The sequence below is a fragment of the Mucilaginibacter ginsenosidivorax genome, from assembly GCF_007971525.1.
In the GTDB taxonomy this organism is placed as follows: Bacteria; Bacteroidota; Bacteroidia; order Sphingobacteriales; family Sphingobacteriaceae; genus Mucilaginibacter; species Mucilaginibacter ginsenosidivorax.
Genome location: NZ_CP042437.1, coordinates 2,356,389 through 2,414,059, shown reverse-complemented (window position 1 = coordinate 2,414,059; position 57,671 = coordinate 2,356,389). Strand labels below are relative to the sequence as shown.

Annotated in this window: 45 protein-coding genes (2 of these 45 cut by a window edge); 21 read left to right on the top strand and 24 right to left on the bottom strand. The window is 44.4% G+C overall.

Annotated features, from left to right (window positions below):
- Window positions 1-391, top strand: partial view of a hypothetical protein gene (locus FSB76_RS10120; RefSeq protein ID WP_147053459.1) — the 3' portion only. The gene continues 35 nt to the left of window position 1, outside the view; the window shows 391 of its 426 coding nt (coding positions 36-426); the start codon falls outside the window, past its left edge; it ends in the stop codon at window positions 389-391.
- A complete protein-coding gene (locus FSB76_RS10115) occupies window positions 381-1,226 on the top strand; it encodes an IS4 family transposase (protein WP_147053458.1) in 846 nt (281 codons plus the stop codon). The genes FSB76_RS10120 and FSB76_RS10115 overlap by 11 nt, the downstream gene beginning before the upstream one ends.
- Window positions 1,227-1,372: 146 nt before the next feature.
- Here FSB76_RS10115 and FSB76_RS10110 read toward each other — a convergent pair whose 3' ends face one another.
- From FSB76_RS10110 to FSB76_RS10100, 3 genes are all read right to left on the bottom strand, one after another.
- On the bottom strand, window positions 1,373-1,951 hold the full coding sequence (locus FSB76_RS10110; protein WP_147053457.1) for a Crp/Fnr family transcriptional regulator: 579 nt from the start codon (window positions 1,949-1,951) through the stop codon (window positions 1,373-1,375).
- 81 nt (window positions 1,952-2,032) lie between these two features.
- A complete protein-coding gene (locus FSB76_RS10105) occupies window positions 2,033-2,338 on the bottom strand; it encodes an NIPSNAP family protein (protein WP_147053456.1) in 306 nt (101 codons plus the stop codon).
- An 18-nt stretch (window positions 2,339-2,356) separates the two neighbouring features.
- Window positions 2,357-2,749, bottom strand: coding sequence for a DUF4267 domain-containing protein (locus FSB76_RS10100; protein WP_147053455.1), 393 nt, complete (start codon window positions 2,747-2,749; stop codon window positions 2,357-2,359).
- Between the two features lie 204 nt (window positions 2,750-2,953).
- Here FSB76_RS10100 and FSB76_RS10095 point away from each other — a divergent pair, with 204 nt between their 5' ends.
- Window positions 2,954-4,072 (top strand): metallophosphoesterase family protein, encoded by a 1,119-nt coding sequence (locus FSB76_RS10095; protein ID WP_147053454.1) that lies wholly within the window; start codon window positions 2,954-2,956, stop codon window positions 4,070-4,072.
- Here FSB76_RS10095 and FSB76_RS10090 read toward each other — a convergent pair.
- Window positions 4,059-4,250, bottom strand: a complete 192-nt coding sequence (locus FSB76_RS10090) for a hypothetical protein (RefSeq protein ID WP_147053453.1) — start codon at window positions 4,248-4,250, stop codon at window positions 4,059-4,061. The two genes, FSB76_RS10095 and FSB76_RS10090, sit on opposite strands and share 14 nt — an antisense overlap.
- 86 nt (window positions 4,251-4,336) lie before the next feature.
- Here FSB76_RS10090 and FSB76_RS10085 point away from each other — a divergent pair, with 86 nt between their 5' ends.
- The 11 genes from FSB76_RS10085 (at window position 4,337) to FSB76_RS10035 (ending at window position 20,266) form a co-directional block, all read left to right on the top strand.
- Window positions 4,337-5,440, top strand: a complete 1,104-nt coding sequence (locus tag FSB76_RS10085) for a TPM domain-containing protein (protein WP_147053452.1) — start codon at window positions 4,337-4,339, stop codon at window positions 5,438-5,440.
- Window positions 5,441-6,231: 791 nt separating this feature from the next.
- Window positions 6,232-6,840, top strand: coding sequence for an RNA polymerase sigma factor (locus tag FSB76_RS10080; protein ID WP_147053451.1), 609 nt, complete (start codon window positions 6,232-6,234; stop codon window positions 6,838-6,840).
- A 100-nt stretch (window positions 6,841-6,940) separates the two neighbouring features.
- Entirely contained in the window at window positions 6,941-8,128 is a 1,188-nt protein-coding gene (locus tag FSB76_RS10075; protein WP_158642876.1) for a FecR family protein, read from the top strand.
- A 369-nt stretch (window positions 8,129-8,497) separates the two neighbouring features.
- Window positions 8,498-11,770: a SusC/RagA family TonB-linked outer membrane protein gene (locus FSB76_RS10070; protein ID WP_158642875.1), complete on the top strand. Its 3,273-nt coding sequence runs from the start codon at window positions 8,498-8,500 to the stop codon at window positions 11,768-11,770.
- 68 nt (window positions 11,771-11,838) lie between these two features.
- On the top strand, window positions 11,839-13,353 hold the full coding sequence (locus tag FSB76_RS10065; protein WP_158642874.1) for a RagB/SusD family nutrient uptake outer membrane protein: 1,515 nt from the start codon (window positions 11,839-11,841) through the stop codon (window positions 13,351-13,353).
- Window positions 13,354-13,656: 303 nt separating this feature from the next.
- Window positions 13,657-15,030 carry an alpha-L-fucosidase gene (locus FSB76_RS10060; protein ID WP_225976472.1) on the top strand — a complete coding sequence of 458 codons (1,374 nt, stop codon included), beginning with the start codon at window positions 13,657-13,659 and terminating at the stop codon, window positions 15,028-15,030.
- Between the two features lie 164 nt (window positions 15,031-15,194).
- On the top strand, window positions 15,195-16,187 hold the full coding sequence (locus tag FSB76_RS10055) for a glycoside hydrolase family 43 protein (RefSeq protein ID WP_147053447.1): 993 nt from the start codon (window positions 15,195-15,197) through the stop codon (window positions 16,185-16,187).
- 99 nt (window positions 16,188-16,286) lie between these two features.
- Window positions 16,287-17,324 (top strand): glycoside hydrolase family protein, encoded by a 1,038-nt coding sequence (locus tag FSB76_RS10050; protein ID WP_225976471.1) that lies wholly within the window; start codon window positions 16,287-16,289, stop codon window positions 17,322-17,324.
- A gap of 46 nt (window positions 17,325-17,370) precedes the next feature.
- Entirely contained in the window at window positions 17,371-18,990 is a 1,620-nt protein-coding gene (locus FSB76_RS10045; protein WP_147053446.1) for a glycoside hydrolase family 43 protein, read from the top strand.
- A 228-nt stretch (window positions 18,991-19,218) separates the two neighbouring features.
- Window positions 19,219-19,734 carry a helix-turn-helix domain-containing protein gene (locus FSB76_RS10040; RefSeq protein WP_147053445.1) on the top strand — a complete coding sequence of 172 codons (516 nt, stop codon included), beginning with the start codon at window positions 19,219-19,221 and terminating at the stop codon, window positions 19,732-19,734.
- A 1-nt stretch (window position 19,735) separates the two neighbouring features.
- Window positions 19,736-20,266 carry an IS630 family transposase gene (locus tag FSB76_RS10035; protein WP_225976314.1) on the top strand — a complete coding sequence of 177 codons (531 nt, stop codon included), beginning with the start codon at window positions 19,736-19,738 and terminating at the stop codon, window positions 20,264-20,266.
- Window positions 20,267-20,377: 111 nt separating this feature from the next.
- Here FSB76_RS10035 and FSB76_RS10030 read toward each other — a convergent pair whose 3' ends face one another.
- From FSB76_RS10030 to FSB76_RS10020, 3 genes are all read right to left on the bottom strand, one after another.
- Window positions 20,378-21,406, bottom strand: coding sequence for a TolB family protein (locus FSB76_RS10030; protein WP_147053444.1), 1,029 nt, complete (start codon window positions 21,404-21,406; stop codon window positions 20,378-20,380).
- A 230-nt stretch (window positions 21,407-21,636) separates the two neighbouring features.
- Window positions 21,637-22,392 (bottom strand): molybdopterin-dependent oxidoreductase, encoded by a 756-nt coding sequence (locus FSB76_RS10025; protein ID WP_147053443.1) that lies wholly within the window; start codon window positions 22,390-22,392, stop codon window positions 21,637-21,639.
- Between the two features lie 2 nt (window positions 22,393-22,394).
- On the bottom strand, window positions 22,395-23,144 hold the full coding sequence (locus tag FSB76_RS10020) for a cytochrome b/b6 domain-containing protein (RefSeq protein WP_147053442.1): 750 nt from the start codon (window positions 23,142-23,144) through the stop codon (window positions 22,395-22,397).
- Between the two features lie 514 nt (window positions 23,145-23,658).
- On the opposite strand from FSB76_RS10020, the gene FSB76_RS10015 reads away from it, so the two are divergent.
- Window positions 23,659-24,147 (top strand): hypothetical protein, encoded by a 489-nt coding sequence (locus FSB76_RS10015; protein ID WP_147053441.1) that lies wholly within the window; start codon window positions 23,659-23,661, stop codon window positions 24,145-24,147.
- A 489-nt stretch (window positions 24,148-24,636) separates the two neighbouring features.
- On the opposite strand, the gene FSB76_RS10010 is transcribed toward FSB76_RS10015, so the two are convergent.
- The 5 genes from FSB76_RS10010 to FSB76_RS09990 form a co-directional block, all read right to left on the bottom strand.
- Complete coding sequence (locus FSB76_RS10010; RefSeq protein ID WP_147053440.1) at window positions 24,637-25,455, bottom strand: DUF4249 domain-containing protein; 819 nt, start codon at window positions 25,453-25,455, stop codon at window positions 24,637-24,639.
- A 4-nt stretch (window positions 25,456-25,459) separates the two neighbouring features.
- On the bottom strand, window positions 25,460-28,126 hold the full coding sequence (locus FSB76_RS10005; protein ID WP_225976470.1) for a TonB-dependent receptor: 2,667 nt from the start codon (window positions 28,124-28,126) through the stop codon (window positions 25,460-25,462).
- Between the two features lie 91 nt (window positions 28,127-28,217).
- Window positions 28,218-29,213, bottom strand: a complete 996-nt coding sequence (locus FSB76_RS10000; RefSeq protein ID WP_147053439.1) for a FecR family protein — start codon at window positions 29,211-29,213, stop codon at window positions 28,218-28,220.
- Window positions 29,214-29,680: 467 nt separating this feature from the next.
- On the bottom strand, window positions 29,681-29,896 hold the full coding sequence (locus FSB76_RS09995; RefSeq protein WP_147053438.1) for a hypothetical protein: 216 nt from the start codon (window positions 29,894-29,896) through the stop codon (window positions 29,681-29,683).
- 47 nt (window positions 29,897-29,943) lie between these two features.
- Window positions 29,944-30,549, bottom strand: coding sequence for an RNA polymerase sigma factor (locus FSB76_RS09990; RefSeq protein WP_147053437.1), 606 nt, complete (start codon window positions 30,547-30,549; stop codon window positions 29,944-29,946).
- Between the two features lie 423 nt (window positions 30,550-30,972).
- On the opposite strand from FSB76_RS09990, the gene FSB76_RS09985 reads away from it, so the two are divergent.
- On the top strand, window positions 30,973-32,910 hold the full coding sequence (locus FSB76_RS09985; protein WP_147053436.1) for a glycoside hydrolase family 127 protein: 1,938 nt from the start codon (window positions 30,973-30,975) through the stop codon (window positions 32,908-32,910).
- Between the two features lie 142 nt (window positions 32,911-33,052).
- On the top strand, window positions 33,053-33,412 hold the full coding sequence (locus FSB76_RS09980) for a nuclear transport factor 2 family protein (protein ID WP_147053435.1): 360 nt from the start codon (window positions 33,053-33,055) through the stop codon (window positions 33,410-33,412).
- Window positions 33,413-33,474: 62 nt separating this feature from the next.
- Here FSB76_RS09980 and FSB76_RS09975 read toward each other — a convergent pair whose 3' ends face one another.
- The gene (locus FSB76_RS09975) at window positions 33,475-33,846 is read right to left on the bottom strand and encodes a VOC family protein (RefSeq protein ID WP_147053434.1); all 372 of its coding nucleotides are present in this window, start codon (window positions 33,844-33,846) and stop codon (window positions 33,475-33,477) included.
- 148 nt (window positions 33,847-33,994) lie between these two features.
- Here FSB76_RS09975 and FSB76_RS09970 point away from each other — a divergent pair, with 148 nt between their 5' ends.
- A complete protein-coding gene (locus FSB76_RS09970; RefSeq protein WP_147053433.1) occupies window positions 33,995-36,637 on the top strand; it encodes a GH116 family glycosyl hydrolase in 2,643 nt (880 codons plus the stop codon).
- A 101-nt stretch (window positions 36,638-36,738) separates the two neighbouring features.
- On the opposite strand, the gene FSB76_RS09965 is transcribed toward FSB76_RS09970, so the two are convergent.
- The 4 genes from FSB76_RS09965 to FSB76_RS09950 all read right to left on the bottom strand — a co-directional run bounded on the left by FSB76_RS09965 (window position 36,739) and on the right by FSB76_RS09950 (window position 46,755).
- On the bottom strand, window positions 36,739-41,004 hold the full coding sequence (locus FSB76_RS09965; RefSeq protein WP_147053432.1) for a hybrid sensor histidine kinase/response regulator: 4,266 nt from the start codon (window positions 41,002-41,004) through the stop codon (window positions 36,739-36,741).
- 281 nt (window positions 41,005-41,285) lie between these two features.
- Entirely contained in the window at window positions 41,286-42,338 is a 1,053-nt protein-coding gene (locus FSB76_RS09960; protein ID WP_147053431.1) for a cobalamin-independent methionine synthase II family protein, read from the bottom strand.
- Between the two features lie 109 nt (window positions 42,339-42,447).
- A complete protein-coding gene (locus FSB76_RS09955) occupies window positions 42,448-45,342 on the bottom strand; it encodes a gliding motility-associated C-terminal domain-containing protein (RefSeq protein ID WP_147053430.1) in 2,895 nt (964 codons plus the stop codon).
- Between the two features lie 72 nt (window positions 45,343-45,414).
- Window positions 45,415-46,755, bottom strand: coding sequence for an FAD-binding protein (locus tag FSB76_RS09950; RefSeq protein ID WP_147053429.1), 1,341 nt, complete (start codon window positions 46,753-46,755; stop codon window positions 45,415-45,417).
- Window positions 46,756-46,874: 119 nt separating this feature from the next.
- Here FSB76_RS09950 and FSB76_RS09945 point away from each other — a divergent pair, with 119 nt between their 5' ends.
- Both FSB76_RS09945 and FSB76_RS09940 read left to right on the top strand, forming a co-directional pair.
- Window positions 46,875-47,303, top strand: a complete 429-nt coding sequence (locus FSB76_RS09945) for a MarR family winged helix-turn-helix transcriptional regulator (protein ID WP_147053428.1) — start codon at window positions 46,875-46,877, stop codon at window positions 47,301-47,303.
- Between the two features lie 3 nt (window positions 47,304-47,306).
- A complete protein-coding gene (locus tag FSB76_RS09940; RefSeq protein WP_147053427.1) occupies window positions 47,307-47,831 on the top strand; it encodes a GNAT family N-acetyltransferase in 525 nt (174 codons plus the stop codon).
- Window positions 47,832-47,874: 43 nt separating this feature from the next.
- Here the strand turns inward: FSB76_RS09940 and porM are convergent, their stop codons facing one another.
- From porM to porK, 5 genes are all read right to left on the bottom strand, one after another.
- A complete protein-coding gene (porM, locus tag FSB76_RS09935; protein ID WP_147053426.1) occupies window positions 47,875-49,407 on the bottom strand; it encodes a type IX secretion system motor protein PorM/GldM in 1,533 nt (510 codons plus the stop codon).
- A 325-nt stretch (window positions 49,408-49,732) separates the two neighbouring features.
- Window positions 49,733-50,536, bottom strand: a complete 804-nt coding sequence (gene porL / locus FSB76_RS09930; RefSeq protein WP_147053425.1) for a type IX secretion system motor protein PorL/GldL — start codon at window positions 50,534-50,536, stop codon at window positions 49,733-49,735.
- Between the two features lie 28 nt (window positions 50,537-50,564).
- Complete coding sequence (locus FSB76_RS09925; protein ID WP_147053424.1) at window positions 50,565-51,191, bottom strand: hypothetical protein; 627 nt, start codon at window positions 51,189-51,191, stop codon at window positions 50,565-50,567.
- On the bottom strand, window positions 51,188-52,093 hold the full coding sequence (gene porN / locus FSB76_RS09920; protein ID WP_147053423.1) for a type IX secretion system ring subunit PorN/GldN: 906 nt from the start codon (window positions 52,091-52,093) through the stop codon (window positions 51,188-51,190). The genes FSB76_RS09925 and porN overlap by 4 nt, the downstream gene beginning before the upstream one ends.
- A 4-nt stretch (window positions 52,094-52,097) precedes the next feature.
- Window positions 52,098-53,390 carry a T9SS ring complex lipoprotein PorK/GldK gene (porK, locus tag FSB76_RS09915; RefSeq protein ID WP_147053422.1) on the bottom strand — a complete coding sequence of 431 codons (1,293 nt, stop codon included), beginning with the start codon at window positions 53,388-53,390 and terminating at the stop codon, window positions 52,098-52,100.
- A 403-nt stretch (window positions 53,391-53,793) separates the two neighbouring features.
- Between porK and FSB76_RS09910 the strand changes: the two genes are divergently transcribed.
- A complete protein-coding gene (locus FSB76_RS09910) occupies window positions 53,794-56,796 on the top strand; it encodes a glycosyl hydrolase (protein ID WP_147053421.1) in 3,003 nt (1,000 codons plus the stop codon).
- 62 nt (window positions 56,797-56,858) lie between these two features.
- Here FSB76_RS09910 and FSB76_RS09905 read toward each other — a convergent pair whose 3' ends face one another.
- Together FSB76_RS09905 and FSB76_RS09900 are read right to left on the bottom strand one after the other, a co-directional pair.
- Window positions 56,859-57,404 (bottom strand): carboxymuconolactone decarboxylase family protein, encoded by a 546-nt coding sequence (locus tag FSB76_RS09905; RefSeq protein WP_147053420.1) that lies wholly within the window; start codon window positions 57,402-57,404, stop codon window positions 56,859-56,861.
- A gap of 141 nt (window positions 57,405-57,545) precedes the next feature.
- A protein-coding gene (locus tag FSB76_RS09900; protein WP_147053419.1) for a carboxymuconolactone decarboxylase family protein crosses the window boundary here: on the bottom strand, window positions 57,546-57,671 show its 3' portion. 426 nt of this gene lie beyond the right edge of the window; only the last 126 of its 552 coding nucleotides appear in the window; the start codon falls outside the window, past its right edge — the gene reads right to left on this strand; its stop codon occupies window positions 57,546-57,548.

The window sequence follows — 57,671 nt, the reverse complement described above, 5'->3', positions numbered from 1 at the left end:
ACCGTTTATGGCTGTGTTGCTTTTAATGATTAACCAGTTAAAAAAGAGCCTGGCTATTGAAATTGATGGCTTTGTTCGTTATTTCAATGATAAGTTCTCTGCTGGGATAACACATTTTACTTCGAGTGCCTTTATACAAAACAGGAAAAAAATCAATCCCGATGTTTTTAAGCATTTAACAGGTGTTATCATTAAAAATTTTTACACAAAGGATAACGATGAATTAAAGCTGTTAAATGGATTTCGCGTACTGGCCTGTGACTCCTCGAATCTTACACTTCCTTTTACCAAAGAGTTTAAAGAACGTTATGGGGTGGTTAAAAATGCAAGCACTTTAGATGTCGCCCAAGCTAAAATATCAGTCTTATATGATGTATTAAATGAATTATGATGTATTAAATGAATTGGTATTAGATATAGATTTGGATAAGTCCCGTTTTTCTGAACGCGACCTGGCATTGCGCCACAAGCACCATTGGCAAGCAAACGACCTGATCATTTATGACAGAGGATATCCTTCTTTTGAATTTATAAATGAACATGTACAGGCCAGTATTAATTACCTGATGAGGGTAAAAACATGTCATTCAAACCTTATAAAAGCATTTGTTGCCAGTGGCAAAAAGTCTGAAATAGCAATAATGTGTCCAGATCAGGATAAATCGTTCAAAGGGAAACCTTATACCAGAAAACACACTATTCAGGTTCGCTTAATTCGTGTCGATTTGCCTGGAAGTGAAACAGAGATATTGATAACGAGCTTGTTAGATAGTCGCAAATATCCTGCAAAAATGTTCATGAAGCTTTATTTCATGAGATGGGGAGTGGAAACTTTTTATGATGAGCTTAAAAACAAACTAAAGGTTGAGTACTTCTCCGGCTATTCAGATACCGCTATATGCCAGGATCTGTTTTGTGCCGTTTTTATCAGTAATCTACAATCTATTATAGTTAACGGGCTTGACGATGATCTCGAACGTATCAATGAAAAACGGGAGCTTACTTATAAGATAAATACCAATGTATCTTACGGGTTATTGAAAAACAGAGTATTAGACTTACTTTGTCAAAAAACGCCATTAGATCATATTTACAAAGAACTGGAAGACCTGTTTATCAAGCATACTATACCGATTAGAAACAATCGCACAAATCCTCGACACACAGAAAAATATCGATATAAAGCTAAACCCAAAGTCACCAAAAACCACCGAGATACTATATGATTTTTCTTAACTTAATGACATTGGCTTAATGCCTGCGGCCGTATAAGCGAATAGCCCGGGCCGCAGGCATTGCCATTATTTTCAGCCTGTGGTCGGTGTTATCACCTAATTGTCACCTAACAAAGCTGCGCACCTGGCTTAACAAATCAGAACTGTGTAAAAATTCTTTTACGTATACGGCTGAGTGATTGTGGTTTTACCCCAACAAATGAGGCGATATGGTACTGGGAAATCCTTTGCTGCAGATCGGCATGATTTTTCAAAAAACGCTCGTAACGGAGTTCAGGTGTTTCTGAATATAACGAACTGATGTCCTGTAGCATTTTTACGAAAACTGCTTCGATGGCCATCCTGCCAAAACGCTCGCCGCCACTAACATTCGCATAAAATAGTTGAAGGTCGGCGTGCGAGATCACAAATACGATACTGTCCTCTAAAGCCTGAATGTTTTTTGAAGATGGGGCCTGGGGCAGAAAACTTTCATAGTTACATACAAATTCATTTTCCTGGGAAAAGTCGTATATTTTTTCTTCTCCGTCATGGTTAATATAGAACCGCATTAATCCTTTTGCTACAAATCCTACTTGTTTGCAAATCCGTCCTTCTTCTAAAAAATATTCTCCCTTTTTGTAAGTTTTCTCCTTAAATAACGAGGTTACGGTATCTATCTCTTCCGGGCTGAGCGTAATCACCTTTTGTATGCTGTTTAGCAAGCTATTTATCATATCATCATTTGAACTATATCAAAACCAAAAATACACAACCTGCTAACAAGTTGTGTAGCAATCCAGGTGCGGCAAAACCGGTTAGCTTGCACACCTTAAAATTTTGGTTTCTACGTTTGTAATTTTGTTTCTGTCAAAGTCTGCGGTATCGGCGGCAAACTCCGGGCTTTTCAAATAGCGTTCGGTCATTTCATCCACATCGGCATTGTCTGGAAAAGATACGAGGGCGATAACCTGGTTGGCGATGCCGGGGGTATTGCCGATCCAAACACCTTTGACGGCGAAGCCAAACTTCGGAAGGTTTATCCTGTGCCTGGCCCAGTTTGTTGTAAAATACTGTGCGGCTGTTTCTTTATCAGCAAGCGTATAAATTCTTAATTGTTCCATGATGTTTATTTTTACTGTTTATAATGATTTTGTTTGGGGTTTTGCTGTTAATAACAGGATGCCCACCACCGAACAAATGATGCTTGCTACGATATGTGGCGTCGCTTGTTGCAAACCCGTATAGCTTTTACCAAGTACAGTCAGCATATCTGAAACCGGGATGATGGTAGCCACAAACAACATTACGCCAAGGGCGCGGCGCTCCTTCATCAGAACCAATGCGCATAACAGGATCCCGGAAAATATATCCCTTATACCTTTGATGTGATGAAAGGCGTAATCCCCATTGGCGTTAAAGCGGATGCCGAAAGCGGCTGTTGCTACTTCGGGAGAGAAAAAAAAGCGGGCTCCCAGGAATACCATTCCCAGGCCAAGTAAAAATGCAATTGCATAAGAAATTTTTGTTGTCATGATTGTTTGTTTTAAATAATGAAACAAAATTATGCCCGCCAAACTCGGCATTCATGCACCTGGGTTAACAAATCCGGTTATGGTACCGTTTTTTGAAATAACCTAATCAGTAAAAGTAATATTGCCCTGTTCCTTTGATAATCTGTATGCTTTAAGTAACTTGGCTATACAACACTTAAATCTGCACCCAATCACCAATTCAATATGAAAAAGCTGCTTCTATTATTGCTTACCGCGCTGGCGCTGCCGGGTTACGCCCAAACAAAATCTATACTTGTATTATCAGATGTGCATGTTAATTTAAGCTTAGGCAATACCAACTCCTATCATTTGGATGCCGACAGTACGCTTTTCCTTTCGGCAATTAACAGTGTTGGTTCCCAAAAATTCCCCTTCATTATTTTGCCCGGCGATATGTTGTGGCACGAGAAAGGGCCAATAAAAAAACATGATACTGCCGTTATGAAGCAAACATTTAAGTATGTGCTTGACCATTTGAAAAAATTAGATAAAAATGCAGTTATTTTACCTGCCCTGGGCAATAATGACTGCATTGATCATGATAGTTCTGACAGGGCAACCAATGCCTTGTTTTATAACGCGATGTTACGCCCGATAGACCATAACCATGCAATATACAGGGATTTTATGGCTGGTGGCTATTACAAATACAGCAAAGGCGATTGGACGTTCATTATGCTTAACACAGTGATTTTTTTAAGTTCGGCATCTGACCCGGGCGTTAAGGCGAAAAAAGAATTATCATGGTTGGGCGCGGCATTACAGGATGCTAAACGGACGCATAAAAAGGTTTGGATGGTTTATCATGTTCCGCCCGGAATGGACAGGTACAGCAATACACCGTCATGGCACAACAACGTCGAGAACATGTATTTAGATACTATAAAGAAATACGCACAGGTTATCAGGTTTCAGTTGGCCGGGCATACCCACATGGACGATTACAGGCTAATAACCAATAAAGGAAGGCTAATTTCTTACATCGATATTGCCCCGGGACTATGTTCAAGAAATGGGAACAATCCCGCGTACCAGGTTATACAATACAATAGCACGAGTAAGGTTGTAAACAGAGTGAATACTTACTACACGGATTCGTTACATCGCGACTGGCATACTTTCGCCTTTAAGGATTTCAGTTTTAAATTCCTGACGTCGGCCTATGATCCTGCAAGTGTGGAAGGCAAGCGTTTTGTAGAGAACTATTTTACCAACAGGAAGCAAAAGAAGCCGAAGGAAGGTGAGCAAATTATTGCCTGGGATCCGCGCTTCTACCAACAATCGGCAATTAAAATAAAGTAGTTTTTAGACGGGATACCGACTTGGTGGCTAAGGCCATTGCAGTACAAGTGGATAGCCTGGCGCTCCTGATAAAATCGGGGCGTACGCCATTATTATACTTGCTAAAAAAATCAAAAACAAACACCACCAGAAACTTCCGGTTACCATATTGTTTTAACGCTATTCCACTTAACTGCAAATCAATTTATTTCTTAAAAGGCACTCGTTGTTTTAAGAAATAAATATATCTTGAGCCTGAATCTTATCACATAATTTGAAACTTCGATGAAGCGCATTTTTACTTTCATTTTGTTGTTGCCAGCGTTACTTGCCGTAGCACAAATACCCAGGCCATTAAAAAATACCTATGTAAATGATTTTGCACATGTATTAACCAAAGCGGATATTAAATTATTAAACCAGCAGATATTTAAAGTAGAGAAAGAATCGGGCATACAGCTGGCTGTTGTGCTGGTAAAAAAACTCCCGGCCCAATATGATATTAAAGATTTTTCGCTGCTGGTCGGCCGTAAATGGCATGTAGGAACTCAAAAAAGGGGCCTGGTTTATGTAGCGGCCATTAACCAGCACCTGCAGCGTATTGAAGTAGCCCGCAATCTCGATTCGGTTTTTACCGGCCCAAAATGCGCGGCGATACTGGCAGCCATGAAAGATGCCTACCGCAACCAGGATTATACCGGCGGGCTGCAAATTTTAGTGACCAAAGTACATGACGAGGTTGCCCCTGCAGCTACCCCCGCCGTGCAAAACCCGGCAACAGCTACGCCGCAAGCCGGAGCACCGGCGCCAGATGACAACGATACCTTACACCTGATGATAGGATTGCTGGCCATTTTTGGGTTGCCCTTGTTGCTGTTTATATATTTTTATAGCCGCAGGCTTAGGCAAAACCGCATAAACCGGTTTTACAACACGCAACAAAACAACCCTGGCTATAACCCTAATTATAATCAGCCACCCAACTATGGGCCAAATAATTATGGCGCCAATAATTACGGACCAGGATATGGCCCTGGCTATGGCCAGCCACAAACGGGTAGCAGGGCCTTGCGCAATTTTGCTGCCGGGGCTATAATAGGCGGCGCGGCCGGTTACGCCGCCCGCGCAATTCAGGATAATATGAATGCTGATAATCAGCAAAACTTTAACAATGATAATATGCCCCCGGCCGATAACCAGCCGCTGGATGATAATGATAATACGCCCGGCAATTGGGGTAACTGGGGTTCGGGCGATAGTTCAGGCGGCGGTTCTGATTATGACAGCTCGTCGGGCAGTTCGTACGATAGTTCGGGCGATAGTGGCAGCTCAGGTGATAGCGGCTTTAGCAGCAGCGATGACAGCAGCGGCGCCACTTCAAGCTGGTAGGGCTTGATAAACCGGTTTGATTGAAGCTTTGATCATAATACTTGCTCGTGGGGATCAATGGGCCATTGTAGTGTTGGAGCCTGATGGGTGTAGATTGAATTTTTGTTAAAACTTTCCAGGCAGGTTTGGTTGAGTTGCTGGCATAAAAAACGCAGATATTTACCGTTCCCCCCGAGGTTAAATTGTTGCGCAAAAGCATTATTGCCTTTTTTAAAGTGTATCCTTCTTTATCTAACGATGTTTTAAAATTTGAAGGGACTTGTTTTTGAGTGCCGGGGCTTCGTCTGTCGAGTTAAATGGGGCCATATTAAAACTATCCTAAGTGATAATTACTTGTAATCTCCCTGGCCTGAGGATGCCCTTATCCAGCAATATCCGTAATTGGGTTTTGCTGATTGGATTTGTATAAAAATAAGTATTGGGCAGTATAAACAAAAGGCTGGCTTTGTAACACTGGCGAAAAGAAACAGGGCCGGCATACTATATCCCCCGGGTAAGAATGCACAGCAGTATAAAGTCGGTTTTGTATAAAACAAAGTCTGTTCGGGGTAATACAGGGTGGGGGAGTTTATGTAGTTTTGTTTTAATAAAATAGCCAGGCCGACCAATATATGAGTTATTGGCCTCCGGTGCTCAAAGTCTTTGGCTTTGAGCACCGGAGGTAGACGAGTATGAACCCTCAACAATAAACTAACCTATAATAATTTACGAGTATTGTATTGTTGAAATAATTTACACATTTGTGTGTTATTACATAAATTTAACAACCGATTATTTAAACAACTGATACTTTGCAGGTAAAGCCATTGTATGATCAGCAACATATACGCGCCAGAGTAGCCCTTGGAGACCGGCAGGCTTTTGCCTTATTTTTTAACTACCATTGGCCACAGGTTTATAGTACTGGTTTGAGACTGACTAAATCGCCTGAAAAGGCCCAGGACCTTGCGCAGGATATTTTTATTAAGCTTTGGGAAAACCGGCATAAGCTAATAGAAATAAAGGAAGAAGATGCCTATGTTTATATTTTATCGCGTAATGTTGTTCTTGATTTTCTGCGAAAAAAGGTTTTCGATACCGAAAATATTGAAGCCTTGATTGATTACTTTAAAGACAGTACCATTACTCCACAGGAGAAGCTTGAATATAACGAGTTGGAAAATACCCTTAAATTCGCTATCGATCAATTGCCGGGAAAAGTAAAAGATGTATTTATGCTTAGCAGGGTTGATGGCCTTACCCATGAACAAATTGCCAAACAACTAAGTATATCTGTAGTATCGTCCAAAACCTATGTGGTGAGAGCGCTGCAGGACATCCGCAAATTCATGGCTTTACACACCGATAACAGTACAATCATTTTTGCCGCCGGAACTATTTTGTACGGTGTGTTAAAATAAATAAATATTTTTTGTCTTACCCTGTCCCTCTTTTCCGTCTTTAGTATCAGAATGCCCTGATTAATGCATGTCGCAAGGGGGTACTTTCTCTGCCAATAAGATGAACCAGGAAAAATTTAAAGCATTATTTGAACAATATCTCAATGATAGCATTCTACCCGGAGGCCTTTCGGAATTGCGGGAAGCTATTCAGGATGAACGCTACCGGGAATTATTGGATGATTTGCTTAAAAATGCATTTAACGAACCTGCTTTTGCTGAGGCAGATGATGAGGCCAGGCAATCCGTTTTAAACGCCATCAGTTCCAGGATCAACCAGCAGGACGATACTGAATTAAGAGATGCTGATAAAAGGCGCTTAATACCTTACCGCTGGTTAACCGGTGTTGCGGCCTTGTTATTTCTGGCTATAGGCGCAGGATGGTTTTTTTTGCGGAATAACGATAAAGGACACAAAGAAAACACTTATGCCCATAATATAAAACCAGGCATCAACAAAGCCACGCTAACCCTTGCAAATGGTAAAAAACTGGTACTTACTGATTCCCTGCAAGGGCAACTGGCCAGTGAAGCGGGGGTTAAAATCAGTAAAACAAAGCAAGGCCAGATTGTTTATACTATTGCGCCGGGTGAAGATAGCAACCATCAGGCACTGCAATATAACACCCTAACTACAAAAGAAAGCGAACAATTCCAGGTAATACTTCCCGATGGTTCCCATGTTTGGTTGGATGCTGCCTCGTCCCTAAAATATCCTGTAGCCTTTAGCGGAAATGAACGCAAAGTAGAATTAACCGGACAAGGCTATTTTGAAGTGAGCCATAATGCGGCTATGCCCTTCATTGTAAAAACGCCCAAAACCGAAGTGCAGGTATTAGGGACACATTTCAATGTTTCGGCATATAATGACGATCAGGATACCAGAACAACCCTGCTTGAGGGCGCTGTTAGAATAAAAAGTAAGCAGGCTGCTGCTGTGTTAAAACCTGGCGAACAAGCTATTTTAAATGATAAAGGACAGCTAACGGTAAATAAGGATATAGATGCAGAAATGGAGATTGCCTGGAAAAACGGGCTGTTTGATTTCAAAAAAGCCGGTATTGAGCAAATTATGGTAAAGGCATCGCGCTGGTATGATATTAAGGTTAAATATGAAGGAAAAATCCCTAAAACAAAGCTTACCGGAAGAATGTCGCGTAACGTAGACATAGCTGAGTTATTGGGGATATTAGAATTTGAAGGAATTAAATTCCGGGTAGAAGGAAAAAATATTACTGTTATTGATTAAGGCAAGGTAGGCTCATGAGAAGGCCAACCTATTTAATGTCTGATGTAACAAGCTTATAATAAATAACCAATTATTCACTTTAAAGCTAATTATGGAGAAAGAAATACGAAAGACCACCTAAAAAAATGGGGACCCTTTAATGATGATGTATAGCCTACCGGGTATAAATTACCCGCTACTGTGCAATCAATCTGTTAAATTAAAAAACCGGGGAGTGCGCCAACACTTTCCCGGCTAATATCTGGGTGCCCAACCATCAGAAGTAACCATTTTAAATCTAACGTTTAACCCAAACTAGCCAAAATTATGAAAATTAATTTAAAGTGCGCGGAGACGACATGGCGCACTATGTCCAAAATTTTTCTAATTATGAAACTAACGATTATCATGATGATTATAGGACTTGCGCATGTAAGTGCGAAAAGCTATGCGCAGCTGATAACCCTTCATGAGAAGAATGTATCTATAGAAAAAGTTTTATCACTTATAGAAAAACAGAGCGGATATCATTTTATATATGATGACAAGCTTGATGTTCTTAAATCCAGAACTTTAAATATCAGTGTCGAAAAGCAAACTATCGGCAATGTACTTGACCAGTGTTTTAACGGAATTCCGGTTAGTTATAAAATATTCCAAAAAACTATTGCTTTAAAAGAAGCGGAGCAATTACAAAGTGAAAAGCCGGTTATTATTATTCAAAAGATCAGCGGAACAGTTACAGATGACAAAGGCGCGCCATTGCCCGGTGCATCGGTTATGTTAAAAGATGCAAAAAAAGGTACAGTAACTAATACCACCGGGGAATTTTCGATTGACGCTAAACCAGGCGATGTACTTGTTATTTCTTTCATAGGGTTTCAAACCAGGGAAATTAAAATTGGTTCGCAATCCAATATTGAAATCAAGATGACCGCGCTCACCAATGCGTTAAGTGAAATGGTTGTTGTAGGCTACAGTACTACAAGCAAACACAAGCTCACCAGCGCCGTGGTTACAGTGTCTGGCGACGAGCTGAACAAAAGGGTGGCCACTTCTCCTTCAACCTTATTACAAGGCAAGCTCCCTGGTTTACAGGTTATTCAGGGTTCGGGTGAGCCTGGAGCCGAAAATGTTCAGCTTACAATCAGGGGCACCGGTACCTTCAGTGGTGCAGGTTCCAACCCTTTAGTAATTGTAGACGGGCTGCCCGGGAGCCTGGATGCGCTGAACGCGAATGACATTGAGTCGATCTCGGTGTTGAAGGATGCATCCTCCGCAGCGATTTACGGATCACGGGGAGCAAACGGTGTGATTGTGGTAAAAACCAAGAGAGGCAAAGCCGGCAGCCTTGCTGTTCAATACACCTACAATTTCGGTATTTCCAACGCAACCAAACTTCCGGATGTGGTAACCAATTCTGCCACTTATATGCAATTATCCAATGAGGCCCGTGCCAATTCTTCATTAGCGCCATTATATACGCAAGCTCAGATTGATTTATATAAAAATGCGACAGATAGGGTGAAATATCCTAACCATAACTGGCTTAATGATATCTTTCGCACCGCGTACACCCAAAATCATTACCTCAACATGAGCGGCGGTAAAGATAGCACAACCTACAGTGTTGGCATTGGCATCACCAATCAGCCTGGTGTTATGAGAGGGTTCGACTATAAAAAATATACACTTTCCCTGGGGTTGAATTCGAAACTTAACAAGAGAATAACCTTTGGCAGCGATATACAAATGCGTTATGGCAAAAAGCTCAACCCCGAGAATGGTGCAAGTGACCAATTCCTTTCTACTTTGGCGCAATCTCCTTTGTATCCGGCGCAGGCGGATGGAAAATGGATAAAGAAAGCCTATTCAAATGAGCTGGGCAATAAAAACCCTGTGGCAATTGTGGATGAAGACATCAGGACCCGCGGAGATGACAAATACGTACAGGGTAACCTATCGTTGGATATTGATCTTTTCAAGGGCCTGAGATGGGAGAATAAAGCGGGATTTAATTATGGTATTTATAAATTCAATGATTTCAGACCAATTATACCTACCTATTATTATAGCGACATGAGCCCTGCAGGGAATCTTGACGACGGATCACCCGGCTTGAATGTAGGCAACTCTGACAATTTATATACCGTTTATTACAGTCAGCTTACGTATAAAAAAAGCATTGGAGCCCATAATATTTCTGCATTTGCCGGCCTTCAGCAGGAGAAAAATACGGCCAGCAACCTTAATGCATCAAGAACTCAGTATGTAACAAATTTCCTGAGAGAACTTGATGCAGGGCCTTCTGACGGACAGACGAACGGCGGCACATCTTCGGCATGGGCAATCAGTTCTTTATATGGCAGTGCCAATTATGATTACGATGATAAATATTTGCTCGGCGCCAATATCAGGTATGATGGAACGTCCCGGTTGCCGTCCGATACCCGGTATGGAACGTTTTACTCATTTTCAGGTGGATGGAGAATTTCAAAAGAAAGTTTCCTTGCAGATATTTCCTGGTTGAACGACCTTAAGATTCGCGGCTCCTGGGGACAATTGGGTAACCAGAATATCGGAACATATCCCTATCAGCCCATATTATCGGGCGCTAATTATGCTTTTGGCGGTACCGTTACTTCTGGTTTTATTTCCAATACACTGGTTGACCCGAACCTTACCTGGGAAACTACCCGGGTAACCGATGTGGGTTTTGATATGACTGCTCTTAATAATAAGCTGGTTGTATCTGCCGATTATTTTAATAAATATACTTTCGATATTTTAAGGGGTTCACAGGTGCCTTACTACGTTGGCCTGAACCCTCCCATAATAAATGATGGCGCCGTAAGGAATAAAGGCTTCGAATTTGCAGTTCAGTACAATGACAGAATTGGTAAAGATTTTACCTATTCTGTAGGATTAAACCTGCAAACCTATAAAAACAAGCTCGAGAGATATGGATCAAAAGATATTAGCGACCATAGCATTATGCAAGAGGGGCATGAACTGGGTGCCTATTACATGTATGTTTGGGATGGTATATTCCAAAGCCAGGCCGAGATTGACAATTCTCCAAAACAGCCGGTTACCCCTACTCCGGGCGATTTAAAAATAAAGGATGTAAATGGTGACGGGAAAATAGATGCCAACGACCGGACCTATGTAGGCGGTAGGTTCCCATCCTATCAATATTCGGCTAATTTAGGGGCTGGCTACAGGGGATTCGACTTTAGTGCGCAGATTTATGGTTCGCAGGGCCAGAAAGCATATGTCAACGGCTGGGGCATTGAGCCTTTCAGACAGGGCTCTATTCCAACAACAGACTGGTTGAACCGCTGGACACCAACCAACCACACAAACACGATGCCTAAGATATATGTAGCAGATGGCTATGCACCTGTGCAGAATTATCCGTCTACTTATTTCCTGAAGGATGCTTCTTTCATGCGGCTGAAAAGCGTACAGCTTGGGTATACATTTCCAATGGCAATACTCAATAAGATTTCCATTAAAAGCCTCCGCGTTTTTGTAGCTGCTGATAACGTTTTCACCGTCAGTAAATATCCGGGTTTGGATCCGGAGCGTGTTGGGGACGGAAGCTATGTAACCTATCCGCAAAACAGGACAATAACCTTTGGTGCATCCATTAAACTTTAACCCAATTAATGAATACAATTATGAATCTCTACAATAAGTATATATTCATGCTGGTTATGTTATCAGTCATGCTGGCATCTTGCAATAAAAGCTCTTTGAACCTTAATCCGCCCGATAAATTATCAACACAAAGTTTCTGGAAATCTGAAAGCGACGCGGATCTTGCTTTAACGGGATGCTACAACTTTTTATATGCCTCGGGAGGCGGCTATTCAACTTCGCAATACCAGGTGGTGGCCTGGGATAATTTCAGTGATAACTCTTATGGGCAATATAATTACGGAGGCGGAACAAGCGCGTTATCTTCCGGTCTTTCGGCCGGCGTTTTTGATACCTATAACCTTTTTCAATCATCTTATTATGTTAATAATTATGAAGCTATAGCATCTGTTAATTATTTCCTGGCCAATGTAGATAAAGTGCTTACGGGCGATAAGCTTAAGCAGTATAAAGGCGAAGCTTATTTTCTGCGCGCTTTTAATTACTATTGGCTCGCGGTGCTATATGGCAATGTGATTATTACAACTGCAGATCCACACACACTTGATTATACTAAACACATGGCTAAATCAAGCAGGGCTGATGTTTTGAAGCAGGTTGAAGCCGACCTGGACCTGGCAATTGCCGGTTTGCCCGACGTTGCTTACAGCAGCGGCCATGCAGTTAAGGCAACTGCGAAAGGTTATAAAGTGAGAGCATTGTTATTTGAGAAAAAGTATGCAGAAGCCGCCGCCCTCGCCAATGAAATTATAACCGGCGGAAAGTTTTCGCTGAGCACGTCTTATCCCGGAAACTTTTATAAGCCGGCTCAAAACAGCAGCCCCGAAATTATGTTCTCGGTAAAATACCAGTTGCCGAACCTGTCCCATCAGGATAACGGAATCAGCGTTCCCTTACAACGTTGGAAAGGTGAACTGGGTACACAGGACCTTGTTAACGAATATGAGGCTGCAGATGGTAAAGACACAACCAGCTCTGCCGTTTATGTTAAAGGGAAACCATTTGATAACAGGGACCCGCGGATGCGTATGACCTTATTCTTTCCTGGCGATACTAAAGCCCAGGGATGGCCGTTCACGGGATCTTACGCCGTGGCTACGCCCGGAAAAGATTCATGGATTGTTGGCTACTACCCGGTAAAGAAGTGGCTTGATCCCACTTTGACAGATCCTGATTACGGAGCAAAAGGTGATAATGATTTTGTTTTACTCCGTTACGCAGATATTTTATTGATGTATGCCGAAGCACAAAACGAAGCGTCCGGACCAGACGCAAGTGTTTACAATACGATTAACCTGGTGAGGAGAAGGGTGGCTATGCCTGATTTGCCCGCAGGTTTAACACAAAGCCAAATGAGGGATAAAATCCGCCACGAAAGGCGGGTAGAATTTGCCCTGGAAGGGATACGCTACTTTGATTTAAGGAGATGGGGTATTGCTACGCAAAAACTGAACGGCTTTGTTCAAAATCCTTTATTCCCTGCTGTAAAATCAAAATATGCCGACAATTATGATTTTTGGCCTATTCCTCAGCCGGAAATTGACAGGAATGCGCCCGAACTACTGCAAAACCCTGGTTATTAACCATTTGAAGAATAAATGAATACAAGCGGGGCTGTGCTAAAAACGCAGTGCCGCTTGTTTTTTCCTATTGATCTACTGTTCGAAGTCGGAGATTTTGAACAGTCTGTCGCGTTCTCTCAGGGAAAATACGCAGCAGTATAAAGTCGGTTTTGTATAAAATAATGTCTGTTCAGAGTAATACAGGGTGGGGGAGTTTATATAGTTTTGTTTTAATAAAATAGCCTGGCCGACCACCAGATGAGTTATTTGCCAAAGCCTTTACAAGCCAACCGATAAAAGGAACACACAAATTCTGAAACCCCAATGATATATAAACGAAAAATAGCAATTAAGGTGATCTGCCTGCTGGTGATATTATTGAGCCATTCTTTTGCCGCAAAAAGCCAGCAGATGGGCGACGCAGAAAAAAAATCAATGGAGAAAGGGTTGATCTACACTTCATTAAAAGGTGTAGGGCAGGGCGTATCGGGTCCGGGTTCTAACCTGCCGGCCGAAAAGATGCAATGGTGGGAAGATCAGAAATTTGGAATGTTCATACACTGGGGCCTATATGCAATTCCGGCTACCGGCGAATGGACCATGTTTAATCAAAAAATACCGGCTGAGGAATACGCCAAACTGGCCGATCAGTTTAATCCGAAACATTTCAGCGCTGCGGAATGGGCCAGGGTAGCCAAAGAAGCCGGAATGAAGTATATGGTAATGGTTACCAGGCATCATGATGGTTTTGCCCTTTGGAACAGCCCGGCAAGTTACCGGCATTTTGATAGTTGGGAAACTGCCGCTCACCGCGATTTTGTAAAAGAGTACACCGATGCGTGCCGTAAGGCGGGCCTTCATGTAGGCCTTTATTACTCACCGCTGGATTGGCGCTTTCCCGGTTATTTCGACCCCAGGGAGCTTCCCGACAATGCCGCACTGCTCAAAAAACAAACCTATGGGCAGGTAGAAGAGTTAATGAAAAATTATGGCAAAATAGATATTTTGTGGTACGATGGCGGCTGGTTAGCGCATAAGGGTAGCGATGCCGACGCAGCCTGGTTTTGGGAACCGTTAAAACTTAACGCGATGGTACGCAGCTATAACCCGGATGTGGTTATTAACCCACGATCGGGAATGGTTGGAGATTTCCAGACCGACGAGGGCGGCGCGGATGTTAAAGGGCCTATTATCCCTTTTCCCTGGGAAAAATGCCTCAACCTTAACGCAACAAGCTGGGGATATAATAAGGCTCAGAATTTGATGCCCTTGAAACAGATTATAGACATGCTTGTTAATACGGTTGACCGCGGGGGGAATATGTTATTAAATGTTGGCCCCGACCCGGATGGTGTCATTCCCCCTGCTCATGTGGAACGTCTGAAAGAAGTGGGGCAATGGTTAGCTAAAAATGGCGAAGGGATATATCAAACACGCCCCGGGCCGTTTCAACCAGTTGATGATTTTTATGGAGCTACCTACAGCGGGAATAAAATATATATCCACCTGCTGAAAATGCCGGCAGGTGATGCGGTTATTAAATTACCGCCAACCGGGCAGGTTATTACAGCGTGTACTGTACTACACGGTGAAAAGGTTAAATTTCACCAGGACGCTACGGGCATCACCCTTAACCTGGCTACAGTACAACCAGATCCATTGGTAACCACACTGGTATTAAAAGTAAAAGGCAGATAGCGGTTACGGGTATTTGGAATTTAAATAAGCCGCACCCCTTCACCAGAAACACCGAAGTTTAGAATTTCCTTAGTAAATGGCACCCAAACAACTGATTAAAAAATTGTTAGTCAGTTGTTTGTAATTTAGTAAAACGATAAAAACATCATATAAATTAACGATGAATGAAACATACCCTACTTATTGCGTTGCTGATAACCTGTAACAGCCTATCGTTTTCAAATAGTATACATGCTGTGAAGGATACGTGTTTTACTGACGATGTGTTCATAGATACGGACGGGAAGCCAATTAATGCTCATGGGGCAGGCGTGTTATATTACAAGGGTATTTATTACCTTTTTGGTGAAGTGAAGAAAGGTAACACCTGGCTTGTCCCTAAGCAAAATTGGGAAGACTTCCGGGTTCCCGCCGGAGGGGTTTCATGCTATTCTTCTACAGATCTTAAACATTGGAAAAACAGGGGAGTAGTTTTAAAGTCCACTACAAACAAACCCGGTTACGACCTGGATACCAGCATGGTTATTGAAAGGCCCAAAGTGATTTATAATGAACATTCAAAGAAATTTATTATGTGGATGCATATAGACAAGAATGACTATAGTTATTCCCAGGGAGGTGTTGCTATAAGCGATAAGCCTTTTGGTCCTTATAAATACCTGGGCAGTGTAAAGCCTAATGATCAAATGTTAAGAGATATGACCTTGTTTAAAGACGATGACGGGAAGGCTTATCTTATTTATTCGTCCGAAAATAATAACACCATGCATGTTTGTTTGCTAAGTAATGATTATTTGACAACAACAGAAATTTATACCCGAATATTGGTGAACAAAGGGAGAGAAAGTCCGGCTATTTTTAAAAACCAGGGCAAATACTTTTTAATTACTTCCGGCTGTTCCGGCTGGTCGCCTAATGCGGCTTCTTATGCCGTTGCCGATAATATAATGGGGCCATGGGAAGAACGTGAAAATCCGTGTAAAGGAGAAAACGCCGAAGTGTCTTTTTTTTCACAGGGCGGGTTTGTATTGCCTGTAGCAAACAAGCCAGGTTCATTTATTTTTATGGGTGACAGATGGAATAAAACCGACCTGGAGAAATCAACTTATTTATGGCTCCCGGTTCATATAACTAATGATAAAATAGAAATTTATTAATGGTGGTGGGGTAATTGGGATTACGGTATATTTTATTGGCGACAATATCAAAAAAGGCGTAACCTGGTTTCTCACAAAATGCTTTTTGCGAATAAATACATGAACAATGCGAAAACAAAAGTAAAAAGTACACTCCTGATACTTTGCGGCATCCTGATGTCTGTTGCAGTTTTTGGACAGGTGCCTAAAGGAAAACTGGCAGATAAGCCTGTATTCACCGACCCAGTGTACGATGGAGCGGCTGATCCTGTTCTTATCTGGAATAAGAAGGAAAATAAGTGGTTTATGTTCTATACCAATCGCAGGGCAACAGACATGAACCTGGATGGCGTTAAATGGGTACATGGAACACGAATCGGGATTGCAGAATCAAGCGACGGAGGAGCAAGCTGGAAATACCGCGATACTGCGAACATTAAATTTCGCCCAACCTCCGAATATACCCATTGGGCTCCCGATGTGTTTGAATACAAGGGTTTATACCACATGTTTCTCACATATGTACCTGGTGTTTTTGCCAATTGGAACCACCCACGTGAAATAGTTCACTTAACAAGCAATGATCTTTTGAATTGGGACTATAAGTCTACCCTGGAACTGGCCAGCGATAAGGTGATTGATGCTACTGTTTATCAGTTAACGAACGGCACATGGCGGCTTTGGTATAACAATGAGGAAGACGCAAAAACTATTTATTATGCGGACAGTAAAGACCTAGAAAACTGGGATTTGAAAGGAAAGGTAAATGAAGACCGTGGTGAAGGGCCAAAGGTATTTCGCTGGAAAGGAAAATACTGGATGTTGGTGGATCACTGGAAAGGCATGAGCTTTTATAGTTCAGATGATGCAACCAACTGGACAAAGCAGACGGAAAGAATCCTGGAGTTTCCAGGAAAGGGGAAAGACGACCAGTCGATTGGCGGGCATGCAGATGTAGTGGTTTCGGGCGATCGGGCTTTCGTTTATTACTTTACACATCCCGGAAGAATTACGAAGCAATATGCCGATAACATTGAAACACGCCGGAGTGTGATCCAGGTAGCGGAACTGGAATATAAAAACGGAATAATTTCGGCAGACAGGGATAAGCCTGTTTATATACAGTTGGATAAGCAGGCAATTAACAAAAGGAAATAAAGGAATAACAGCCAGGTGCAATTAAAACGAGGTAATTACTCAAATTATGTATAAGCAATTTCTTATCATCATCATCATCCTGGTAACTACTCATAAATCAGTAAAAGGGCAGGATAATCAGCATCCGAAATGGAACACCTGGGCCACCTGGGGAGATCAGAATAACGGCACTTATCGGAACCCCGTATTGCCGGCAGACTACAGCGATCTTGATTGTATCCGTGTAGGAGACGATTATTACGCCATATCTTCTACTTTTCAATATTCTCCCGGAATAATCATCCTTCATTCAAAAGACCTGGTAAACTGGACCATAAAAAGCCATGCAGTGGCCGATATTACACAAATATCTCCAGAAATGAACTGGGATAGGATGAACCGGTACGGCAATGGTATCTGGGCTGGTGCAATACGCTATCACAAGGGTAAATTCTGGATTTATTTCGGAACGCCCGACGAGGGGTATTTTATGACAACTGCTAAAAATATAGAAGGGCCCTGGGAACCGTTACATAAAATTATGGGGGAAGCGGGTTGGGACGACTGCAGTCCGTTCTGGGATGATGATGGCCAGGGCTATTTCGTCGGTACAAATTTTAAGGATGGCTATAAAATACATCTCTTTAAACTTGCAGCTGATGGTAAGGATATCATAAAGGGGACTGATAAGGTTATCTATCAATCAAAGGGAAGTGAGGCCAACAAACTTTATAAGATAAACGGAACCTACTACCATTTTTTTAGTGAAGTGAAAGCCGACGGCCGGACTGTAATGATGGAGCGCTCAAAGAATATTTGGGGGCCTTATACCGAATTTAAGCAGTTAAGCCATGCTCAAAATGATATGAACTCACCCAACCAGGGCGGTATTGTGCAAACGCAGAGGGGCGATTGGTATTTTCTTACCCATCACGGAGACGGAGACTGGTTCGGCAGGATCATGAGTTTGATCCCCGTGAACTGGGTAGATGGATGGCCTATTTTAGGAAAAGTGGGCGAAGATGGAGTTGGTACCATGGTTTGGGAAGGCAAGAAGCCGGTTAGCGGAACAAAAATTATTACTCCCCAAACAAGCGATTCTTTTTTGGGAACCCGGTTGAATGAGCAATGGGAGTGGAACTACCAGCCGAGGGCTGATAAGTGGTCTTTGCGGGAAAGAAAGGGCTGGCTCCGGCTTTACGCTTTTGGCTCGCTCGAAAGGAATGATAATCTTACAAAAGTGGGTAACATACTTACCCAGCGGTCTATGTCTACTAAGGCTAACGAAGTAATTGTTAAACTGGATTTAAGCGGAATGGCCGACGGGCAGAAGGCTGGCTTCACTCATTTCGGGCACCCGGCTTACTCAGCCATAGGCGTACATTGTGATGGTAAAATAAAAAGATTGGAATACAACTTAAAGGGCCAGGTAACAGAAGGGGATCAAATAAATCAAAATGTTGTTTGGCTACGGTCGGTGTGGGGCTTTGATGGTGTTAGCCAGTATTCGTACAGTACTGATGGTAAAAATTTCAAGGATTTCGGACCTGCGTACAAGTTAATGTGGGAATCATATAGAGGTGATCGACTGGGAATATATTCTTACAATAACAAACAGGAAAAAGGATATGTAGATGTCGACTTTTTTAACTATACATTCGCTGGGCCTCAAAAAACAAAGAAATAGCGTTCGGCGTGTTTACTTTCAGTACTTCAAATTTTTTCGGATGTTTGAAGTTTATAAAGTAATTTTTGCGAATAGCAATTAACCAACCGAAATAAAGGAATAACAGCCTGGTGCAATTAAATCATGGCAGTGCCAAAATATTGTGCGGATTACTGAGCAATTACATAAAGTCCATTAAATAATTACACAATAATAATTGTATCTTTATAAAAAGAAAGGAGATACAAAATGTCAAGGCCAGTATTAAAGGTAGAGAATTATGCGCCGGATGAGATAAAAGCAATGTTCCGGGACGATGAGCGTTACACAATAGGGATACGTTTGTATGCTGTCTACCAGGTATCCATAGGACAGCCAAGCAGAAAACTGGAAGAATTATATAATACCAGTTTTAAACAAATCACTAATTGGGTACATCGGTTTGAAAAAGAAGGCATAGACGGTTTAAGGGATAAGCCAGGCAGGGGCCGGACAGCAAGACTGAATGAGGTACAGCGGAACAGGATAGCTGATTTGTTGACAAAGGAATCGCCCGCAGGCCATGGTTATAACACCGCTACATGGACAGGGCCGTTGTTGATCGAATGGATAGCAAAGAATTACGGCCTTGTTTATAAGAAAGCCCAGATTTATAATATTATTAAATCATTAGGCTTTACCTATCAGAAAGGGCGGGGTTTATTCCCTGAAACGGATACACAAAAACAAGAAGCATTTAAAGTGGCATTAAAAAAAACTCCTTGAATTGCCCCCGGATAGTGTATTGCTTTACGAAGACGAGTGTTCGCTGTCCAACACGGCTACGGTAAGCTACGGGTGGTCAAAGAAAGGCGAACAACCTCAGATACCGTGTAAGCAGCGAAAAAGGGAAAGGCAAACTGTTTTCGGAAGTTATAATTATGATACGGGCCAAATAACGGTAAGTTTTGCAGATAAAGGCAATAGCCATACCTTTAAGAAACATCTGAAGAAAATACTGGCAACCTATAAAGGAGTATCAAAGATAATTGTGGTATTAGACAATGTAGCCTACCACCATGCAAAGAAAATAAACGCATGGATTGAAAGGCATCCGGTATTAGAATTGTTTTTCCTACCACCATACAGCCCTGATCTCAATGCAGTTGAAAGGGCGTGGTGGTATATGAGAAAGAAAATAACGCATAACAGGTATCTTAAGACCCTTAAAGAAAGAAAGGCTGCTTTTTGGAAAATGTTCTCTCATTTCCTAAAACCCAATATTGAACTAAAAACCGTTTGTGAAATTAATTATTAGACCTTATATAACTCGCTTGCAAAGTTATTGACCAAACATATAGAAAAGCGCAAGCCTCCCGTAGCCCGGGTACAATAACTGCACTAAAAGCCGGTTTTGGTAGGTTTCACCCTAAAGCACTATCATCTTTTTTACGCCGACGTAATAAAGGTCGAATCCGCCTTTGCCGCCCGGGCGGTTAGACGAAAAGATCATGAAATCATTGGTAAAGCCGGGCATCGATTTTATAATTGGCCGGTATTCGTCGCCGGTGGTGTTAATGGCCGGGCCAAAGTTTACCGGTGCCGACCATTTGCCGTTTACCAGTAACGAATAATATAAATCGAAGTCACCATATCCGCCGGCACGGTTCGAGGTAAAAACCATCACATTGTTAGCAATGTAAGGGCATTTGTCGTCGGCCGCCGATGATAATACGGCATCCCTGGCGATTGTTTTTGTGCTGGCATCGTCAAGGTTGGATATAATATCCTTGTTTTTGTCAAGGTCTGTTTGATAAATATCAAAGTTACCGTCCCTGTTTGAGCAAAAATAAACCGACGAAAAATCCTGCGTAAATGAGGGGTAGGCATCATCTTTTAGCGAGTTGAGGAATTTAACAGGCTTGGGGGTAGTATAGCTTTCCTGGTTAAGGTTTTCGGTGTATTTGATATCCAAATTGCCGCTTTGGTTGGTGGCATATAACAATATATAGCTGTTATAGCGCTTATTCATATTGGTGCTGCCCGTAAATTTCATGCCCTGGCTTATTAAATATGGCCCCAACTCATCGGCGGACGTATTGATAGTACCCATGGCATTATTCAGGTTGGCGTTTTCGATAACAATATCCATCAGGCTGCTTGATGTGTTTTCGGCAACGGTTAATTTGCCGTCTATGCGCGAGGTGTATACATCCAGCATTTTATAAATGATATCAAAATTGCCGCCGCTGCTGTTCCTTTTTGAAGAAAAACATAAAGGCGATGTTGAGCCAATAACAGATAGGGCGGAGTTATAATCATCAAACTCAGAATTAATATCGCCAAGGTTTACAGGCGTTTCGGGGAAAGTGCCGGATGTGAAAGTTAGTTTATGATCGGGTTTGCAGGCGGCGAGCAGGCAGGCAAATAAAACAGGAGCAAAGAATTTGTTTTTCATGGTTAGGTTTAGTTGTTGATGTTTAGAATAACAAACGTAATATATGGCTATATACGATAACTATGTCATGTTTATAACACTGCATTTGAAATTTAGGTAAGCAACTAAGGCCAGATTAATACCGAACACCGAATGTCCAATTTCGAATATTGAAGGAAAAAAGCTTGGTGTTGGATATTCGAAATTCAGTGTTCGATATTATTTTTCACTTCTATTTCTCTTAACTTAAATCAGATGCCGGTATACCACGACCATCCTGAAGTAATATCGGGAGCCGGATCAGTGAATTTATCAGTCACCACAATGCGCTGCAAAAATTTAACGTTTTTGTAACCCAGCTGCGTTTCTACCCTCAGGCGTAAGGGAGCGCCGTTACGTGCGGGTATTTCTTCGCCGTTCATGGTATGGGCCAGTATGGTTTGAGGATGAAATGCATCAAGCATATCAATACTTTCGGCATAATTATCGAAGCCGTAAAGGCCTACATAACGTGCGGTTTTTAAAATACCGGCATCTTTTAGCACAGCGCTTAGTGGTACACCAGTCCATTCGGCAATGGCACTCCAGCCTTCCTCGCAGGTGTGCCGCGTTATTTGGGTTCGCGCGCCCAGTTTCTTAAGCTCATCCATTGAATACTTGCGTGGTGCGGCCACGCAACCTTCTACAACAAGTGCAAAATCTTTAAAATTATTGCGTTGCAGTTGCTGATAGGTTTTGCTGTAGGCTTTTTTGCTCGCCGGGTCGGCAGGGTCGCCAATATCGGTTACCGGAAAGCTGGTTATCTCGCTTTTTTGATACTCCATAGCCAGGGCCCGCTGCGAAAGCAGGCCGCGCTGGGCAATGTAGGTTAAATCGTCGCCCATCCGCAAAATATTGCCATAAGTGGGCGGCGCTTTTTTAAGGCAGCCCGAAAGCAAAAGCGCACCGGCGGAGGTAAGTCCTGTTAAAATGGCCTGGCGGCGGTTCATCAGTAGTTTTCTTTTCATAGCTACCTGCCAAAAGTTATCGCCCAAATATTTCGTTTAAAGCCCGATCTGGCAACCATAACCACATGTACCAGCAAAAACAGCAACAGTAATACCGCCGCAAAAAAGTGGATCGTTCGCGCCGATTGATGGCCGAAGAATATTTTCAGTAAAAAGGGATAAGATGCGGTAATAGCCGGCGACATGGTAAAGCCGGTTAAAATAACCAACGGGAACAGCAAAAAGATAACCGATAAATAGGTGATTTTTTGCAATAGCCCATATTTGCCCGTATAGTGCATGTGCCTGCGCAAATGCGCGGCAACATCGCGGCAAAGTAGCTTTAAGCTAAATTCGCGGCGGCGCGGCACCAGGTTACGCCAAAAATGCCCACTGTAAAATCCTGCTATAAAATAGATGATGCCGGTTAATACCATGAACCAGGCAGCCAAAAAGTGCGTGCTGCGCCCCCAGCCGTTCTCATTAAAAATATCGTAAGTGCGGGCCGCGGTTACCTGCCGGCCGGTTACATGCTTAAACGGGATGCTTTTATCCCAGCCGCCATGGTGGTAGTTGCGGCTTATCGGGAGCTCAAACAATGCCGGGGTAAGATCGTTACCGGCCTTGCCCCAGTAAAGCCTGGGGTGCGACATCAGGATAACAAAGCCGCTAACCGTAAGCGCCAAAAAACTTAGGGTGATGATAAAGTGCGCACCTTTAACCCATGGTTTGTGTGGTACAACTTCGGTTTTAGTGCTTTGCGATAGGTTCATTCCTGAGGCGGTGATAACTACGTTTATATAAACAGAATAAATATAAAGGTATTCGCTGAAAATATCAAGAAACCAGGACTTTGCCGCAGGGTAAACGCACCTAATAGGGTTAACATAACTTAACACATTTTAAATATATTTTTTATAAATATTTGATAGTCAATATTTTATAGTCAATATTTTATAGTCAATATTTTATATTTTATCATGGTTAACACTAAATTGATTGCCTTCGCCCAGATGGTTGATCGGGGTGCGCGCGCTGATAGGTTAACGCTATGCTAAGTAATGAATATGCAACACCCGGATGTTTAATTTCATCCGGGTGTTTTTGTATTTTTAGATTAAATGCAGATAACTTAAAACGATGATCTGTCCTAAAGGCATGACGTATACTTAGCAGGCGGGCCACAAGTGAGGACACTTGCGGCAGCGGGAGCCACAAAGCCGCTCAGCATAAGTTAAGCGGCTTTTTTGTTATTTTTGAAGCCGTTACCTCATTGCAGAAATCCACATGGAGAAGTTTCTTAAAACACCTGATCAAATATCTGCTTTAATGCAGCATTGGTTCCTTTCTTATCATCATAAGGATAGAGATTCCTTTTCAGGGTTCGAAACTTTTACCTTTTTTGATCTTATACCTGAAGATCTCCAACGGGCGCTTCTTCAGCGAGCAAGTTTAGATGAGCATGAAAAACCCGTATTCTTGCTTAATTGTGGCAACGCCGGATTTGTATTGAATACGACTCATAGATTCATAAGGATCGGCGAATCTCATCTTGATTCTATTTTTTATACAGATTTTATATGGCATTGTGGTTATAATTCAATAAGGATAGAAGGGACGTCAAGAGGAATTAAGTCAGATGGATATTTTGCTGAGTTTGGTTTGAAAACCCAAAGTCGTGAAATTATATATTGGTTGATTCCATCTGGAAATGCCGGGTTTGCTTTTTGGAATGTTACAAAAAAATGTGAACTTATAGGGCGGAAATACCTTTAACAGATTCACTGAAGCATCGAATTTTCCTACTTAGTACATATCTTCCATAATACGAAAATGGGTTCGGTGTAGTTCCCGAGGAGGCCGCTAAGATATTTATATAGCGCCATGGCATTCGCGCTCACTATCGACGCAAAAACTTCGCCCAGCTACCGCAAGAGCTTTTCGCAGGCCTCCAGGCTTGTGCGCGCGCTGATAGGTAAACGCTATGCTAAGTAATGAATATGCAACTCCCGGATGTTTAATTTCGTCCGGGTGTTCTTGCATACCCGCAGTTCGCGTAAAGGATTGGCGTGGATACCGGACAGGTGGCTAATGCCTGTGTAGTATGAATAGAAAGCCTGGCGCCGCTTCTACCAGCGGCGGACGCCATCTTTTAAGTCAAAAGTAAAAAATCAAAAGTCAAAAATTTTGTTTCGGGTGGTTGGCTGCTTTGTTTTTGGCCAGCGCCAAACATCAATATTTTTGAACAAATCACCCCGCGCCCCATTACGGCGCGGTCAATGTTTTCCTGGAAATTGGGTGCACGCTGAAATAGCCCAGCGCGCCGCCGGTAACGTTGCTAAGCGGATTGGCGGGGGCGGCGTTATTACCGTCGCCGGTGGCGCCTGTAGTAAGGCTGAAAAAGTATTTGTACACGGCCGGGTCGATGCTTTGCATCTCGATGGTTACCTGGTTACCCGGGCGGATGTCGCGGGCGGGGTCGTCGTTGTCGTTGTTGAAATTAAGGCGCGTGTTTACTTCCTGCCCGTTGGTAAATTCATCGTTATCCAGCAGCACCGATTCTTCTTTGCGGTTATTTACATATTGCACAAAGCGGTAATAGTTTTTGGTAGCTACCGGGTCGTGGTATTTCACGGTTACATATTTACGGATGCTGCCATCCTTGTTGTTGCCAAAGTCGCTTTTAACCAGGTAAATGCTATCCAGTGGTACCTGCGCAGGCATGGCGCAGGTTGATGTGAACGTTTTGCCGGCAACCAGCACATTCAGTTTATAAATATGGCCGTAGGCCCCTGTCAGGGTGCTGTTTTTATAAATACCGCCGCCCGATGCGGTAAGCGGGTAAACGGTATTGTCGTCGGTAATGGTTACCTGTGCGCCATCAATACCTACTATATCGTTATTATCGGTAAAGTTTTTGGTTTGGCTAAGGGTTACTTTGCACCCGCCGGTTTCGTTGGTGAGCACGCCTTCAACAACGTATTGGGGCGTGGTATCTTTCAGTGTCAGGTTAATGGCCTTTTCGCACGAGCATAGCGCTATGGCAAACAGGGCGGGTATTATATATTTTATAGTGGTGTGCATACAATTAAAATTTAAAGTTATAGGTGATGGAAGGCACAAAGGTGAACAGGGTGGTCCTCACGGCCTCGGTACGGCTGGCATCGTCTTTATTATTGCGGAAATAAATGCGGTAGGCATTGTGGTTACCCAGCGCATTGTACAGGCTAAAAGTTAAATCCGACTCAAATTTGCTGCTCTTTTTTAACTGGCGTGTGGCGCCAAGGTCAAGCCTGTTATAGGCCGGCATCCTATCGGCATTGCGGCTGGTGTAGTAATAGTAATTGGCCCCATCTACCTGGTACTTACCATTGGGGAAGGTTACGGCATCGCCTGTATAGTATATAAAATTGGCCGATAGGGTCCACTTTTCGGTGGCTTTGTACATGGCTACAATGGCCAGGTCGTGCGTACGGTCTTGCCTGGCATTGTACCATTGGTTATTGTTAATGCCATCAATCTGCCGTTCGGTTTTGGCCAGGGTATAGCTTACCCAGCCCGTTAAGCGGCCGGTTTTCTTTTTAAGCAGCAACTCGGCACCATAGGCACGGCCCTTGCCGTAAAGCAGCTGGGTTTCAATAGGCTGGTTGGTAAAAATATTGGCCCCGTTACGGTAATCAACCTGGTTTTGCAACTTTTTATAATAAGTTTCAAACGTGAACTCATATTTATGATCGCTAAAATCGCGGTAATAACCTACCGAAAACTGGTCGGCCAGTTCGGGTTTAATAATGTTGGTGCTGGCCACCCATTTATCCGTTGGCGAACCCGAGTTGGAATTGGAGATAAGGTGCAAATTTTGCGCGTTACGTGCATACGAAGCCTTTACCGAGCTGTAATCATTCAATGAATAGGCTGCCGCGATGCGTGGCTCGGGGTTAACGTATGTTTTAACCGCCTGCCCGGTTGAGTAGTGTTTTGTGCCCGTGATATTGCCATCGGCATCAAGGGTATAATAATCGCCCTGCCCCAGGATGGTAAAGGCTGACAGGCGAACGCCATAAGTAAGACTAAAACGATCAGATGCTTTCCAGGTATTGGTAGCATACACCGAATTTTCAAGCGCGTACCTGTTTTGCAGGCTTTGCGATATAATACCCGAATTGCCGGTTGATGAAATTTCGCCGGGCTTAATGGTATGGTAGATTGCATTAAAGCCAAAGCTGATGGTGTTTTTGTCGCCGGCGTAGTATTGCAGGTCTTCTTTCAGGTTAAGGTCTTTTATCTGCGAGAAGATCTGGAACTGGTTTACATCCTCTTTAATATTGATTTTGTAATCATAGTCGCTGTAAATAACCGAGGTGTTTGAAAATAGCTGGCTGTTAAAAATGTGGTTCCAGCGGAGGGTGCCGGTGGTGTTGCCCCAGTTAATGCCTGCTATATCGCTGGCCTTCAATACATCTTTACCAAAATAGCCGGATAAGAAAATCCTGTCCTTATCGCCTAAAATATAATTGGCCTTGGCATTGATATCATAAAAATACAGCTGGCTTTTTTTGGCGATGGAATCTTTGGAGAAAGCCAGGAAAGCATCCGCATAAGTACGGCGGGCCGATATCAGGAACGATGATTTGTTTTTTTGGATGGGGCCTTCCACATTAATTCGGGCGGCTATCAGCCCAACACCGCCGCTTACGCCAAACTTTTGGTTGTTGCCCTCGTTCATTTTAATATCCAGCACGGACGATAGCCTGCCGCCGTATTGGGCAGGCATATCGCCCTTATAAATACTGATGTTTTTGATGGCATCGGAGTTAAAGGTTGAGAAGAACCCCAGCAAATGCGATGCGTTGTAAACCGGCGCTTCATCCAGCAGTATCAGGTTTTGATCAGATGCGCCGCCACGCACATAAAAGCCGCCACTGCCCTCGCCGGCCGATTTGATGCCAGGCAGCAGCTGTATGGTTTTAATGATATCGCGTTCGCCCAGTAAAACAGGGATATTTTTGGTCTCCTGCACACTTAAATGTTCAACCCCCATTTGCGGGCTGGCCAAATCGCGGGTGCCGGGAGCTTTGGCGCTGATGGTAACTTCCTGCAGGGCCTGTTCATTATTATCCATGCTGATGTTAAGCTGCTGGTTGGCTGCCAGGTCTACCTGCACAAAGGCGCTTTTTTGGCCAACAGCGCTGATGGCCAGCTGGTGGCTGCCGGCCGGCAGGGTAATGGAGTAAAAGCCGTACTCGTTGCTCGAGGTGCCCTGGCTGGCATCGGGAACCCTGATGGTGGCGCCAATAATGGTTTCGCCGCTTTGTTTTGATTTAATGGTACCGCTTAGGGTGAATTTGCCGCCTGCCACGGCGGCCGGCAACTTTTTTATTTTAGCCGCATCATATTTAATCATCACGTCCTGATCCAACACCGAAAAGCTGAAGGGGGCCGATGCAAAAGCCTGCTTTAATACATCGCCTAAAGGTTGTTTTTTGGCATCGATGCTGATTTTTGCCGGGCTTTGGGCAACGGTTTGGTTATAGGTAAACCTTACGCCGCAGGCGATGGTTATTTTATCTAAGGCCTGTTTAACAGGTTCATTATTTATGCTGATGGTTACGGTTTTATCAAGCGGATTTTGCGCGTAAACTTGTTGGTTTGCTATCAATAAAACGATGGCGCAAAGTAACGTTCGGAACAGTATAGGTATTTGCAGTACGGCGCAAATCAACATGGATAACCATGTGGGTTTGGTTTTATTCATTTTGTGTAGGTTTTTAAATGTAGGTAAGCCGGTTAAAAGCTTCCCTGGTTTGAGTTGATTTTCATGCCCGGTAATTAGCCGGACAAAAACGTTAATGTTTAGCTATAATTTCGCGGATGTAATACTGGTTGTTCACTTTTTGCCAACGGGTGTTGTCCATTACTGTACAAAGCACATCAAGTTCGGTGCCGATAAGGCGTGTGGTGTTCAAGTGCCCGTAGTATAAGCTATTGGCAATGCGCGGGTCGACGTTTATCTGTACGCCATACTGCCTGCCAAGTTCATCGGCAACGGTTTGCATTGATGCGCCTTCAAAATCAAAATTACCATTACGCTGGCTAAGGAATTTTGCGGCATCGGGATAGTTTTCTTTCAGCAGCAAGCCATCAGTTTTGTTGAATACCGCCCGTTGCCTGGCCGTCATGATCTGCTGCTGGTTTTTGCCGCTTGCCGATGTGAGCACGCCCACCTTCCCGCTTACCACGGTAACTTCGGCAGTTTTTGCATCGGTATAAGCCCTTACGTTAAAGCTGGTACCCAACACCACCGTTTTGATGGCACCCGATTGAATAACAAAGGGATGCGCAGGGTCGTGCTTTACATCAAAAAAGGCTTCGCCATCTAACTTCACCAAACGCTGTTCGTCCCTGAAGTTATCCGGGTAGCTGATATGGGTCGACGGGCTTAGCCATACCTGGGTACCATCGGGCAAACTGATTTGACTGTGCTGGCCTGCTTTGCTCAATAAATCTACCTGTTTCACCGGGTCGACAATATCCAGGATAGCGTTTTTATAAAACGCCGCAAAGGCAACCAATAACACTATAGCCGCTGCAGCAGCTATGTTGCGCCATAAGGTAATCACCTTGCGTTTTGGTTGTGCAGCCGCTTCCATTTGCGATGCAATACCATTAAAAATGCTATCCTTAAGTTCATTGGTGCCGGAGTGCCTGCTGCCCGTGAGCATTACCTCTTCATCATTAAACCCCTGGTACCATTGCTCAAACCAGGCCATTTCCTCGGGGGTAATGGTGCCGTTTTCAAGCTTATGGGCAAGCTCTTTAATATCGTAGGCGTTGTTTTCCATCGTAAAATATATCTACCTTTTGTACATATAGTCAACAGCGGGGCCGGATACCCTTAGTGGGAAATGAAATTTATTTTGTGTGTGGGGATTAAGTTAAGAGAAATATGAGGGTTTTGATTTCGCGCAAAGATCGCTAAGAGAAAATAAGTAAACAGACCGTCATTGCTTCGTACCTACCTATCACGTATGGGAATTTACATAAACGTTCGCTTGAACGCTGGCTAAGACTCACCCGGTCGAGGCTACGCCCGACCACCCTCTCTTCACCTGCGGTGGAAAGAAGGTTTTTGCTTTTAATTATTTGATAGTCAATTGCTTATTTGATTGTAATTTCAAAAACCCTCTTTCCGGCGAAGCCGAAGAGAGGGTCGCCGGCGTAGCCTGGCGGGGTGAGTCGTAGCCGCCATGCGATATACGTCATTGCCCCTTCAGCGTTTTGCTAAATTTTATCACCTGCACGGGACAAGTTAAGAAACAAGCTTTTTGGATGCTGTTTCCCAATCCAACAGCAGGTCAGGATTTGCGTCAGATTTGCTTTTCCTGTCCTTAACTAATTTTTGATGTTCAGAGGGAATAGCCATATCATCTTTCCAAATCATCTCATTGAGCTTGAGTTTTTCGGAGAGTGACAATTGCTTTACAGCATCCATCAATTGTTTGAGTGATAATTCTATAGCTATCATAACAACATCAAAAATAATCGTTAAAATAATAAAATCACTGCCAAGTTCTACAAAAACCGGTCTGCATTTAGCAATATGAAAGCCAGTATGGGTGCCGATACGCCCAGGGTTTCCCTTAATTCGCGCAGGGCTTTGCTCATGTGTGCTTCTACTGTTTTTTGCGATATGTTCAGTTCGGCGGCAATTTCGGCGTAGGTTTTATTTTCGTCGCGGCTGAGCAGGAAAACAATACGGCATTTTTCGGGGAGCTGGCTGATGGTTTTCTCTAACAGTTGCCGCAATTCTTTTTCATGCAGCCAGTCGGCAGTGCTGTCGGCAACAACCGGCGATGTGATGATAAGTTCATCATGCTGCAATTGCCGGCGGTATTGTTTGGCCAGGTGGTTAATCACTTTATATTTTACGGCAACAGCAAGGTAAGTAGCCACTGTGTGCGTAAGTTGTAGTGTAGCCCGCCGCTGCCATATGCTTAAAAACACTTCCTGTACCACTTCTTCGGCCTCATGCTCGTCGTCAAGCCGGTGTAGGGCCACGGTATAGGTTTTATCCCAGTAACGATTGTACAACTCGGTAAATGCACCGCGGTCGTCCTTCCTGATCAAATCCAGTAGCTGTTGATCGGTATAGGGTTTAGTAAGGGTCAAAATGGGCATGTTTTACTCATAGGATGCCCCAATTTGTTATTGGGTGATGTATTGATAGGACGAAGTTAAACGGCTAAAGTTACACTAAACGCAAATAATGGTAATTTTATATGCACCAATAAAAAGAAATTCACCCTGGCCATTTATGGTTGTAGCATTAACAATAAAGACAAGCCTTTTGACGATAAATAAAAACAACCCCGCCCCATTGAACAACGATTTGCGCGGAAACTAATGAGTATGATGTGCAAATTGCAGGTAATATAACGGCCAATTTAGCACGTTACAACATTTGTGTTACCGGTCGTTATGCTGAATAAGGGAACCAGCAACGCAGGTTAAAATAAGTGTTATTACAACAATCATTAAAAACATTCTCTATCTTAGTGGCGCTAACCGGTTTCGAATTTTTTTTACCGTCGATATTATAACATGATTAACAGGACAATTACCCATCCTTTTCTATACCTGTGCTTAATAGCTATGGGTTTTATATTGCCGGTGCAAACACAGGCTCAATCTTCATTGCATGCATTTAAGCTGCAGCAGGTGGCCTTATTGCCTGGTGTGTTTAAAAGCGCGCAGCAAACAGATATGGCTTATATGCTGGCTTTGGATCCCGACCGCTTACTTGCCCCTTATTTTACAGAAGCTGGTTTAAAGCCTAAGAAGAAAAACTACGGCAATTGGGAAAACACAGGTTTGGATGGGCATATTGGCGGGCATTACCTCTCGGCATTATCCAACATGTATGCTTCTACTCATAATCCGGAAATGAACCGGCGCCTTGATTATATGCTGGCGCAATTGAAACGTTGCCAGGACAAAATAGGGAGCGGCTACCTTGGTGGCACTCCCGGAGGAACCGCCATGTGGAAGGATATTGCAGCCGGCAAAATTGAAGCTGATACCTTTGCATTGAACAAAAAATGGGTTCCGCTTTACAATATTCACAAACTTTTTGCCGGATTAAGGGATGCATATATGATTGCCGGAAAGCCACTGGCCAAAGAAATATTGGTACGATTGACAGATTACATAGATGGCGTTTCGCATAAGCTGACTGATGAGCAAATTCAAACGATGCTTATTTCAGAACATGGCGGATTAAACGAGGTATTTGCCGATGTATCGGTAATTACCGGGCAGGATAAATACCTCACACTGGCCCGCCGGTTTTCGCACAAAGCCATTTTAAATCCGTTAATAAATGGACAGGATGAGCTTAACGGGCTGCATGCCAATATGCAGATACCGAAGGCAGTTGGGTTTCAACGGATATCCGAAGTTGGGGGCGACAAAGATTATGGCAAAGCTGCCGGTTTTTTTTGGGAAACAGTAGTACATAACCGTACTGTGGTAATTGGTGGCAATAGCGTAAATGAGCATTTTAATCCAACCGGTAATTTTAGCAAGATGATTACCGATGTTGCTGGTCCCGAAACCTGCAATTCTTACAATATGCTTAAACTAACCCGCCATCTGTTTGAAAAACAGGGCGAAGTGAAGTATATGGATTTTTATGAACGGGTTTTATATAATCATATTTTATCGAGCCAGCACCCAACACACGGAGGGTTTGTTTATTACACCTCTATGCGGCCACGGCATTACCGCGTATACTCGCAGCCACAGGAAACCATGTGGTGTTGTGTAGGATCGGGCATGGAAAATCACGGAAAATACGCCGAGCTCATTTATAGTTACCGGCAAAAAGATTTGTTTGTAAACTTGTTTATCCCTTCGCGCCTAAATTGGGCTGCACAAGGTTTAGTGCTTTCGCAGCAGACTAAATTTCCTGACCGCCAAACCACCAAACTTTTGGTTGAGGCGGCGAGGCCCGGTGTTTTCAGCATAAATATTCGTTATCCGGGCTGGGTAACGGCAGGTAAGCTTCAAATTAAAATAAACGGTACCGAAGTGCCTGTTGAAGCACAACCCGGCAATTATATAAAACTTAACCGCGCCTGGAAAAAGGGCGACGAAATTGCGGTGTATTTACCTATGGAAGTAAGCACAGAAGCATTGCCCGACAGTTCTGGTTACGTGGCCTTTGTACACGGCCCCATTGTATTAGCCGCAAAAACCGATACTACAGACCTGGATAATTTAATTGGAGACGCTAATCAGTTTGGTGGCTACCGCGCAAGGGGCAAAATGTACCCGCTGAACGAGGCGCCTTTTCTGGCTGATAATATTGTTAATATTGCCGCCTACCTGAAACCTGTTAGCGGGAAAGATCAAACTTTCACGGCACCGCAATTGATAAGCCCCGCCCGTTACAATAACCTGGAGTTAATCCCTTTTTATAAACTGCACGACGCCCGTTACATGATTTACTGGCACCGGGGACAGTTGAAAAAAGACTGAAATTTATTGAAGTTTACCTTATTTTAGTTTCAAAATTTGGGCGGTAGCCGGGAGAACAAATGTTTTATTTTTGTGGATAGGGTTGCAGCCTGTGTTGCAATTTTGGCAACCGTTTAATGAATCTCCTTTTTGATTATACATAATGATAGACCAACAATCTGCAGCCCGTTTTGCCGCTGAATGGATAACCTGCTGGAACAAGCAGGATTTAGATACGCTGATGGCGCACTACACCGATGATTTTAGCATTCAAACACCCTACGCCCTGAAAATATACCCCGATTGCGGAGGTATTATATCGGGTAAAAGCAACGTTAGACGATACTGGCAAACCGCCCTGAGCAAACTGCCAAACCTGCATTTCGAGCTGTTGGAAGTACTTACCGGCGTAAACAGCATCAGCATATATTATCATAATACCGATAGCGGCAAAAATGCCGTGGAGAATTTATTTTTTAACGGTGATGGTATGGTGGATGAGGTTATTGTGATGTATAATTGAAACAGCAAAAAACACGCGCAGGTATTTCTTTGTTCGGGCTCAATCAAATCTCACTATTATCCCTAAATACTCTCCGCAACCCTGATGTAATACCCGTTGATATCAATAAAAGCAAATTCCCTCAATCCGTACGGGTGTGTTTTTAAGCCGTCGGCTATTTCAACATTTCGTTTCTGTAGCTCGGCATAAACGGCGTCGATATCATCTACAAACCACATCAGGGGCAGGCGGTGTTGGGCATTATTAATGGCTGCGGTAAACCCGGCATCTTCGCCAAACAGCAGGCGCATGTCATCGCGCCTTATCCCGCCGTCTTTATCGCCTTCGATCCATTCATCGTAAAAGCCAAGGGTTTCCCGGTAATAATCAAGGGTCTGCTTTAAATCCTTTACCGGCAGGTGCGGGTTGCTACGGATAAATTTTTTTGTTTTCATGGTTGAATTTAACAAACCTACGGGATAAAAGCAGAGAACGAATGGATTGAAATGGTTCTGAATTTTGCGCGATACCGCAACATTATGATTTATCAATAAATAATGATAAGTTGGTATTCATTTCCATATAAACCGGGGGATCAACATAATGGAGGATAAAAAAGGTCGCAGAAGCTTTTTAAAAAAAGTGGGTGTTGGCGGAGCTATGGCCATGATGCCGGCCGCCGTTATAAATATTGCAGATGCCAAAACGTTGGACGAACCCGCTGAAGATATTAATGATACATTGGGCAAACCCGTAAAGCGGGCGTACAATACCGCCTATACCGGCGATCATTTAAACCGGGTTGCATTCCCCATTGGTGGTATGGGCGCGGGCATGTTTTGTTTGGAGGGTACAGGTGCTGTTTCGCATGTATCGATACGCAATAAGCCCGATATTTTTAACGAACCTGGGATATTTGCCGCTATTCACGTAAAGGGTGTTGCCCGGGGAGCGAAGCTTTTGGAAGGCCCCGTACCCGACTGGAAAAAGTTTGGCCTGCGCGATGCCGGCAATGGCCTTACCGGTTCAACTACGGGCTTGCCGCGTTTTCATGCCGCCGAGTTTAAAACCGAGTTCCCGTTCTGTCACATTAAACTTATTGACCAGGATATCCCATTATCTGTTGGCATCACCGGGTGGAGCCCATTTATCCCTACCGATGACGATAACTCGAGCCTGCCCGTTGGGGCCATTGAATATCAATTTACCAATACAGGCACATCAAAAGTTAGTGCGGTGTTTAGCTTTAACGCCCGTAATTTTTGGGGCGACGCAAAAGGAAAGGATGCGGTGTTACCTGCAAAAAACGGGTTTACCGCTACGGCTACCGGCAACGGCGAAACCAGCTTCCCTTTAGATTTTACGGTATTTACCGATGATGACCATACGGTTGTTGATCATTGCTGGTTCAGGGGTGGTTGGTGGGATCCATTTACCATGGCCTGGAACGCTATAAAAGATGGCCGCGTGGTTAATAATCCTGCTGTACCTGCAAATGCCCCCGGCGCCAGCCTTTACGTGCCTTTTGATGTAGCACCCGGCAAGCAAAAAACAATAAAGGTGATGCTGGCCTGGTATTCGCCCGAAACCCGGCTGACGTTTGGTACACCGGGTAAAAAGAAAGAGGGCTGCGACCCGGCCTCGGGCTGCTGTAATTCGCCGGCAGATATTGGTTTGGATAAGTACGACAAGGATTTTGACGGTAAGTTTTATAAGCCCTGGTATAGCAGCCGTTTCGGAAATATAGATAGCGTGAGCAGCTACTGGCGGCAAAACTATAATGACCTTAGGGCGAAGTCGCGGTTGTTTACAAAGGCGTTTTATGCCAGCACCTTACCGCCCGAAGTTATTGAAGCGGTAGCCTGTAACCTTTCTATTTTAAAATCGCCAACCGTAATGCGGCAGTACGATGGCCGTCTGTGGAATTTTGAAGGCTGCGGCGATGACTCGGGTTGTTGCCATGGTTCATGTACCCATGTTTGGAATTATGCCCAGGCCATTCCGCATTTGTTTCCCGCGCTGGAACGCAGCCTGCGGGCTACCGAATTTTGCGAAGACCAAAGCGAAGACGGCCACCAAACGTTTAGGGCCAACCTGCCCATAAACCCAGTGACGCACGATTTTCATTCGGCTGCCGATGGGCAGCTTGGCGGCATCATGAAGGTTTACCGCGACTGGCGCATCAGCGGCGATAACGAGTGGCTTAAAAAGATATTCCCCATGGTAAAAGTAAGTATGGATTACTGCATCAAAACCTGGGACCCACGCCACAAAGGCGTGATAGAAGAACCGCACCACAACACCTACGATATTGAGTTTTGGGGTGCCGATGGCATGCATACCAGCTTTTACCTTGGTGCACTGCAAAGCTTTATAGCAATGGGCGGGTTTTTAAAACAGGATGTTGGCGCTTACCGCGAATTGCAGGCCAAAGGCAAGGCGATGATAGAAAATACGCTTTACAACGGCGAGTTTTTTATACAGGAAATTAATTATACCAGCCTTAACGCCAAAGATCCATCCAAAGAAAAATCATACGGCGGCGAATACTCAAAAGAGGCCGAAGCATTGCTGCATACCGAAGGCCCCAAATACCAATACGGCAAGGGCTGCCTGAGCGACGGCGTACTTGGCGCCTGGATAGGCCGCATGTGCGGATTGGAGGATGTTATCGACAGCAAAAAAATAAACAGCCACCTGCAATCGGTATACAAATATAATTTTAAAACCGACCTGAGCGAACATGCCAACCCGCAACGCCCGTCATTTGCACTGGGTAACGAGGCCGGGCTGCTGCTTTGCACCTGGCCCAAAGGCGGCAAGCTATCATTGCCGTTTGTATACAGCGACGAAGTTTGGACAGGTATTGAACACCAGGTGGCATCGCATTTAATGCTCACCAGCAATGTGGCCCAGGGCCTAAACGTGCTGCGTGCATCCCGAAACCGTTATGACGGTAAAGTGCGCAACCCCTTTAACGAGTACGAATGCGGCCACTGGTATGCCCGCGCCCTATCAAGCTACGGCTACCTGCAGGCGCTCACCGGTGTACGGTTCGACGCGGTTTCCGGCGTATTACATGTCGATTCAAAAATTGGCGATTTTACCAGCTTCTTGTCAACAGCAACAGGTTTTGGTACAGTAACACTTAAGGCAGGCAAACCATCCTTAAATGTGGTTTATGGCAGCATTGATGTGAAAAAGGCGATGGTAAGCGGTAGGGAAGTTGCCTTTGTTGTAGGTTAGCAAAAAAAATATCGGATACTGAACACCGGATACTGAACAGCAAATTTTGATGTTAAATATTCAAAATTCATTACTCGATATTTTATACATGCATCTATGCTTTATCCTATTTTCTTAAGAATATCTACCAGGTCTTCCAGCTTCATGGGTTTGGATAGGTAGTCGTCCATACCCGCCTGGATACAGATCTCGCGGTCTTCGGGCATGGCGTTGGCTGTCATGGCGGCAATGTAGGGCTGTTTCATGTCCAGCTGCCTTATCCCGGCGGTTGTTTCCAACCCATCCATTTCCGGCATCTGTATGTCCATCAGGATGATGTCGTAAGTTTTTTGCTTGAGTTTTGCTAAAACTTCAAGTCCATTTTCCACCATATCTATTTGTTTATAGCCCAGTTTGTTCAATACCCGCTCAATCAGTTTTTGGTTGATCATATTGTCTTCGGCCACCAGGATGTTCATCGGGTGTTCGGCAGCAAAATCGGTAGAGAGTACATTTCTCGAAATGGTTTCTACCTGCGCGCTGCCCTGTTTATCAAATGCTTTTTCAATGGCCTGGCATAAGTTGTTCAGCTTAACCGGTTTCACTAATATGGACGAGAACAGGCCGGGGAATTTGGTGCGGGTTTCATCGCCTATGGAGCTTAGCATCACAATAGGCATAGCGTCGTGTTTGGCCTTAACCTCCCGTGCAAACCCAACCCCGTCCATCAATGGCATTTCCATATCGGTTATTACCAGCTTAAAGCTGTTGTCTGTTTCCATGAGCTTTAAGGCGTCAAAAGGCGATAGGGCTGCCACCGGGTCGAGCTTCCAATGCTGCAATTGTGTTTTAAGGATGGTTAAGTTGGTTTGGTTATCGTCAACTATCAATACCCTTAAGTCTTTTAAGCTGCTTAAATCGCAAATAAGCGATCGCTTGACAGGGTTTTTGCTCCTGGTAGTTTTGATAGAGAAGCTAAATACCGATCCCTGGCCGTAAGTACTTGCGGCACCAATTTCGCCGCCCATTAAATGTGCCAGCCTTTCGCAAATGGCCAGGCCCAGGCCCGTACCTCCATATTTGCGCGTGGTTGACGAATCAACCTGCGAAAATGCTTTAAACAGCTTGGATAGCTTCTCTTCGGGGATGCCTATACCACTATCCCTGATATCAAAAGCGATCTCTACCCCATCGTTATCAAGTTTCTGTTTAAGCGATCCTTTTATAAACACTTCGCCTTTGGTGGTAAATTTTAAGGCGTTACTTACCAGGTTTATCAAAATCTGCCGTAAGCGCAGGCTGTCGCCTATGATGTGTATAGGCACATCTTCATCGAGTTGATACACCAGGTCGATTTTTTGTTCGGCAGCTTTGCGGGCAAACAAGTCCATTACCTCTTCGATGTTTTGGCGCAGGTCAAACTCCTCCTGCTCCAGGTCCATCTTGCCCGATTCTATTTTAGAGAAATCAAGGATATCATTAATTACGCTCAGCAAGCTTTCGCCGCTGCTGATGATGGTATCGGCGTATTCGCGTTGTTCGTAATCCAATTTAGTTTCGGCCAACAGCGATGCCATACCAATTACACCGTTCATCGGTGTACGGATCTCGTGGCTCATGGTGGCCAGGAAAATGCTTTTGGCCTGGTTGGCTTTTTCGGCTTCCTGGCGGGCCAGGTGTTCCTGTTCCTGTTGGTTTTTCAGTTCCTCATTCAGCTCATGAAGGTGCTCAGCCTGGGAAAGTAACTCTTCCGATTGCGACGTTAGCTCCTCTGCTTGTGCCTGCAATTGTTCGTTAGCCTCCTGCAACTCGTTCGATTGGGATTGCAGTAACTCGTTTTTTTGTACTATCTCGCGGGTGCGTTCCTTTACCTGCTTTTCAAGTTCGGCTTTTTGCCGTTGTATGGTATTAACGCGGTAGGCGTAAGCGCTATAAACGGTGGCAACTATAATAACAATTACCAATAGCCTGAACCACCAGGTAACCCAAAACGGAGGCGTTACAATTATAGTGATTGATGCACCTTTATTATTCCATACGCCATCATTATTGGATGCTTTTACATGGAAAGTGTATGTACCCGGATCGAGGTTGGTGTAGCTGGCGCGGCGTTCAATACCGGCGTGCTGCCACTCTGTATCTAAACCATCCAGTTTATAATCGTATTGGTTATTACGGTTTACAATGTAATTGAGCGCCACAAAGCTGAAAGCAATGGCCGATTGATTGTGATCGAGCACAATCTTATCCGTAAAATCAATGTCCCTTTTTAATAATGAATCTTTATCGCCGGGAATAATGGTTTTATTAAACACCTGGAAATCGGTTATATGCACCGGGGGGATAAAGCTGTTAATCCTGATCTCATCCGGGTAAAAGCGGTTAAAGCCACGGATGCCACCAAAATACATTTCGCCGTCGCGGGTTTTCAGGTACGAGTTAGCTTCAAATTCCATGGCCTGCAAGCCATCGTAAGTATTAAACTGCTTGCTTTTGCCGGTGCGCGGGTTTAGTTTTACCATCCCATCCGAGGTGGAGATCCACAGGTTATGGCGGTTGCCCTCGGTTATGCCCTTAATAAAATTAATATCAAGGCCCGAATCGTGACTGTATAGCTTAAACGTGTTTTTTGCTTTATCAAACAGGTACAAGCCGGCCATACCTACCCAAACCTGGCCGCGGCTATCTGTAAATATTACCCTCGAATCGGTTTGTTTTTTTTCGTGATCAAAATAATGCGAGAAGCGGCGGGTAGTTAAATTGTAACGGTTAAGGCCGCCATCATCGGTGCCAAACCATACATTGCCTTCGTGGTCTTCGCCTATGGATACCACATTTTTGCCGCTAAAACTGGTTATCCCGTCGGGGTCTTTGGTAACGCGTTTAAACTTGTGCGTTTTGGCATCCAACAGGTTAATGCCACCTCCATAGGTGGCTACCCAAAAGTTACCTTTGCTATCCAGCAGCATGCGCTGTAAAAAGTCGGAACTCAAAGCGTTCGGATCGGCCGGATTGGCTTTAAAGCGGGTAAAAGTTCCGGTATTAAAATTCATTAAATTAAGGCCGCCGCCCCATGTGCCAACCCATAAAGCCCCGGCGCCATCTTCGGCTATGGCCTGGATAGCATCTGCCGAAATACTTGAACTATTGCCCGGTACGTTTTTATAATGCTTAAAGGTGTTTTTTGTACGATTGAAAAGGTTAAGCCCCCCGCCATCGGTACCTACCCATAAATTGCCTTTGCTATCCTCAAAAAAAGCTTTTACATCATTATAGCTTAAACCATTGGGGTCAATTCCCTGCCTTAACAGCCGAAACTTGTCCGACTCGGGCGTGTATAAGTTAACGCCGCCCCGGTGTGTGCCCACCCACATATCGCCTTCGGCATCCTCGTAAATGGCCGAAACGGTTAGGTTTGAAAGACTGCCGACGTTATCAAGCCGCGGGCGGTATTTAAAAAATGAATTATCCTTCGGGTTATACAAGTTCATGCCCTCGTTAACCGTACCTACCCAAATGTTTCCTTTTTTATCGCCCAGTACGTCCAGCACCAAATCGCCGGAAAGGCTGCCTGCATCGGCATCGTTATGTTTTAGCAGCTTGAACGTTTTATCGATCAGATTATAAACACCCACGCCACCGCCGTTGATACCCAGCCATAAGTTGTTCTTATGATCGGCGGCTATGCTTACAATTTTGTTGTGTGCATTCAGGCCATTGATAGCATAGGGTTTAAACGTAGATGTTTGGGCATCAAAAATATTAAGTCCGTTTTGCGTGCCTACCCAAAGCCGGTTTTGCTTATCACGGTATATGCAGTTAACAGAATCGCAACTCAAGCTGCTTACCTGTTTAGCATTGCTGCTAAAATGTTTTAGTTGATTTGTTTTGATATTAACCAGGCTGACACCATTGCATAAAGTACCTACCCATATATGATCTTTATCGTGCCCGCAAATGGTTGTAACGCCACCCGGAATTTTGCCAATGTCGAACCTTGAAAAGGTGTTGTTAACCGGGTCGAACTTGTTGAGGCTATAAGTAGTGCCTATCCAAAGTTTATGATCAGCATCCTCAAAAATACAATTGATAAAATTATCACTGATACTGGCCTTATTTTTAGGATCGTTTTTGTAGATGATAGCTTTAATGCCATCGTAACGGTTTAAGCCATCGCGGGTGCCAAACCACATAAAACCCCGGCTATCCTGAAAAATGCAGGTGATGGTACTGTTAGAAAGCCCCTGCTCATTACTGATATGCCTGAACTTAACATCAGATATCTGGGCGATGGAAATTATAGGCTGCCAAAAAAGCAGCGAGAAGATAAACCTCTGTACAATAAATTTAATACGGTAACTGTACGCCGTAGTTAGGGGTTTTGTCATTTAAAACGTGGGATATCTGGCAAATTACAATGATAAGTAAATTATGCTTTCATTTACCTTTGCAGTAAGCCTAAATTACTATGTTATACGTAATTTACACCTTACCCGGTTTGAGAATATTTGAAAAAAATGCTGTACTGCTTTTTAAAGAAATATTTAATTGACAGGAAAAAAGTTAACAGATTTGTGTACCAATATCCTGGTAGCATTTTACGTCCTTATATAAAAAGCCTCCCGGTGTTCCGAAAGGCTTAAAATTTTAATTATAATACAGGATTTTTTTATGCCGACAATTGCTCCCCGGCTAATTTCGTTCCCTCAATCCTGGCTTTTATTTTAGCAAAAGCAGTTTCGCGCGTTGTGGATACATCGTCGCAAAATGGCGAGAAGCCGCAATCGTCGGTGGTGCCCAACTGGTTGGTGTTGATAAAGGCTGCCGCTTCAAGTATTCTGTCGCGCACTTCTTCTGCGGTTTCTATTATGGGGTTGAGTACATCTATTACGCCAATAAATACTTGCTGATTGGGCTTTAGATATTGTTTAATAACCTTCAAAACTTTTGCCCTGTCGGGTTCGCTGGCCAGCTGCAAATAAAAGCTGCCTACATGCAGTTCGAACAAATCGGGTAAAAAATCTGCATAGTCAATATCCGCGCTATGTGTCGAGTCGTGGTCGCCGCCAGGGCAAACGTGTACGCCCAGTTTTTGCTGTTCTTCGGGCGTAAAGCGGTCAAAAACCTGGTTGTTAAGGCCAATGAAGTGTTTCAATACACCGCCGGATGGATCGAGTTTTAACGATAGCCGCCCTTCGGTAAAATCCATCTGTACTTTATATGCACCCTGTTCCAGGCAAAGCCTGATATCTTTTTCGCATTCATTCAGCAGGTCGGCAATAAATTCAGCTTGCGGATAGCCGTTAATGCCATCCGGCGGGTAAATTAAGCTAAGGGCCGATGCCGATATGATGGCTTGTTTAACGGGCAGGGTGGTTAGTTTTTGAGCTGCGGCAAGATATTTTGATGCATAATTGCCGTACCTGAAAGGCCCTTTGGTAAGCAAAGGCAACTGCCGCGAGTGGCCATCCTCAAAATTGATGGTCATGCCTTCCGATGCCAGGTTGGTTAAGCCCTCCAGTGGATAAGTAACAAAGCTTGATTTGGTTTGCTCACCATCGGTAATAACGGGCGAACCGGTTTCTTCAAACTCCTTTAAGGTGTCGGCAATTGCATCGGCATAAAGTTTATTTAGCTCATCGGCATTGGCTTGTGTGGTAACTGCCGTTACAAGCTCAGGCGACCTCGGAATACTCCCGATAGGTTCAGTAAGGATTTTCATAGACTTTAAATTGGGTTTATAGATTACATAAATCTACAGCAATTTTATATGGAATAAAAAATATTGCCTGGCAATTATTATAATAACTTACCCGATGATTTAATATTTCCTAATTAAATATAGTTACTGAACCACTAAGCACCTGTTTTGTTCCTTTTGTGCTGATGACGTAATAGTATACCGAAGCGGGTAATTTACTGCCGTTATAAGTACCATTCCAGGGCGTGGCATAACCTTGCGATTGAAATACCATACTGCCCAGGCGGTTATAAACCCTCACCGTTGTGGTTGGGTCGCCCTCCAGGCCGGCTATTACCCAGGTATCGTTATGGCCATCGCCGTTGGGGCTAAATGCATTTGGTATATGTATATCATCGCAATGGCTGTTTATGGCAATGGTTTGTGATGCCTGGCACCCATTATTATCGGTTACCGTTAAATCAACTGTACCTAATTTATTGGTTGTAAAGGTATTGGTGCCGGGCTGCCCGTTCCACTCGTATTTAGCAAAACCTGCGGGGGCTGTAAGTATAATACTTTCATTGGTATACTGGCAAAGCGTAGCCGACGGCATGTTTAATGTTGGGTTTGGAAAATACTGAACCGTAGCAGATTCATCAACCGCACAACCCGCCGTTGTTGTAACCGTAGCCTTGAATGTGCCCGAATGTTGGATGCTTATTTTGTCGGATGTAGCGCCGGTACTCCAGCTGATGTTGCCGCTGGTATAGCTTGCTTTAAGGTCAACCGTTTGGCCATCGCATAAGGTGGTATTTATAATTTGTTGAATACTGACAGTGGGCGGCGCGGTAAATCCTAAATTATATGCAGCCGACGCGATATTGCAGGAACCTGCATTTACAACGGTTACCGTATAATTGCCGCCTATATTGGTTGTTATGCTCGCTTTGTCCTGTTCGTCAGGTAGTATATTTCCGTCCCTGAGCCAGTTTACTGTGGTAAACGGGTCTATATTAACATTTGCGGTTAATTGGGCTATATCGCCAATGCAATATGCCGGTTTGCCTGCGGTGATAACAGGTTTTGGTAGTTTAATGAAATCGACCTGCAACTCGGCCGACGAAACTGAGCCGGAACAACCGCTTACCACCACTTTGTATTTGCCCGGCTGGCTCACCTTTATTGATGCAGCACTGCCGTTTATGGGGCTGCCATCTTTATACCAGGCATATTGGTAATTTGCCCAATTCAAAATAGCCGAGGCATCAATAGGTACTTTGGCCGATAGTGTAGCCTGGTCGCCATCGCAGTAGCTTGCTTTATCGGTGGTTAAAACCGGCGTTGGGATAGCAATAAAGTTTACCTGTACCTCTTTTGATGCTACCCAATTACCTGCACAGGCGCTTACTTCTACTTTGTACTTGCCGGTTTCGGTAATATTATCAAGCTGGGGTGATGTATTGCCGTTTAGTATTCCATCCTTATACCAGCGGTACTGGTAATTGGGTTTGTCGTCGGTTTTTAATGAAGCCGATGAGCCGGCGCAGTAGTTTAATACATCGGGATAGTTGAAGGTAAATACGGGGGCGGCTACCTGGGTTACCTTAAGGTGATTGGATTCGAAATGCACCTCAGAGCAAGGATCATACATCACCAAATAATATTCGCCAGCCTCCTTAATTGCAAGCGAGGCACCGCTTTGGTTAGCCATTTCTTTGCCATCCTTATACCACTGTTGAATGTTATCGCTATAAACATAAGAGCTTAAATAGGCGTTAACACTAACATTGGCGCAAAGTTCTATTTTGGTAACCTCGGGTCCATTTCCTTCAAATTGTATAGCTTGTAATGGCTGCTTTTTATCAACGTAAGCTCCAAAATCGGGCTTTAAAAGATAAAGTCCGTCAATAGCGGCCACCCAAACGCCATCTTCACAAACAGGTGTGGTATACGATGTAGCGTTAACGCAAATGTCATTAATCTTTTTATTGCCTAATGGGTCATAGTGGAAAAAGGTATAATTTCCCATCAGTCCATTTATATTGTTTTTATAACCCGAATTGGTAAAATACAGGCCATTATCTGTGCCGGCCAATACGTTTTCTTTACTTATTGCCTTCTGGTTAATATAGCCAAACCCAACCAGTCCTAAAATGGAAGTTACCTTGTTAACATTAATTCCTTTAAGGTATTGTTTGTGCGGCCAATCTAAAGTATAGGAGTAGTTTCGGTTGTTCTGAAATATGCCGTCCTCGGTTCCCCAAATTTGGATAAAATATGCGCCTGCATTTGCGGTGTTCATGTCATCAATCCAGCCGTAGGTATAACATGCGGTATTAATGCTATTTGCAAAATCCTGATATTTATAATATAGCCAGCCACCGTATATTGTCCATTGGGTAAGTTCAATTACATCATATTGGTAATCCTGTCCGGTATACCATGGTCCATATTCCAGATCGCTGAACATTTCCGTGCGGTAGGTAGCATCGAATACCTTGGCCGACACTTTAGACGACCCTGCTAACATCACATCATTGTCATAATCATAGTGGCACATACCTTTATCAGTGCCAATGATAATTGAATTGGCGGTAGGGCGTGCTGCCAAACCTTGCGTATTATCGGTAACGTAAGTGCCTGTATAATCTGCGCCTATTGATGTGATTACGCCTGGCACCCCCTCTGGATTGCCTATTTTTTTTAACGCATTATTTTTATATTCCAGTAAAACATCGGCATTGGTGGCAACAAATACCAAATCCTTGTTAACACCCGCGATGTCGGTAAATCGAAAATTGCTATATGTCGTGAACTTATCCGAATAATCATCTACTTGTTTAGTGACGCTGTTAATTCTGTAAACTTCATTGTTTTTTGCAAGCACCCACAAATATGGGTCATGAAAATCCCGTTTTACTTTAAGTATATTTTTGCCTGCCAAAAAGGTGTCACTTAGATGCAGGTCCATATCCTGCTGAGCATGAGCTTTGTAAACGGTAGCAATAAGGATAAATAGCAGCAAATAGCGCAAACGGGACATGACAAGGCTTTACAGCCAGAAAGATAAGATAAATATTAAAATATTTAAAACACTATTCTTCCCACCTGGCTGCTATCCCCCATAAATATTATGTTCCAGAAACGCGTTCCTGAATTTGCCATGCGGGTCATATTCGGCCACCACCTTTTTAAAATCGGCTATTTTTTCATACCGCGAGGCCAGCACTTTCGGATCGAGGGTAAACACTTTACCCCAATGTGGCCGGGCATTAAAAGGGGCAAGGGCCTTTTCAATGACGGGGAGTAGCTTGGTAACAGCCTCGGTTTCGGGTTTCCAGGTAAAGTGAATGGTTACCGACGTTTGATTATGGCAGGGGCTCATCCAAAGATTATCGGCGGCTATAGTACGGATCTCGGTTATAAATAAATGCGGGCCAATTTGTTTACCCAATTTAGCAACAGCTTCAATGGCTTCTACGGCATGTTTTATCGGCACAAAGTATTCTGCCTGTAGTTCTTTACCGCTGCTTGGGGTAAAGCCCATTTTAAAATGCGGCAAACGCTCGTACCATGGCCCGGGTACACCTAATTGGTCGGTGCAGCTTTCGGCGGGGTGGTCATAAATGGGGTGCAAATTTTTGGTGGCGGCCCTGGCACCATAAAATTCGGGGCCGTCATGGTCTTTTTCGGTCATGCGGCTTTTTATCCAAACCTCGTTTACATAATCATTTTGCCAATCGGTAAACAGGCTTACACTGTAACCGGCAGATACTATTGCTTCAAAATGCCGCTTAATCTGTACCATAGGCAATTTTAAAAAAACACGCTGGCGCATCATGTAAGTGGGCTCGATGGCCAGGGTAACTTTGGTAATTACACCTATGGCACCCAGTCCAACAACTACCGCGTTGAACTTTTCCGGGTCGGCAGCTTTTGAAAAATGGACTATACTGCCATCGGCAACAACAACCTCCAATGCTGTTACGGCACTGGCCAGGTTACCGTTTTTTACACCGCTGCCATGCGTAGCCGTGGTGATGGAGCCCGCAACAGAAATATGAGGCAGCGATGCCAGGTTATGTAAAGCAAAACCTTCTTTATGCAGGTAAGGGGCCAGTTCGCCATATTTTATGCCGCCTTCAACAGTAACGGTCATGGCTTTTTTATCGATAGAGATTACTTTATTGAGTTCTTTGGTTGATAGCAGGTCGTCCTTACTATCGGCAATGCGGTTAAAGCAGTGCCTGGTACCCAGGGCCTTTAGCTTGCTGTGTTTTTTTATGAGCTGCTGTACCTCGGCCACTGTAGCCGGGTACTGCACATTAGCCGTGCTGTAAGTAAGGTTACCAGCCCAGTTTTGCAAAGGGGCCTGGCCGGCCAGGCTGATAACAGGAGATAAAAAAGGTGTAGCCATAAGTGTGCCGCCTAAACGGATAAAAGTTTTTCTTTTCATAACTAATTGGTTGATACAAGGTAGGTTTTAATTGCGATAAAAAATTAAAATTAATCACAAATATAGTTGACAAAGTCAACTATATTTGTGAACTTAGCTTTTGTATTAGCCTTATTTAAATGGAAACAAAGTCGTCGCCGGTTCAGCAAATTCGGGCATTTAGTCGTTTTTATACAGATATTATAGGCTTGCTGGATAAACACCTGCTGCAAAGTGATTACTCGCTGGCCGAGGCCCGTATCTTATATGAGCTTCACGCGGCTAAAAGTATGCAGGCCTCGCAAATAATCTCGGCCATGTATATAGACAAAAGCTATTTAAGCCGGCTATTGAAGAAATTGGAAAAGGATAAACTGGTAGCCCGGAAACCTTCAGAACATGATGCAAGGGCGACGGTGCTTTCGCTTACAGATAAAGGAATGGCCGAATTTGAAAAACTTAACCAGGCATCAGATAAGCAAATTAACCAGGTGATAAAAGATTTGCCTGCCGCCAGGCAGCTGGAACTGGTAGCGCATATGCAACAGATCATGAATATTTTAAGATAAACAATGAATAACGAAAAAAGCGCAACGTTAAACATCGGCGATATTGCCATACGGACAGTATTACAACCCGGCGACCTGGGCTACATAGCGTACCTGCATGGGGATATTTATGCGCGGGAGTGCGGTTACGGACTTAACTTTGAGCGTTATGTATTACAAGGCCTGGCCGATTTTGCCAGTCAATACAACGCCGGGAAAGACAGGGTATGGATTTGCGAACACCGGCAGCAAATGATAGGTGTGCTGGTTGGTGTTAACCGCGGTGATAGTATACAACTACGCTATTTTATTTTCAGGCCCGAATACCGGGGGCTTGGCCTGGGCAAAAAACTGATGGACAGGTTTATAAAATATATGCATGAATCGCAGATAAACAAATCATACTTATGGACAACCAACGAGCAGCATGCCGCCATCTCGTTGTATACACGGTATGGCTTCCGGCTAACCGAAGAAAAGGTATCTAACGGGTTTGACAAAGAGCTTACCGAAAGGCGGTATGACCTGGAACTTAACAACAAATATTGACTACCCAATGCCGATCCCATGGTATGGGTAGTCAATATCAATATTAATTGGCCGTGAGTGCCACCGGCGCCAGTTGCCTTGGCGAACCATCGGGCCCAACCGCTATAATATTATCAAAAATTACCCTTGAGCCTGGCTTAATGCTGTTGAGGGATGCCGTCATGGAATCATTCAGGGTATTGCCCGATCCAACCTGCACGGATGCGGTTTCGCGCGGATTGGCTATAATAAGGCTAAACCGGGTTATTTTGAACCTGGCATCAAAATCAAAATTATCCAGCATGGCAAAAATAGCGTTCTGAGCTTTTAGCGCTACAGTAGGTACGCTGCCGCCTGACCGGCCCGAGAACTTTGCAACAGGATCTGGAATGCGTTTGGCCCTGAACTGGGTATGGCTTAATACCTGCACTTTGCCCGGCGCAATTTCTGCCGATACCGAAACGGTAACTGTACCCGGAGTAGTCACCCTGGCCACATATTTCCCTTCGGAACCGCTGAGCGTGCCGCCCGAAATACCTATCCTGATATTTTTTGAGGGGATACCCGGCACAGAAACCGATACCGGGTTATCCACCCCAATATAAAATACATTCATCTTATCGGGCGATACCACTGCCGATGGCCTTGAAACAATATAACGCTGCTCGGGCGTGGTATAGGTTTTTATGGTACCATCGGTTTGTTTTACGCTGATGGTGCCTTTCCAGTTAAATACCCCTTCGCGGCTGGTATTTACGTTGTACACACCCCGGCCATCCTTAACTGATATCGGGTTGCCGCCAACCTGTACGGTTGGGGTCGAGCGTGAATCATAGGCAGTTAAAAAAACCTGCGCAGTGTAAGGCTGGCCTTGTATCAGGTACGATGTTGGCGCCACGGCAACAGCCTCAAATTTATCCAGGTTCACTACGGCCTGGTCCATTTTGCCCAGTATCTTTTTCACCACTTCCGATTCGGCATTTTTGTTATCCGCCTGGATGCGCGATAGTATCGTGAACGTAGCGGTTAAGGGCACACCTTCGCCAAAGTTCAGTTCTTCCCAGTTGCGGTGGTTGGGACCACGTTTTACCGGGTCATCGGCATTAAGGTTGAATGATACCGTTTTACTATCCTGCGGCCCCAGCAAGGTGAGCAACCTTTCGCGGGTATCATTAATTTTTTGCTTTAGCGCGGTAGCCCGCTTTTTGTTGATCATTACATCAAAGCCGATATCAAGATTATCGCGCTGTTTTAAATCGCCGGTTATAAGGTCGTATCCGTTGCTTTGATTTGTAAGTTCTGCCTTGATGTCCCTGATGTAAGTATCCAGATCTGTTGTTGCTTCCCTTGCCTGTTTTGCTTTTTCATATACAGGTTTGGCCCGTTCGGGCGATTCCTTAAGCCGGGTTTGCTCAAAAGTGCTGAATAATTGCTGTACCGAATTGCCCACATTTGCCGCCGATGCGGTTAAGCTGTCGTTTATGGTTTTAAACGCGTCTAATATGGTTTCTGATACATTCAGGGCCAGCATTGCCAATAAAACCAGGTACATGATATTGATCATTTTTTGCCTGGTGGTTTCTTTTCCTGCAGCCATTTTTTTAAAGTTTTAATTGATTTATTAATTGTTTGATAGGGTATAGACATCTTGTGAGATGTTGTTATCCATAGTGTTTGGGGGACATGAAAAACATCGGTTTTGAACGCTGGTTAAGACTCACCCCGGCTACGCTGCGCTGGCCGACCCTCTCTCCGGCTGCGCCGCAAAGAGGGTTGAAGCTCATTTTTCTTTTTTTGCCCCTCTTTGCGCGAAGCGGAGAGAGGGGCAGACGGGCGTAGCCTCGTCGGGGTGAGTCGTTGCCGCCATGCGATGTACACCATCTTCCGTCAGCATCATCTTTCAAAACCACATCCCCCTTTTACTACATCCGTTGCTGATTCATAGCCGAAAGCATATTGGCGTAGTAAACATTTAATGATGATATGTTTTGCACCAGCTTGTTTACCTCGTCCTTAAATACCCTGGTTTCGCCGGCCGACTCGTGCAAGCTATTCAGGGTGCCGGTAAGGCCCTGGTAAAACTGGTTAATGCGGCGGAGGTTATTATCGGCGCCACTTAGTTCGCTTTCGTATAATGAGTTTAAATGTGCCAGGTTATGGGTAAGCTTTAAAACCTGTTGCTGGTAGGCATGGGCATCATCGCGGCTATCGGCAATGGTGGCAAAACCTGCCGATGCTTTTTCGAACATAGTGCCCAACAGATCAAACTTGGACGAAGCGTTTTTTAGCTTCGCCGCAAATTCGTCTGTCCCTAATGAAGCATCAGCTATAGCGTTTATCCGGCTCATTTTATCCGAAAATTGTTTCAGTCCCTCGCCCAGGTTGTTAATCTTTTCGGGGCTCAGGTCGGCATGGGTAAGCAAGCCGTCGAGGGCCGCGGTAACGCCATTGGTTTGGTGAACAGGCCTGTGGCTATGCCTTGGGAATTCGCCGGCATAATCAACAGCCAGTTCGGGATACACCTTTTCCCATTCCGGCTCTTCGGCCGGAGGGAAAAAGCCCAGGGTAAAAAACAGCAGGGCTTCTACCGATAAACCAAGCCCTATCATATAGGTGCCAAGCTGGCCACCCCAGTGATTAATTTTAAACATAGCACCAAGGATAACTATGCTGGCACCCCAGGAAATGGCTACATGCAGCCAGTTGATTTTTTTGCTCTTTAACATGATATTTAATTTTTAATGGTTTTACAGATCAGAATTTTACATAAATGGTTACTGCCGAATTAAGGCCAGGCAGCAGGCCCCGTAACCCGCTGCTTACTTTGCTGGCCTTATCGTCATAGGTTGATGTGGCCGAACTGGTTGGTATAAACCAACCCAGATCCGTACGCATACCTATGTTTTTGAACAGGTGGATATTACCCAGCCCGGTGCCGATATAGGGTCTTACCTTCGACATGTAGATAGTGTAATTGGGCGTAGTGCCTATCCCCTCGCGGTTCACGTTATTTGAAAAATAATAAGCTATCCCGGTAGAGATGTACCACTTACGGGCCAGCCAGCCGCTTTGGCCGTACAGCGGCTGCCAATCGGCAATGGCAAATACCGATGTGCGGTTAAACTGGGCATCGCGGCCGTTGTATTGCACCGTCATCCCCGGGAATGCATTGAAACCTATCCTGGCGTTAAATGATTTCAAAAAACTGTATGATCCCTGGATGCCTAATCCCTGCGTACCAACCTGTACGCCAAATGATGATGTTGGGAATGCACTGTATTCGGGCAGTACCTGGGCGCTGGCCTTGCCGCAGCAAAACAACAGCCCCGATATGAGCATCATCAATAAAAACTCTTTCAATAATTTTGCTTGCGTTGTCATAGCTTGTCCTCCTTTTTGCTATCTGTTTGTGCTAAATTTTTTGCGTTTACGCCCCTGGGGTTTTGCCAGATGTGTTTTTTCAGGTCGGCAATTTTTTGTTCAAGCAATACAGCTTCGGTGCTGCCCGGCTCCAGTTGCCCGCTTTGTACCCCACCCGGCGATGCTTGTTTTACCAGGTAGGCCGAAAACTTGTGCTGCATAAACACATCATCCAGCGTAAAATCAAAAATGTCCTTATCCGGATTGCTCACATCCTCCTGTACCAGTGTATACCGCAACTGTGGGAAATACAACCAGAAGGCAGGCGTAAATGCCAGGTTGTCGGCCAGGTCGGTCGATGTGCTGATGTGCATCATGGGGGCCAGTGCTACAATGCGGGTATCAACCCGGCCGCGCTGCCTGTCAAAAAACACATCTTCCTTAATCCGGAACCGGCGTACTTTATCGGGGTTGAACTCGTTAAGGGCCATCCTTGAGCCGGTTTGGTTACCGTCTTTATCAAAAATTGGTATCAGTACCGAGTCGGCAAACCGTAGTTCCCCTTGTTTGGCACTGAGTTTCTTTTTCAGATCCTCTTTTTCATAAGGCGTAAGCTTGCCTGCTTTTATCCCTTTCATGATATCTTCCATAAGGGATTTACCGGGAATGGTAAGGATGCTGTTGCCCGAATCGGAAAGGTCGATATCCCGCCAAACCTGCGCGTATAGCCTGATGTTGGCAGCATTAGCCTTTGGATAGGGGAAGGGTTTTGCTTTTCCTAAATCGGCCGATTTGATTAAATTATCATATGCGGGCAGGGTATCTGTTAATGTACTATCGGCCACTATTGCCTGTGCAAAGGCCATACCCCTGCCGAAACCGATCAGCAGAAAGGTTTCAATCACTATTATTATCTTTTTCATAAAATTATCGTTTAGCGTATTTTCTTGTTTTTACCTGCTCGCCGGGGAGTTCAAAGGCGGCCATCACGCAGCGAAAACCTATGTAGGAGTGGGCGTTGCCCTGGTCTTCAAAACTGCGGGTATCACTGTTCAGCATTTCGCCGTTATCTTTCCATGATCCGCCACGTACTACTTTTCGTTTTAGCAGGGGCGAATCTTTATCGGTAGCATCATACAGCAATGCCGGGTTTAAATCATTTACCAGTTGCGAAGCTGAAGGACTAAAAGCGTCCATAGTCCACTCGGATACGTTGCCGGCCATGTTGTAAATGCCAAAGGCGTTGGGCGTATAGGAGGTAACAGGCAGCGTAAATGTTGATCCATCGCTGGAGTAAGCGCCCTCGCCCTGTTTGAAGTTGAGTGAAAGTTTTTCCTTACCGGTAGCTTTATCAATGGTGGTTTTTACCGTGCGTTCTACGGTATCAGCCGGATCGAGCTTGGCTTCGGCGGCGTATTGCCATTGCGCTTCGGTAGGCAAACCAAAACTTAGTTTAAAATTTTTAAGGTTGGGATTGTTCCTGATGAGTACCTTTAACTGCGTACTGCGCCAGTCGGCATAGGCACGGGCCTGTTTCCAGGTTACCCCGACTACAGGGTTATACTCGTAAATTTTATTGCTGAAGTAATTGGCATCCATCACCGTCATTTGCGCATTCGGAAAATCCGTCGACCATACATGCTCGTTAGGATAAACGCCGACCGTATCCATTACATACTGGTTGTTTTTTTCGCCGTCCATACGCACGTAATAAAACCGGTAGTTCATTAATGCCGGGTCGGGCATACGCTGGCCATTGAGCATGGTCATCATCCCGGCCAGCTTTTCTTTTACGTCTGCCGGCGCGCGTTTCCACAGTGGCGAAATCTTGCGCACTTTATCCCAGTCTATCAGCCTGATCTCCTTCCGGTTTTTACCAACGGTTGCCCCTGTAGATGGCAGGTAAAAGGAATCATCGTGCAGGTAATCGGTAATGGCTACCGAATCGGCAACCCAGTTTACAAAAGCCTGGTATTGCTTGTTGGTTACTTCGGTTTTATCGATAAAAAAGGCGCTTACGCTTACATTGCGTTTTTCGGCTTTATCATCATCATCCTGAAGTTTGTATTGGAAAGTGCCTGATGGTATATACACCATGCCTGCCGGCGGGATGAGCCGTTTTACAGAAACAGCACGGGTGGCCGGGGTATTGTATAATTTTGACTGGCAGGAGCTGAGCACTATTAGCAGCAAGCCTGTAATTTGAATTGACGATCTCATAATTGACTTATCGGGGTTTTAAATGAAAAAAAATAGTCGATGTGAGATCATAGTGTTTTTTTAACTGGTGAAACAATGACTCAAATATGGGAGGTGTGCACCCAAGGGGGCATAATGTGCCGATGAACAGACTAAATAACTCGATAAAGAAATTGCCGGGTAAAAAGCAGAATTTTTAGTTGGATGTTTAAACAATATAAGTGTAACAACTACCGTTTTTAGGCGCTCCAAAGCTTAGTATAGAGGGCTTTAGCGGATGAATCCGGCTGTTTTTGCTGAATTTGGGTTGAATTTCAGGCTGACAATAACAGGTAAATGCTTTAAGGATAGATAAGGATGCCCCTCAGTTACCGGTTTGTTATCTTCGTTATCCCGTGGCACACTAACCAAACAAACACCGTTTATGTATAAAATTGTTGTGAGCTGTTTTATAGCCTTTTTATTAGGTTTAAACGCGCCCTATGCACAGGTTAATAAACTTAAAACTGGGTTTGTTCACCCGCCCAACTCGGCCAAACCCGGTGTTTACTGGTACTTTATGGATGGCAATATGTCGGCGAAATCCATAACCGAGGATCTGGAAGCAATGAAAAAGGCAGGCATCGGCAACCTTGTGTTTTTAGAGGTGAATGTAGGCATCCCGCGTGGCCCGGTTGATTTTTTGAGCGAAGAATGGCAAAATATGTTTGCCCACGCGGTAAGCGAATCCAAACGCCTGGGCATTGAAATTACTTTGGGTATTGGCCCGGGCTGGACGGGCAGTGGCGGGCCCTGGGTGCCCATAGGGCAATCAATGCAGCATTTGGTAAGCAGTACCATAAACGTAAGCGGCGGTAGCAAACAACCAATTGTTTTGCCGGTGCCGCCACCTAAACCACCCTATTTTGGCGAAGGCGCGTTTAGCCCCGAATTAAAAAAAACCTGGACTGATTTTTATGAAGATGTTGCCGTGCTGGCCTATCCAACACCGGCAATTGCATTACCTAAAATAAAAGATATAGATGAGAAAGCGTTGTATTACCGTGCGCCATACTCATCGGCTCCCAGTGTTAAACAGTTTTTGCCGTCGGTAACCGAATATGCCGCCGGACCGGCTGGTGCTATAGATAAAAGCAAGATCATTGATTTAACGGGTAAACTTAAACCAGATGGCACACTGAATTGGGTTGCCCCCGAGGGTAACTGGACAATTATGCGCCTTGGCCGCCGTAATAACGGCGCTATAACCCGCCCCGCGCCGGTACCTGGTTTAGGTTTTGAGGCCGATAAAATGGATACAGTGGCTTTAAATGCCCACCTGGATAATTATGTAGGCAAGTTGCTGCGCAAAACCGGGATGCCGAAACCCACTGATGCAGGCGGCTTAAAAAAGCTGCACATGGATAGCTGGGAAATGGGCTCGCAAAACTGGACGGGCCATTTCCGCGAGGAATTTATAAAACGGAGAGGCTATGATCCCTTGCCATTTTATCCTGTTTATGCCGGCAACATTGTACAAAGCCAGGAAATAAGCGAACGTTTTTTATGGGATTTACGTCAAACCGCGCAGGAACTGGTATTGGAAAACCATGCCGGGCAGGTTAAAACCTATGCGCACCGCAATGGCATGGAACTATCTATCGAGCCATATGATATGAACCCAACTGCCGATTTGGAACTGGGTGCTTTGGCCGATGTACCTATGGCCGAATTTTGGAGTAAGGGGCTGGGCTTTAATTCGTCGTTCAGCGTGGTTGAAGCGACTTCTATCGGGCACGTGAACGGTAAATCATTAATCCCTGCCGAATCTTTTACATCGCAGGATAACGAGGGTTGGAAACAATACCCCGGCGCCATGAAAAACCAGGGCGACTGGGCTTTTGCTGCGGGTATCAATAGGTTTACGTATCATACATTCCAAAACCAGTTCCTGCCCGATTCGTTGCGCCCCGGTGCAACCATGGGGCCATATGGTGTACACTGGGACAGAAATCAAACCTGGTGGCCAATGGTAGGCGGTTATCATGATTATATATCACGGTGCTCCTATATTTTACAGCAAGGGCGTACGGTAGCCGATGTACTGTACTTAACGCCGGAAGGATCGCCTCATGTTTTCCGCCCGCCATCATCGGCCATGGACGGCGACGTGGTTTTACCCGATAGAAAAGGGTATAATTTTGATGGATGCTCGCCGGGGCAGTTGTATACAGCAAGCGTTAAAAATGGGATGGTGGTATTCCCGGGTGGGGCGAGTTATAGGCTATTGGTATTGCCCGCCGTTAAAACCATGACCCCGGTGTTGCTGCAAAAAATAAAATCGCTGGTAAATGATGGCGCGGTGGTAGTGGGCATGCCGCCAGTAAAATCACCGGGCTTAACGGGCTACCCAGCCTGCGATATCCAGGTGAGTGATATGGCCAAAGTAATCTGGGGAACTTTGCAGGAACCATCGGCACAAACAAGCCGGAGCTACGGCAAAGGCAGATTAATTTGGGGCGGCGATATTGATAAGCAGATCAATGACCTTTACCCCGAATACGAGCTAACCGCCAAACTGCTCCTGTCCATGGATATAGAGCAGGATTTTACATCCAATGGGCAGTTAAGATACACTCACCGCACCACCGGCGATACGGATATCTATTTTGTATCCAACCGCACAGACCAGGTAGTAAAGACAACCGCATCATTCAGGACGGTAACAGGTCCCCCGCAAATGTGGGATGCCATTACCGGCAAAATTACAAGCCTTCCCGAATACAGCGTAAAGGGCCAGCTAACATCTGTATCCTTAAAATTTGCGCCGTACCAAAGTTATTTTGTTGTATTTGCCAAAGGCAATATTACAGCATCTGCAGCCCATAAAAACTTTGGAGAAAATGCCATTGTTAAAACCTTAAGCGGTGCGTGGCTGGTGTCGTTTGATCCAAAATGGGGTGGTCCTAAAAATATTAAGTTTGACGAATTGACCGACTGGACATTAAGACCGGAAGAGGGCATTAAATACTATTCGGGAACAGCTGTTTATCACAAGGAATTTGATTTACCGGCCCAAACCCAAAAAGCAAAAAAACTTTATATAGACCTGGGCACCGTTAATAACATGGCCCGCATAAAACTAAACGGGAAAGATTTAGGCGTGGTTTGGACTGCCCCCTGGCGTATAGAGATTAATAAAGCAGCACTAAAAAAGCACAACAAACTGGAGATACAAGTAATAAACTTATGGCCAAACAGGCTTATTGGCGACGAAACAAAACCCGATGATGGCATTCAAAACGATGCCTGGCCCCAATGGCTGGTTAAAGGCCTGCCACGCACAAGCGGAAGGTTTACTTTTTCGAGTTATAAATTTTACAGTAAAGATTCGCCTTTGTTAAAATCCGGACTACTTGGCCCGGTGACCATCCAAAGTGAATTTTGAAGAAATAAATAAGGCCCCGCATTACACGGGGTCTTTTTAATATAAATCGGATCGGCTAAAAATTATTTTAAAATACTGCCCACATATCCTTCAACTGCCCGTTGGGGAGCGCGGTTAACATAAAACGATCTGTCTTGCGGTGCCCATGTGCCCAGGCCATCTACATAGCGGTTAAACATGCAAAATGATGCGGCTATCAGCACCGTATCGTGTATCTCTTTATCTGTAGCGCCTTCGCTTCGGGCGGCATCTACCTGTTCAATGGTTACATTTTTGCCCCCTTTTTGAACACTGCCGGCAATAGTTAATAAAGCTTTCATTTTCGGCGATATATCGGCTGAAGTGAAATCGGCTTTGATGGCGTCTATATCATCTATACTGCATTTAAGATAGTGGCCGGCAACTGCGCCATGCACGTTCTGGCAAAAAAAGCAGTCGTTTAGGTACGATACATAGGTACCTATCAGTTCCCGCTCGCCACGGGTTAGCGAGTTATCCGAGCGCAGCAAAAATTCGGCAAGGGCATTCAACGGGGCCTCGATTTCAGGCCGATAAAACATCAGGCCTCTTATGCCTGGCAAGTCGTTATTTAATTCAATATGTGCCATGGTATGTGTTGTTTACGATAGATATTTTAAGAGAAAATTGGACAAAAACAATATCGAACAACGAATGTCGAATATCCAACACCGAAGTTTTTCTTCATTATTCGACATTGGATATTCTGTGTTCGATATTTAGTCATTCTTTCATTGCTTTGAAGGATTTGGAGGTAAAGTATATCCCTTTGCCATACGTACGCCCATTTCTGCATAAGCTTCCGGATCTGTTGGTGTAAGGCTGGCCAGCCCGTCTACATAACGGTTAAACATGCT

Coding starts and splice junctions, on each gene's coding strand:
- FSB76_RS09940 (WP_147053427.1), top strand. CDS start 47,307: ATGAATAACGAAAAAAGCGCAACGTTAAACATCGGCGATATTGCCATA.
- FSB76_RS09985 (WP_147053436.1), top strand. CDS start 30,973: ATGATTAACAGGACAATTACCCATCCTTTTCTATACCTGTGCTTAATA.
- FSB76_RS10060 (WP_225976472.1), top strand. CDS start 13,657: ATGATATATAAACGAAAAATAGCAATTAAGGTGATCTGCCTGCTGGTG.
- FSB76_RS09905 (WP_147053420.1), bottom strand. CDS start 57,404: ATGGCACATATTGAATTAAATAACGACTTGCCAGGCATAAGAGGCCTG.
- FSB76_RS09960 (WP_147053431.1), bottom strand. CDS start 42,338: ATGAAAATCCTTACTGAACCTATCGGGAGTATTCCGAGGTCGCCTGAG.
- FSB76_RS10050 (WP_225976471.1), top strand. CDS start 16,287: ATGAACAATGCGAAAACAAAAGTAAAAAGTACACTCCTGATACTTTGC.
- FSB76_RS09970 (WP_147053433.1), top strand. CDS start 33,995: ATGGAGGATAAAAAAGGTCGCAGAAGCTTTTTAAAAAAAGTGGGTGTT.
- FSB76_RS10005 (WP_225976470.1), bottom strand. CDS start 28,126: ATGAATAAAACCAAACCCACATGGTTATCCATGTTGATTTGCGCCGTA.
- porN (WP_147053423.1), bottom strand. CDS start 52,093: ATGAAAAAGATAATAATAGTGATTGAAACCTTTCTGCTGATCGGTTTC.
- FSB76_RS10065 (WP_158642874.1), top strand. CDS start 11,839: ATGCTGGCATCTTGCAATAAAAGCTCTTTGAACCTTAATCCGCCCGAT.
- FSB76_RS09945 (WP_147053428.1), top strand. CDS start 46,875: ATGGAAACAAAGTCGTCGCCGGTTCAGCAAATTCGGGCATTTAGTCGT.
- FSB76_RS10045 (WP_147053446.1), top strand. CDS start 17,371: ATGTATAAGCAATTTCTTATCATCATCATCATCCTGGTAACTACTCAT.
- FSB76_RS10110 (WP_147053457.1), bottom strand. CDS start 1,951: ATGATAAATAGCTTGCTAAACAGCATACAAAAGGTGATTACGCTCAGC.
- FSB76_RS10025 (WP_147053443.1), bottom strand. CDS start 22,392: ATGAAAAGAAAACTACTGATGAACCGCCGCCAGGCCATTTTAACAGGA.
- FSB76_RS09980 (WP_147053435.1), top strand. CDS start 33,053: ATGATAGACCAACAATCTGCAGCCCGTTTTGCCGCTGAATGGATAACC.
- porL (WP_147053425.1), bottom strand. CDS start 50,536: ATGTTAAAGAGCAAAAAAATCAACTGGCTGCATGTAGCCATTTCCTGG.
- FSB76_RS10115 (WP_147053458.1), top strand. CDS start 381: ATGAATTATGATGTATTAAATGAATTGGTATTAGATATAGATTTGGAT.
- FSB76_RS09995 (WP_147053438.1), bottom strand. CDS start 29,896: ATGATAGCTATAGAATTATCACTCAAACAATTGATGGATGCTGTAAAG.
- FSB76_RS10070 (WP_158642875.1), top strand. CDS start 8,498: ATGAAACTAACGATTATCATGATGATTATAGGACTTGCGCATGTAAGT.
- FSB76_RS09965 (WP_147053432.1), bottom strand. CDS start 41,004: ATGACAAAACCCCTAACTACGGCGTACAGTTACCGTATTAAATTTATT.
- FSB76_RS10015 (WP_147053441.1), top strand. CDS start 23,659: ATGGAGAAGTTTCTTAAAACACCTGATCAAATATCTGCTTTAATGCAG.
- FSB76_RS10085 (WP_147053452.1), top strand. CDS start 4,337: ATGAAGCGCATTTTTACTTTCATTTTGTTGTTGCCAGCGTTACTTGCC.
- FSB76_RS10100 (WP_147053455.1), bottom strand. CDS start 2,749: ATGACAACAAAAATTTCTTATGCAATTGCATTTTTACTTGGCCTGGGA.
- FSB76_RS09925 (WP_147053424.1), bottom strand. CDS start 51,191: ATGACAACGCAAGCAAAATTATTGAAAGAGTTTTTATTGATGATGCTC.
- FSB76_RS09975 (WP_147053434.1), bottom strand. CDS start 33,846: ATGAAAACAAAAAAATTTATCCGTAGCAACCCGCACCTGCCGGTAAAG.
- porK (WP_147053422.1), bottom strand. CDS start 53,390: ATGAGATCGTCAATTCAAATTACAGGCTTGCTGCTAATAGTGCTCAGC.
- FSB76_RS10000 (WP_147053439.1), bottom strand. CDS start 29,213: ATGGAAAACAACGCCTACGATATTAAAGAGCTTGCCCATAAGCTTGAA.
- FSB76_RS10020 (WP_147053442.1), bottom strand. CDS start 23,144: ATGAACCTATCGCAAAGCACTAAAACCGAAGTTGTACCACACAAACCA.
- porM (WP_147053426.1), bottom strand. CDS start 49,407: ATGGCTGCAGGAAAAGAAACCACCAGGCAAAAAATGATCAATATCATG.
- FSB76_RS10010 (WP_147053440.1), bottom strand. CDS start 25,455: ATGCACACCACTATAAAATATATAATACCCGCCCTGTTTGCCATAGCG.
- FSB76_RS10075 (WP_158642876.1), top strand. CDS start 6,941: ATGAACCAGGAAAAATTTAAAGCATTATTTGAACAATATCTCAATGAT.
- FSB76_RS10055 (WP_147053447.1), top strand. CDS start 15,195: ATGAAACATACCCTACTTATTGCGTTGCTGATAACCTGTAACAGCCTA.
- FSB76_RS09990 (WP_147053437.1), bottom strand. CDS start 30,549: ATGCCCATTTTGACCCTTACTAAACCCTATACCGATCAACAGCTACTG.
- FSB76_RS09910 (WP_147053421.1), top strand. CDS start 53,794: ATGTATAAAATTGTTGTGAGCTGTTTTATAGCCTTTTTATTAGGTTTA.
- FSB76_RS10095 (WP_147053454.1), top strand. CDS start 2,954: ATGAAAAAGCTGCTTCTATTATTGCTTACCGCGCTGGCGCTGCCGGGT.
- FSB76_RS10105 (WP_147053456.1), bottom strand. CDS start 2,338: ATGGAACAATTAAGAATTTATACGCTTGCTGATAAAGAAACAGCCGCA.
- FSB76_RS10030 (WP_147053444.1), bottom strand. CDS start 21,406: ATGAAAAACAAATTCTTTGCTCCTGTTTTATTTGCCTGCCTGCTCGCC.
- FSB76_RS09955 (WP_147053430.1), bottom strand. CDS start 45,342: ATGTCCCGTTTGCGCTATTTGCTGCTATTTATCCTTATTGCTACCGTT.
- FSB76_RS10040 (WP_147053445.1), top strand. CDS start 19,219: ATGTCAAGGCCAGTATTAAAGGTAGAGAATTATGCGCCGGATGAGATA.
- FSB76_RS09950 (WP_147053429.1), bottom strand. CDS start 46,755: ATGAAAAGAAAAACTTTTATCCGTTTAGGCGGCACACTTATGGCTACA.